35 protein-coding genes, 4 tRNA genes, 2 rRNA genes and 1 riboswitch (2 of these 42 running past the window's edge) are annotated in these 47,942 nt (G+C 44.3%); of the genes, 35 read left to right on the top strand and 6 right to left on the bottom strand.

Annotated elements, in window-relative coordinates; genetic code table 11:
• The 3 genes from ACSLBF_RS15800 to ACSLBF_RS15790 all read left to right on the top strand — a co-directional run.
• Nucleotides 1-1,196: ribosomal RNA gene (locus ACSLBF_RS15800) — 23S ribosomal RNA — on the top strand (it extends 1,686 nt beyond the left edge of the window).
• A 116-nt stretch (nt 1,197-1,312) separates the two neighbouring features.
• Nucleotides 1,313-1,427, top strand: a 5S ribosomal RNA gene (gene rrf, locus ACSLBF_RS15795).
• A 311-nt stretch (nt 1,428-1,738) separates the two neighbouring features.
• A protein-coding gene (locus ACSLBF_RS15790) for an IS630 family transposase (protein ID WP_440056190.1) occupies nt 1,739-2,768 on the top strand; the annotation gives its coding sequence in 2 pieces (ribosomal slippage) (nt 1,739-2,190 and nt 2,189-2,768; 1,032 coding nt in all).
• A 629-nt stretch (nt 2,769-3,397) separates the two neighbouring features.
• Here ACSLBF_RS15790 and ACSLBF_RS15785 read toward each other — a convergent pair.
• Nucleotides 3,398-5,476, bottom strand: a complete 2,079-nt coding sequence (locus tag ACSLBF_RS15785; RefSeq protein ID WP_440054308.1) for a TonB-dependent receptor — start codon at nt 5,474-5,476, stop codon at nt 3,398-3,400.
• Between the two features lie 118 nt (nt 5,477-5,594).
• On the opposite strand from ACSLBF_RS15785, the gene ACSLBF_RS15780 reads away from it, so the two are divergent.
• The 8 genes from ACSLBF_RS15780 (at nt 5,595) to ACSLBF_RS15745 (ending at nt 13,114) form a co-directional block, all read left to right on the top strand.
• On the top strand, nt 5,595-5,987 hold the full coding sequence (locus tag ACSLBF_RS15780) for an acyl-CoA thioesterase (RefSeq protein WP_440054307.1): 393 nt from the start codon (nt 5,595-5,597) through the stop codon (nt 5,985-5,987).
• An 88-nt stretch (nt 5,988-6,075) separates the two neighbouring features.
• Nucleotides 6,076-6,495 (top strand): META domain-containing protein, encoded by a 420-nt coding sequence (locus ACSLBF_RS15775; RefSeq protein ID WP_440054306.1) that lies wholly within the window; start codon nt 6,076-6,078, stop codon nt 6,493-6,495.
• A 42-nt stretch (nt 6,496-6,537) separates the two neighbouring features.
• A riboswitch (TPP riboswitch) is annotated at nt 6,538-6,672 on the top strand.
• Between the two features lie 137 nt (nt 6,673-6,809).
• Entirely contained in the window at nt 6,810-8,762 is a 1,953-nt protein-coding gene (gene thiC / locus ACSLBF_RS15770; RefSeq protein ID WP_440054305.1) for a phosphomethylpyrimidine synthase ThiC, read from the top strand.
• A gap of 45 nt (nt 8,763-8,807) precedes the next feature.
• Entirely contained in the window at nt 8,808-9,818 is a 1,011-nt protein-coding gene (locus ACSLBF_RS15765) for an FAD-dependent oxidoreductase (RefSeq protein WP_440054304.1), read from the top strand.
• The gene (thiS, locus tag ACSLBF_RS15760; protein WP_440054303.1) at nt 9,815-10,012 is read left to right on the top strand and encodes a sulfur carrier protein ThiS; all 198 of its coding nucleotides are present in this window, start codon (nt 9,815-9,817) and stop codon (nt 10,010-10,012) included. Before ACSLBF_RS15765 ends, thiS begins: the two co-directional genes overlap by 4 nt.
• A 1-nt stretch (nt 10,013) precedes the next feature.
• Complete coding sequence (locus ACSLBF_RS15755; RefSeq protein ID WP_440054302.1) at nt 10,014-10,811, top strand: thiazole synthase; 798 nt, start codon at nt 10,014-10,016, stop codon at nt 10,809-10,811.
• 37 nt (nt 10,812-10,848) lie between these two features.
• The gene (gene thiE, locus ACSLBF_RS15750; protein WP_440054301.1) at nt 10,849-12,372 is read left to right on the top strand and encodes a thiamine phosphate synthase; all 1,524 of its coding nucleotides are present in this window, start codon (nt 10,849-10,851) and stop codon (nt 12,370-12,372) included.
• A complete protein-coding gene (locus tag ACSLBF_RS15745; RefSeq protein ID WP_440054300.1) occupies nt 12,365-13,114 on the top strand; it encodes a HesA/MoeB/ThiF family protein in 750 nt (249 codons plus the stop codon). The genes thiE and ACSLBF_RS15745 overlap by 8 nt, the downstream gene beginning before the upstream one ends.
• A 42-nt stretch (nt 13,115-13,156) precedes the next feature.
• Here the strand turns inward: ACSLBF_RS15745 and asd are convergent, their stop codons facing one another.
• Nucleotides 13,157-14,035 carry an archaetidylserine decarboxylase gene (gene asd / locus ACSLBF_RS15740; RefSeq protein WP_440054299.1) on the bottom strand — a complete coding sequence of 293 codons (879 nt, stop codon included), beginning with the start codon at nt 14,033-14,035 and terminating at the stop codon, nt 13,157-13,159.
• An 81-nt stretch (nt 14,036-14,116) separates the two neighbouring features.
• Nucleotides 14,117-15,175, bottom strand: coding sequence for a small ribosomal subunit biogenesis GTPase RsgA (gene rsgA / locus ACSLBF_RS15735; RefSeq protein ID WP_440054298.1), 1,059 nt, complete (start codon nt 15,173-15,175; stop codon nt 14,117-14,119).
• Between the two features lie 162 nt (nt 15,176-15,337).
• On the opposite strand from rsgA, the gene orn reads away from it, so the two are divergent.
• The 20 genes from orn to ACSLBF_RS15635 all read left to right on the top strand — a co-directional run bounded on the left by orn (nt 15,338) and on the right by ACSLBF_RS15635 (nt 27,699).
• Nucleotides 15,338-15,883 carry an oligoribonuclease gene (gene orn, locus ACSLBF_RS15730; RefSeq protein WP_440054297.1) on the top strand — a complete coding sequence of 182 codons (546 nt, stop codon included), beginning with the start codon at nt 15,338-15,340 and terminating at the stop codon, nt 15,881-15,883.
• Nucleotides 15,884-16,031: 148 nt separating this feature from the next.
• Nucleotides 16,032-16,107, top strand: a tRNA-Gly gene (locus ACSLBF_RS15725).
• Nucleotides 16,108-16,154: 47 nt separating this feature from the next.
• A tRNA-Gly gene (locus ACSLBF_RS15720) sits at nt 16,155-16,230 on the top strand.
• A 287-nt stretch (nt 16,231-16,517) separates the two neighbouring features.
• Nucleotides 16,518-16,593 (top strand) — tRNA-Gly (locus tag ACSLBF_RS15715).
• A gap of 133 nt (nt 16,594-16,726) precedes the next feature.
• Nucleotides 16,727-16,802 (top strand) — tRNA-Gly (locus ACSLBF_RS15710).
• A gap of 194 nt (nt 16,803-16,996) precedes the next feature.
• Nucleotides 16,997-17,338, top strand: coding sequence for a 30S ribosomal protein S6 (gene rpsF / locus ACSLBF_RS15705; RefSeq protein WP_440054296.1), 342 nt, complete (start codon nt 16,997-16,999; stop codon nt 17,336-17,338).
• A gap of 38 nt (nt 17,339-17,376) precedes the next feature.
• Entirely contained in the window at nt 17,377-17,706 is a 330-nt protein-coding gene (priB, locus tag ACSLBF_RS15700; RefSeq protein WP_440054295.1) for a primosomal replication protein N, read from the top strand.
• 11 nt (nt 17,707-17,717) lie between these two features.
• Nucleotides 17,718-17,945, top strand: a complete 228-nt coding sequence (gene rpsR / locus ACSLBF_RS15695; protein WP_002962753.1) for a 30S ribosomal protein S18 — start codon at nt 17,718-17,720, stop codon at nt 17,943-17,945.
• Between the two features lie 35 nt (nt 17,946-17,980).
• Entirely contained in the window at nt 17,981-18,433 is a 453-nt protein-coding gene (gene rplI, locus ACSLBF_RS15690; protein WP_440054294.1) for a 50S ribosomal protein L9, read from the top strand.
• A 265-nt stretch (nt 18,434-18,698) separates the two neighbouring features.
• On the top strand, nt 18,699-19,109 hold the full coding sequence (locus ACSLBF_RS15685; RefSeq protein WP_440054293.1) for a type IV pilin protein: 411 nt from the start codon (nt 18,699-18,701) through the stop codon (nt 19,107-19,109).
• Nucleotides 19,096-19,563, top strand: a complete 468-nt coding sequence (locus tag ACSLBF_RS15680; protein ID WP_440054292.1) for a GspH/FimT family pseudopilin — start codon at nt 19,096-19,098, stop codon at nt 19,561-19,563. Before ACSLBF_RS15685 ends, ACSLBF_RS15680 begins: the two co-directional genes overlap by 14 nt.
• A complete protein-coding gene (locus tag ACSLBF_RS15675; protein WP_440054291.1) occupies nt 19,554-19,988 on the top strand; it encodes a type IV pilus modification PilV family protein in 435 nt (144 codons plus the stop codon). The genes ACSLBF_RS15680 and ACSLBF_RS15675 overlap by 10 nt, the downstream gene beginning before the upstream one ends.
• Nucleotides 19,988-20,506 carry a PilW family protein gene (locus ACSLBF_RS15670; RefSeq protein ID WP_440054290.1) on the top strand — a complete coding sequence of 173 codons (519 nt, stop codon included), beginning with the start codon at nt 19,988-19,990 and terminating at the stop codon, nt 20,504-20,506. Before ACSLBF_RS15675 ends, ACSLBF_RS15670 begins: the two co-directional genes overlap by 1 nt.
• A 3-nt stretch (nt 20,507-20,509) precedes the next feature.
• Nucleotides 20,510-22,270 (top strand): DUF7305 domain-containing protein, encoded by a 1,761-nt coding sequence (locus tag ACSLBF_RS15665; protein WP_440054289.1) that lies wholly within the window; start codon nt 20,510-20,512, stop codon nt 22,268-22,270.
• Nucleotides 22,271-22,570: 300 nt separating this feature from the next.
• Nucleotides 22,571-23,131 (top strand): RNA polymerase sigma factor, encoded by a 561-nt coding sequence (locus ACSLBF_RS15660; protein WP_440054288.1) that lies wholly within the window; start codon nt 22,571-22,573, stop codon nt 23,129-23,131.
• Entirely contained in the window at nt 23,124-23,603 is a 480-nt protein-coding gene (locus tag ACSLBF_RS15655; protein ID WP_440054287.1) for a hypothetical protein, read from the top strand. The genes ACSLBF_RS15660 and ACSLBF_RS15655 overlap by 8 nt, the downstream gene beginning before the upstream one ends.
• Nucleotides 23,604-23,613: 10 nt before the next feature.
• The gene (locus ACSLBF_RS15650; protein WP_440054286.1) at nt 23,614-24,552 is read left to right on the top strand and encodes a DUF4097 family beta strand repeat-containing protein; all 939 of its coding nucleotides are present in this window, start codon (nt 23,614-23,616) and stop codon (nt 24,550-24,552) included.
• Between the two features lie 175 nt (nt 24,553-24,727).
• Nucleotides 24,728-26,107 (top strand): replicative DNA helicase, encoded by a 1,380-nt coding sequence (dnaB, locus tag ACSLBF_RS15645; protein WP_440054285.1) that lies wholly within the window; start codon nt 24,728-24,730, stop codon nt 26,105-26,107.
• 16 nt (nt 26,108-26,123) lie between these two features.
• Nucleotides 26,124-27,212 carry an alanine racemase gene (alr, locus tag ACSLBF_RS15640; RefSeq protein WP_440054284.1) on the top strand — a complete coding sequence of 363 codons (1,089 nt, stop codon included), beginning with the start codon at nt 26,124-26,126 and terminating at the stop codon, nt 27,210-27,212.
• Nucleotides 27,213-27,264: 52 nt separating this feature from the next.
• Entirely contained in the window at nt 27,265-27,699 is a 435-nt protein-coding gene (locus ACSLBF_RS15635) for a secondary thiamine-phosphate synthase enzyme YjbQ (protein ID WP_440054283.1), read from the top strand.
• Nucleotides 27,700-27,785: 86 nt separating this feature from the next.
• Here ACSLBF_RS15635 and ACSLBF_RS15630 read toward each other — a convergent pair whose 3' ends face one another.
• Nucleotides 27,786-28,211: a MarR family winged helix-turn-helix transcriptional regulator gene (locus tag ACSLBF_RS15630; protein WP_440054282.1), complete on the bottom strand. Its 426-nt coding sequence runs from the start codon at nt 28,209-28,211 to the stop codon at nt 27,786-27,788.
• Between the two features lie 194 nt (nt 28,212-28,405).
• Here ACSLBF_RS15630 and ACSLBF_RS15625 point away from each other — a divergent pair, with 194 nt between their 5' ends.
• The gene (locus ACSLBF_RS15625; protein ID WP_440054281.1) at nt 28,406-28,864 is read left to right on the top strand and encodes a hypothetical protein; all 459 of its coding nucleotides are present in this window, start codon (nt 28,406-28,408) and stop codon (nt 28,862-28,864) included.
• 93 nt (nt 28,865-28,957) lie between these two features.
• Here ACSLBF_RS15625 and ACSLBF_RS15620 read toward each other — a convergent pair whose 3' ends face one another.
• Together ACSLBF_RS15620 and ACSLBF_RS15615 are read right to left on the bottom strand one after the other, a co-directional pair.
• Nucleotides 28,958-29,434 carry a chemotaxis protein CheX gene (locus tag ACSLBF_RS15620; RefSeq protein WP_440054280.1) on the bottom strand — a complete coding sequence of 159 codons (477 nt, stop codon included), beginning with the start codon at nt 29,432-29,434 and terminating at the stop codon, nt 28,958-28,960.
• Nucleotides 29,435-29,505: 71 nt separating this feature from the next.
• Entirely contained in the window at nt 29,506-29,940 is a 435-nt protein-coding gene (locus ACSLBF_RS15615) for a transcriptional repressor (RefSeq protein WP_440054279.1), read from the bottom strand.
• A gap of 262 nt (nt 29,941-30,202) precedes the next feature.
• Between ACSLBF_RS15615 and ggt the strand changes: the two genes are divergently transcribed.
• The 3 genes from ggt to ACSLBF_RS15600 all read left to right on the top strand — a co-directional run.
• Nucleotides 30,203-31,897, top strand: coding sequence for a gamma-glutamyltransferase (gene ggt, locus ACSLBF_RS15610; RefSeq protein WP_440054278.1), 1,695 nt, complete (start codon nt 30,203-30,205; stop codon nt 31,895-31,897).
• 1,088 nt (nt 31,898-32,985) lie between these two features.
• A complete protein-coding gene (locus ACSLBF_RS15605; protein WP_440054277.1) occupies nt 32,986-42,885 on the top strand; it encodes an amino acid adenylation domain-containing protein in 9,900 nt (3,299 codons plus the stop codon).
• Between the two features lie 2 nt (nt 42,886-42,887).
• Nucleotides 42,888-47,942, top strand: partial view of an amino acid adenylation domain-containing protein gene (locus ACSLBF_RS15600; RefSeq protein WP_440054276.1) — the 5' portion only. The gene runs 4,842 nt beyond the window's last position; 5,055 of the gene's 9,897 nt are visible here — the first part of the coding sequence; its start codon is at nt 42,888-42,890; its stop codon lies beyond the right edge, outside the window.

Below are 47,942 nucleotides of genomic sequence, written 5' to 3'. Positions count from 1 at the left end.
CGCTCTTGTTTGTGAAGGACTTGCTCCGTAAGCAGACGAGAGCCGCAGTGACCAGGTGGCTGGGACTGTTTATTAAAAACACAGCACTGTGCAAAATCGTAAGATGACGTATACGGTGTGACACCTGCCCGGTGCCGGAAGGTTAATTGATGGGGTTAGCGTATGCGAAGCTCTTGATCGAAGCCCCGGTAAACGGCGGCCGTAACTATAACGGTCCTAAGGTAGCGAAATTCCTTGTCGGGTAAGTTCCGACCTGCACGAATGGTGTAACCATGGCCACGCTGTCTCCACCCGAGACTCAGTGAAATTGAAATCGCAGTGAAGATGCTGTGTACCCGCGGCTAGACGGAAAGACCCCGTGAACCTTTACTACAGCTTGGCACTGAACATTGACCCTACATGTGTAGGATAGGTGGGAGGCTTTGAAGCAGAGACGCTAGTTTCTGTGGAGCCGACCTTGAAATACCACCCTTGTAGTGTTGATGTTCTAACTTAGGCCCCTAATCGGGGTTGAGGACAGTGCCTGGTGGGTAGTTTGACTGGGGCGGTCTCCTCCCAAAGAGTAACGGAGGAGCACGAAGGTTTGCTAAGTACGGTCGGACATCGTACGGTTAGTGTAATGGTAGAAGCAAGCTTAACTGCGAGACAGACACGTCGAGCAGGTACGAAAGTAGGTCATAGTGATCCGGTGGTTCTGAATGGAAGGGCCATCGCTCAACGGATAAAAGGTACTCCGGGGATAACAGGCTGATACCGCCCAAGAGTTCATATCGACGGCGGTGTTTGGCACCTCGATGTCGGCTCATCACATCCTGGGGCTGAAGTCGGTCCCAAGGGTATGGCTGTTCGCCATTTAAAGTGGTACGCGAGCTGGGTTTAGAACGTCGTGAGACAGTTCGGTCCCTATCTGCCGTGGGCGTTTGAGAATTGAGAGGGGCTGCTCCTAGTACGAGAGGACCGGAGTGGACGAACCGCTGGTGTTCGGGTTGTGATGCCAATTGCATTGCCCGGTAGCTACGTTCGGAATCGATAACCGCTGAAAGCATCTAAGCGGGAAGCGAGCCTCGAGATGAGTTCTCACTTGGAGTTCGACTCCACTAAAGGGCCGTTGAAGACTACAACGTTGATAGGCGAGATGTGGAAGTGGTGTGAGCCATTAAGCTAACTCGTACTAATTACCCGTGAGGCTTAACCATACAACGCCAAAGTGGTTTAAGCGACAGAAGTTAATGAAACTAAAGTAGACAAAGAATTTAATTAAGCTTTCCAGATTTTATATCGATGAGCAGATGCTTGTTGATGAACAGAATTTCCTGGTGAACATAGCGTTTTGGAACCACCTGACCCCATGCCGAACTCAGAAGTGAAACAAAACAGCGTCGATGATAGTGTGGCAGCTGCCATGTGAAAGTAGAACATCGCCAGGGCCTTATTAGAAAAACCCGATTCGAAAGAGTCGGGTTTTTTGCTTTTTGTCTTTACCAAACCTGACCATGTTGGAAGGCGCTTTGCTTTTCCAACCTACCAAAATACTGTCAACACCACACCAAGTAGGTCGGCATAAGCGTAGCGCCATCCGACGTCAAACAACGATAACCAATGTAGCAATTGATGATAGTGTGGCAGCTGCCATGTGCTCTCTATTTAAAAGAACGGAACATCGCCAGGGCCTTATACCAAATTGATTAAATTTATGATCTAATGTCAAAATCCAATTATCATCGAAGTGATAGTGATTTTGCAGCCCTCTGAATTTATTAAGCTCTCCAAACAGACTAAAGATCCAAGAAAGAAAGTGCGCATGCTCGCACTAGCTCATTTCTTTGAAGGTAAATCTCGCTATCAGATTGCTGAATACTTAAAGGTCAGCCGTACTAGCGTGAATAAATGGGTGAAAGACTATCTCGACTATGGGTTAGAAGGCTTGGAGGAATTACCTCGCTCGGGCCGCCCTTGCAAACTTGATGATTCACAGCTGAAGCAGCTTAAAGCATTTGTACTCAACTCTATAAACCGCACGGAAGGTGGTCGGCTAACATTAGAAGATATTCAGCAGTATATATCTGAGTCTTTTAACATAGAATACGAGTTGTCGGCCGTTCACAGGCTATTGAAAAGGCAAAACTTCTCATGGATTAGCAGTCGGTCAATCCACCCCAAAGGAGATCAAGCTCGCCAGAAAGCTTTTAAAAAACTTTGAGCTGGAAACGATCCTTCACATCCCGGGACACCTTCTCCCTGAACGCATTGATGTGTGGTTTCAGGATGAAGCACGATTTGGTCAGCAAACTTCGACTACAAAAGTTTGGGCTGAAAAAGGCTCACGTCCAAGAGTCGTAAAGCAGCAACAATTCGAATATGCCTATCTATTTGGCGCAGTGTGTCCGACGACTGGTGAAACAGAAGCACTCATCTCACCTTTAGTGAATAAAGAAGCCATGTATTGTCACCTGGAACAAATATCACAAAAGACTCAACCAGGAAGAATGGCTGTGGTCGTGATGGATCGCGCAGCCTGGCACTTCAAAGATGGTTTAGTAAAAGGCTTGGAGAATGTAGTGATCATCAGGCTGCCGCCTTATTCCCCAGAGTTAAACCCCATAGAACAAGTGTGGAGTTGGCTCAGACAACATAAGCTGTCAAACAGAACGTTTGCAAACTACGATGACATTTTGGAGCAGGTAAGTGATGCATGGAATGCGTTTATCTCATGTGCTGACAGGGTGAAATCATTGTGCTTTAGGGACTGGATAAATCTGACCAGTTAATTATTCAAAATGGTATTATTAGAAAAACCCGATTCGAAAGAGTCGGGTTTTTTGCTTTTTGTCTTTACCAAACCTGACCATGTTGGAAGGCGCTTTGCTTTTCCAACCTACCAAAATACTTTCATCACCACACCTGGTAGGTCGGCATAAGCGCAGCGCCATCCGACGTCAAACAACGATAACCAATGTAGCAATTGATGATAGTGTGGTAGTTGCCATGTGCGCTCTATTTAAAAGAACGGAACATCGCCAGGGCCTTATAAGAGAAACCCGATTCGAAAGAGTCGGGTTTTTTGCTTTTTGTCTTTACCAAACCTGACCATGTTGGAAGGCGCTTCGCTTTTCCAACCTACCCAAATACTTTCAACACCACACCAAGTAGGTCGGCATAAGCGTAGCGCCATCCGACGTCAAGCAACGATAACCAATACAGCAATTGATGATTGTGTGGCAGCTGTCACGCGCTCTCTATTTAAAAGAATGGAACATCCTACTTTGTAGCGAAGTAGAACCTAAAAAAGAACCCGTTGCAGCAATGCGACGGGTTCTGGTGTTTTTGCACTTATCAAATGCAAAAAGACACTTGCTTTCTTAGCTAATGTTACTTCTAGGTTCGACTTTTTGTCACCCTAAAGCTCGTAGCTGAAGGTTACGCCATATACCCTAGGCTCACCATACTGAACATAAGTTTTCGATTGATAACCCAGTAGAGGGTCATTGCCAAAACGAAACCCTCTTACCGCGACGTCGTCATCAGCTAAGTTTCGGCCCCAGATTCTTAGTGACCAGTTATCGCTGAAGTAATTGAGGCTAGCATTGATGAGATTATGACTCGATGCTTTTTCACGGTGACTGCTTGAAAAGAAGTATTCGTCTTTACCTTCAATGGCAATTTCAGCGACAAGGTTATCTGTCAATGCATAATCAGCCGAAATAGAGTATTGGTAGTTTGGTGACTGAGCCTGTTCGGCGCCATTTAGGTCAAGTCCATCCGCGGTTACAAAGTCTTTAATTTCAGAGTTAAGGTAAGCGGCACTGTAAGTTAAGCCTAAGCGATCGGTATATTGGAATCGACCTTCAACCTCAATCCCGTAGTTACTGCCACTACCGGCATTATCAAAGTAGCCCGCAAACTCAACCCCTTTGGTCTGCCATTGCTTTAGCTGAATATCTTCACGATGCATATAAAAGGTGGTCACGCGTACGGTTTGACGTTGATCGTCAGATTGTCCTTTTACTCCAAATTCGATATTCCATAAATATTCAGGATCAAAGTTGTAGTTTTGCTCATCTAAGCGAAGCTCCTCATCATTAGCTTTCGCTAGCGCTTCTCCGTTAACACCACCAATTTTGTAGCCTCGAGTTAGGCTGGTATAAATCATCGTGCTTGGTGTAACACGATATTCAAGTGCGAGCTTACCACCCCACATGTTAGTGTCATCATCGACGTTAAAGGCATTGCTGTCATGATATTGGGCCGAGTAACGTTCTACTCTAAGACCCGTGATGAGATCGGTTTGCTCAGAAAGGGGGTACACATATTGACCAAACAGAGCAGTATTAGTCACCGAGTAATCTGAGCTAAATACTGAGCCCAGCCATGTATAATCACGGGATAACCCGATGTCTCGGCGCTTGGCATAGCCACCGACTACCCATAACTGCTTTTTGTCCTGCACTATAACTTCAATATCGCCTTTGTCCTGCTTACGTCGATAGGCGTCAGTAGAGCTATAGCCATCGGGGTAGAGGCCTGCTGCACAGAGTTGTGGTTTGGATGCATCATTGCAAGTCCAATCTTCGTCATAACTATACAAAGTATCAGCGTTCATACCTGAAAATTTAATGTCAACGTCAAACGCTGCGTTTTCCGTATAACGAGCTTGTACCGCGAATGCATCTGATTCAAGCTGATCGGAACCAGGTTCATCTGCGACGCTGCGACGAGAGTTATCTAGTGTGAAACCATCGTATCCATTGTCAGTGTTTATATGATGGTAACTAAAAGTTAGCGCTAAGTGCTGGCTTAGTTGGCTATTTAGTTTCAGCCGCGTGACTTGCTCGTCGAGCGTTTGCGTTGGTTTTTCTAAGTAGAGGTTGTCCATATAGCCATCAGACTCGCGTTGATAAAAGCTAGCTCTAATAGCAGTATCATCGGTCAACCCTGTGCCCGCAGCAATACCCGCTTCGTAACTACCATAGTTACCTGCACCGAGTTGCAGTTTTAAATTGTTATCCATGCTTGGGGCAGGTGTATTGATTTCAACAAGACCGGCCAGCGCATCTGAACCATGTTTTGTACCTTGTGGTCCTCTATAAATTACTACTGATTCGGCATCAAATAGCAGCGCACTTTGTCCAAGTCCTGAGTAATTAATGCCATCGATAATTAAGCCGACACTTGGGTAAATCGGGTCGACGAATTGCGAACGCAAACCGACCCCACGAATTTGCAAAAATCGTCCTCTCGAAGCGCCAGCAGAAAAGTTTACGTTGGCCGATGCTGCAAGAATTTCGTCTAAGTATTGTGCGCCTCTGCGGTCAATGTGTTCTTGGTCAAAAATTGACGCACTGGCACTAAGGGTTTGTACTGATTCTTTTTGAAAGTCACCAGTAACGACAATGGTTTCGATGTTATCGTCGGCAATGACGTGAGTAGAAAGTAGTGGCATCAATGCCATAGAGACTAGAGAGAGTTTTAATTTCATTACTTTTTTATGTATCCAACCTATTTTGCGCACAGTTTAGCAAAAGCCAGACCACTTAAAAGTATAAATCTGTTATATCATAGCGCTCAAATTTCGTGGAAATGAGGAATCAGCGATAATGACTTATAAAGTGGATTTTAAAGTTCGAGACTATGAATGTGATATACAAGGCATTGTAAATAATAGTGTTTACTTTAACTACTTAGAGCATGCTCGACATGAATTTTTGTTAGATAAAAAAGTGGATTTTGCGGCGTTGGCGGAACAAAAAATTAATTTAGTCGTTATCCGTAGTGAGATGGACTACAAAGACTCGCTACGCCCTGGAGATGCTTTTTATGTTGAAGTCGAGTTGCGTAGAGCTAGCCGAATCAAATTTGCTTTTCATCAAAAAATAATCAGAGCTCGAGATGAAAAGTTAATGCTAGATGCCATTGTAACGGGAACATCGGTAAATGAAAAAGGTCGGCCTTATCTTCCACCTGAGATTACTCACCTATTTGATGAATAAATGAAACAAATTACAGATATTTACAGCATTTTTTTGTCATTTTCACGTTATAATGTGGAAAGTAGTAAAATTCACGTTGTGTAGGGCGATGAAACTAATTTTTTTTATTAGCGGTCTGCTGATATTAACAGGCTGTGCTTCTAATAACGCGGTAACAGCTGAGTTTTTAAAACATTCAAATTGGCGTTTAGTTTCAGTTTCAGATTCTGCGTTGTCAGTGGAGTTATCTGATCCCTCACAGTTCTCTCATGCCGTTTCTCTACAGTTTATTGAAGCGCTTCAGGTGACTGGACATTCGGGCTGTAATCGCTTTTTCGGTGAAGGTGAACTCAAGCAGGCGCAGCTAAAAGTCAGTAATTTGGGTATGACCAGAAAATTTTGTGGTGAACAAAGTGCAAAGTTAGAACAAACCTTTATGGCGAAGTTGAGTGAAGGTGTTGAAATTATCGTTGAAGGTGAAACGTTGACACTGGTTGGTTCGCCGCAGTTTGTCTTTACGCGCCAGTAAATCTTGCCAGCGCGCTTATCAAGCAGTAGACTGACCACAATTCGTTACTTGTCGGAGTGCCTTTGTAGCAGTCAATGACTTTGGTTATTACTGATTTTCAAGGCTGAGATCGCTTTTTGCGGGATCCGTGGACCTGATCAGGTTAATGCCTGCGTAGGGAACAAGCTGACAGATAGTTAAGCAATTTTAATTGTCTGTTTGTAGTGATAAGAAGCCGTTATCGCTAAATCCACCTAGCCCGAGGTTTATCCTCGTCTCTCTCCTTTATGGAGAATCTGACAAGACCCCTTTGTAAGTAAAATTTAGAGGAAGTCATGTCAAATAACAGTAGCAAGTTGTCACGTCGCGAATCGAGAGCAGCGGCGGCGGAATTTATCCATAACCTTACAGGTCAACCATTTCCAAATTCACATAAAGTTTATGTTGAAGGCGAACAAGCCGGAGTTCGTGTCGGCATGCGTGAGATCACCTTAAGTGACTCTTTTGTCGGTGGAACAGAAGAAAACCCTATTTTTGAATCGAATGAGCCTGTGCGAGTGTACGATACATCAGGCCCTTATACAGATCCTGAACTGCAGATTGATGTGCGTGCGGGTTTACCAAAGTTTAGAGAGCAATGGATCGTAGAGCGAGATGACACTGAGCTTCTTGATTCTGTAACTTCTCAGTTCTCTCAGCAGCGTATGGCGGATGAAGGCCTCGACCATATCCGTTTTGAAAATTTACCAAAAATCCGCCGCGCTAAGCCAGGCAAAAATGTCACGCAAATGCACTATGCTCGTCAGGGGATCATCACTCCAGAAATGGAATATGTGGCGATCCGTGAAAATATGGGCCGTGCCAAAATTCGTGAAGACTTGTTGGCCCAGCAGCATAAAGGTCAATCATTCGGGGCCAGTATTCCTGATTTTATTACCCCTGAATTTGTTCGTGACGAAATAGCCCGAGGCCGAGCAATTCTTCCCAATAACATTAACCACCCAGAAACCGAGCCGATGATTGTTGGCCGTAATTTCTTAGTGAAAGTGAATGCGAATATCGGTAACTCTTCAGTCACTTCTTCAATTGAAGAAGAAGTTGAAAAATTAGTATGGTCAACGCGTTGGGGCGCGGATACGGTGATGGACTTATCTACGGGCCGATATATCCACGAAACCCGAGAGTGGGTAGTTCGTAATTCTCCGGTGCCAATTGGTACGGTACCAATTTATCAAGCGCTGGAAAAAGTGAACGGTGTGGCAGAAGACCTAACGTGGGAGATCTTTAGAGACACATTGATTGAGCAAGCTGAGCAAGGGGTTGATTATTTTACTATTCATGCTGGCGTACTGCTTCGCTATGTACCGATGACGGCAAAGCGGATTACGGGGATTGTCTCTCGCGGTGGTTCCATCATGGCTAAATGGTGTTTAGCGCATCATAAAGAAAACTTCTTATACACGCATTTTGAAGATATTTGCGAGATCATGAAGCAATATGACGTGTGTTTTTCATTGGGAGATGGTTTACGTCCCGGTTCGATTGCCGATGCGAATGATGAAGCACAGCTTTCAGAACTTCGTACTCTGGGTGAATTAACCAAAATTGCTTGGCAACATGATGTTCAGGTGTTTATTGAAGGCCCAGGTCACGTACCGATGCACCTGATCAAAGAAAACATGGATGAGCAGCTTAAGCACTGTCATGAAGCACCATTTTATACACTGGGCCCATTAACTACCGATATCGCGCCAGGTTATGATCACTTTACTTCAGGCATTGGCGCGGCGCAAATCGCGTGGTATGGCACAGCAATGTTATGCTACGTCACGCCAAAAGAGCACTTAGGCCTGCCGAATAAAGAAGATGTAAAAGAAGGTTTGATCACCTATAAAATTGCCGCACATGCAGCTGACCTAGCGAAAGGTCATCCCGGAGCGCAGGTACGTGATAATGCACTATCTAAGGCTCGTTTTGAATTCCGTTGGCATGATCAATTTAACCTCAGCTTAGATCCAGAGCGAGCCTTGTCGTATCACGATGAAACCTTACCGCAAGAATCAGGAAAAGTGGCACACTTTTGCTCGATGTGTGGACCAAAGTTCTGCTCGATGAAGATTACTCAGGATGTGCGTGACTACGCCAAAGAGCTTGAAGCAAAAGGTATCGATCCAAACAACATCGATGAAAATCTATCAATAAAAATGGTCGATGTTGAAGCGGAAATGCGTGCCAAGTCTGAAGAGTTTAAACGCGCTGGCGCTGAGCTTTACCATAAGTCTGTTTAATCACAATCGGCCACTGTTGTGAGTGGCCAACCTTTGGAGTCGAACATGACAAAATCAGCGAGAGTTGCTGTTGTTGGATTCGGTTTAGTGGGTCGAGTTGCAGCCTTGATGTTGAGTAATCATTATCAAGTATCTGTTTTTGAAAAAGATGATGAGCAGGCTTCAAATAGTGCAGGGAGCATGGCTGCCGCCATGTTGGCGCCATTAGCTGAATCCGTTATTTGTGATGCAGAACTTGCTCTACAAGGGCTTGAATCGATCAGGTTATGGCCCGAGCTATTGACACAGCTTGACGAAGCAGTTTTCTTTCAACAACAAGGTTCCTTGATTGTGGCTCATCAACAAGACCGTGGTGATTTACTAAGCTTTGAGCGGCGTTTAAAGCCGTTGGCTTCACATTCTGCAAGAAGCGTAGGTCGAGAAGAAATAAGCGCACTTGAGCCAGAGCTGGAGCATTTCAATCAAGGGCTGTATCTTCCTTGCGAAGGGCAGCTCGATAATTTGGCTTTTTATCGTTCCAGTTATCGAACATTGCAAAAGCGAGATGTGCAGTTTAGCTTTGTGGCAGCTTGTGATAATCAGCTTATTGAAAACTTAACCAGCCAATTTGATTGGGTCATTGATTGTCGAGGAGTGGGCGCAAAGTCGGAAATGCAAGGGCTTCGTGGGGTGCGTGGCGAAGTCGCCAGAGTGCATGCGCCGGAAGTGTCGCTGTCTCGCCCTATCAGATTAATGCATCCCCGCTACCCAATCTATATCGCACCTAAACCAGAGCATGAGTTCGTAATTGGTGCAACGGAGATCGAGTCTCAGGATTGTGGCCCAATCACGGTGCGCTCAACGTTAGAGTTGCTATCTGCTGCTTATACGGTGCACAAAGGGTTTGCAGAAGCCAGAGTATTGTTACTCAATGCAGGGCTTAGACCCGCGTTTTCAGATAATCACCCTCGTATTGAACGAAGTGGTAATCTCATTCGCATAAATGGTTTGTATCGACACGGGTATTTGCTAGCGCCTTATGTAGTCAAACAAGCCTTATCACAGGAGTTATTGTGAATATTCATTTTAATGGCGAGCGTATCAGTGTGGATACGGATGTCACGATTTTACAACTTGTTGAGCAGCGAGGTGCGCAAGCTCCATATGCAGTAGCTGTAAATGGGAGCTTTGTGCCACGTAGCAATTTGGCTGACACAAAGTTGCATGAAGGGGATCAGGTAGAGTTACTTTCTCCGATCCAAGGTGGCTAATATGACAGGGCAACAGAATCAGTTATTAACCATATACGGCGAGCAATTCGACAGCCGCCTATTAGTTGGCTCAGCCTTATACCCTTCACCAGAAATTATGAAAAGTGCCATCATCGCTTCAGGCGCTGAAGTGGTTACTGTGTCGCTTCGACGTCAACAAACCAAGCAAGCAGGTGAAGACTTTTGGTCGATTATTAAGTCGTTAGGCTTAAGAGTATTACCAAACACGGCAGGTTGTCATAGTGTAAAAGAAGTGGTCACGCTGGCAAAAATGTGTCGTGAAGTCTTTGCTACTGATTGGATAAAGTTGGAACTGATCGGTGATGAATATAATTTACAACCAGATCCAATCGGCTTACTGCAAGCCACTGAGATATTACTCAAAGACGGCTTTAAAGTGTTACCCTATTGCACTGATGATTTGGTGTTGTGCCAGCGCTTAGATGAACTTGGCTGTGAAGTGCTAATGCCATGGGGCGCTCCGATAGGCACAGGTAAAGGATTATTAAACCCTTATAATCTACAAACCATTCGCGAGCGTTTACCACATCAAACATTGATTGTAGATGCCGGCCTTGGCATTCCATCTCATGCATGCCAGGCACTAGAGTTAGGCTACGATGCAGTGTTATTAAATTCCGCGGTTGCAGGCGCAGGTTGTCCGGTTACGATGGCGAAAGCATTCAAGTCAGGAGTAGAGGCGGGACGTTGGTCTTATTTGGCTAAGGCGATGCCGCAAAAAGAGGTGGCTGCACCTTCTACACCAACAATGGGCATGCCCTTTTGGCATCAAAGCTAACTAACATAAACATCGCAGTATTATTTAAGGAGTTATCTTGTCTCAGGTTATTTGGAGCATTGCAGGTTCTGATTCTGGCGGCGGCGCAGGTATTCAGGCTGATGTTAAAGCAGCGCATAGTTTTTCTACTCATTGTTGTACAGTGATAACCGCACTGACCGCGCAAAACAGTGTTGGTGTTGAGTCTTTAAATCCGATCTCAACGGAAGTGATTGAGTCACAGTTGGTGGCGCTTAAGCAGGATATGCCAGCTGCGGTGATCAAAATTGGTATGTTGGCTAACGTTCAGCAGGTTCAACTGGTTGCTGAGCACATTGGTCACTACAAACAAACTTGGTCTTCACCACCGTTAGTAGTTTACGATCCGGTAGCGATAGCTAGTAGTGGAGATAAGCTGACAGAAGAAGATACCATTGATGCATTGAAAACGCATTTATTGCCATTAGTCGACCTGATAACACCAAATACTCATGAGGCACAGTTATTGACCGGTATATATCTCATTGGTCCAAGTGCGGTAAAAGAAGCGGCGCAAAAGCTGCTGGAATATGGAGTTAAATCGGTTGTGATTAAAGGTGGTCACTGGGACTATCCCAAAGGCTATTGCATCGACTACGCAACGGATGGTGTTGAAGATTTCTGGCTAGGAAATGAGAAGATAGCGACACCTCATAACCATGGTACAGGTTGTAGTTTGGCCTCGGCGATGGCCGCTTGTTTGGCGAAGCAGTACCCCTTGAAAGATGCGTTTATTTTAGCAAAAGCTTATATCAACCGGGGACTAAAAGAAGCGATGCGCTTTGGCGAAGGTATTGGCCCTGTCGCACACACCGGTTTTCCTGAATCTTTAGCTGATTACCCACAAGTAATAGAAGCGGGTTCTTGGCTGGCGGATGAGTTGGAATTTGAGCAGCCGGAATCGTTTAATTTTGCTGCTGGATTTGCCGAAATAAACGAGTCTCTCGGTGTTTATGCCGTCGTAGACAGCGCCGATTGGGTGGAAAAATGTTTATCCTTGGGCGTAAAAACTGTACAGCTCAGGATTAAAGATGCGCAACAAGCTAATTTAGAGCAAGAGATAGAAACGGCAATTTCTCTAGGTAACAAATACGGCGCGAAGGTGTTTATCAACGATTATTGGGAATTGGCATTAAAGTATAATGCTTATGGCGTTCATTTAGGGCAGGAAGATATCGCAACAGCAAACCTTGCAGCAATTCAGCAGGCGGGAATGCGATTAGGTATTTCTACGCATGGTTTTTATGAAATGCTGCGAGCGCATAATTATCGCCCCAGTTATCTGGCGTTTGGTGCAATTTACCCAACGACCACAAAAGATATGACTGGTCAGATCCAAGGCTTAGAAAAGCTTCGTCATTTTGTCCCACTGATGGAAGGGCATTATCCCACTGTGGCCATCGGCGGGATCAACTTGCAAAGGGCTCCAGAAGTAGCAAGTACAGGTGTCGGAAGTATTGCGGTTGTACGAGCTATTACCGAAGCTGATGAGCCACAGCTTGCTGTTGATCAACTAATTCAAGCCATGGCGCAATATGATTGAGCTGAGTGATAAAGAAAAAGTAAGATATAGCAGGCATTTACTGTTACAGGAGGTGGCTGAGCAAGGGCAACGACAGCTTAAAGCTGCGCACGTTGCGGTTGTTGGTTGCGGTGGTTTAGGTAGCCCCGCATTGTTTTACCTGGCCGCAAGTGGAGTCGGCAAGCTCACGTTTGTGGATGATGACATGGTTGAACTGTCCAATCTACAGCGGCAGATTTTGTATAAAATCAATCATCTCGGACAGCAAAAATCCAAAGCTGCAGGTAAAGTATTAGCCAGTCTTAATAATGAAATAGCACTCTTTCCGATAGCTGAAAGGCTCACAGAATCCAACATTGAACCTGCCCTAAAGGGAGCCGATATAGTATTGGATTGTAGTGATAACTTTGCAACTCGCTATTTATTAAATCGTTTTTGTTTGGCACATGAGAAAGTACTTATCTCTGGGGCCGCAATTGCTGCACGAGGTCAACTAATGTGTTTTGATTTTCGTGAACAGTCCCCATGTTATGAGTGCATTTTTCCAAACACCCAACAATCAGAAGCATTGAATTGCGATAATGCTGGTGTGATGAGTCCACTGTTGGGGGTGATAGGTGCTCAACAAGCATTGCTAGCAATCAATGTACTGCTTGGTCACCATCAAGGTAGTCATTTTAGCTATTACTCGGGACTTTCAATGTCGCAAAGTATTATTGAGTTAGAAAAAGATAAGGCTTGTACTTGCTGCTCAGAGAAGTAGTTTTATTGGAGCTAAATTGATTAGCTCCAATAAAAGCGGTGTTTAGGCTTCCGTTGACGTGATTTTTGTTGCAAATGGTGTACCCATACGAGTAACCGTTTCAGGCTGTTGATCTGCTAAGAAATCAGCTTGCTCAGCACCCCAAGCTAAAATGACGGTTGAACCTAGTTTAAAACGGCCCATTTCCTCGCCTTTGTTCAACTTGATAACATTATCCCCTTCTGCCGGGTAGTCCCAGCTAAATACATCTTTGCCTGCTGGTGGCGTCACGGTGCCAGCCCATATTGTTTCTATGCTGGCAACGATGGTCGCGCCAACTAGTACCATCGCAAGTGGTCCTATTTCTGTATCAAAAATAGCTACAACTCTTTCGTTACGTGCGAATAGATTGGGAACGTTTTGTGCTGTCAGTGGATTTACTGAAAATAAGTCACCAGGAACGTAAATCATCTTTCTCAGTGTGCCATCGACAGGCATATGAATGCGATGATAGTCTTTTGGCGCAAGATAAATGGTGGCAAACTTTCCGCCTAAAAATGGCACTGTATCTTCTTCTTTTCCGCCGAGTAAGGTTTGTAGGCTGTAGTCATGGCCTTTGGCTTGAATGATTTGTCCATCAACCACTTCACCAAGTTGGCTAATCGCACCATCAACTGGGTGAGCAATGATCTCAGGCTCTGTTGCAAGTGGTCTAATGCCATTTTTCAGCGGACGTGTGAAGAATTCATTGAACGTTTTGTAATGCGCGGGATCTTCATACAGGGCTTCGCTCATATCTATCTTGTATTGCTTAATAAACAGTTTAATAAGCCCAGTGGTTAGTGCACCTGCTTGTGCTGCCGCGAGTTTGCCGACAAGTCGAGACAGAGCGTGTTTTGGCAGCGCATATTGCATTGCTATTTTTAATTTATCTAGGTTCACTTTGGTTAGATCCCTACAGAATTAATCCAAAAGCTGGGAGAAGAGTTCATACCCAGCCGGTGTGTCATATCACAAATATTATCAAACTCTTGGCGCTCGCGCACCAGCGCGTCCATCAGCCATAGATTCTAAGATACGATGGTAGCTTTCATAGCGAAGCTCACTTATTTTTCCTTCATCGACGGCTTCACGAATAATACAGCCAGGATCATTTAAATGCTTACAGTCCCTAAACCGGCAGCCACCGATATATTCGCGAAACTCTTTGAAGCACCAGGTCACGCGATCTACTTCTAAATGCCAAAGACCAAATTCGCGAATGCCTGGACTGTCGATGAGATTTCCGCCTGAGGGTAAGTGGTGTAAGCGTGATACCGTCGTGGTGTGCTGACCTAGACCGCTATTTTCAGAAACTTCCTGAGTCAGAATATCAGCGTTGGGTAAAACCGTATTTACCAAAGTAGATTTGCCGACGCCAGATTGACCGACAAAGATATTGTTCTTATCTGCCAGTTTGGCTTTTAATGCTTCAATACCATCACCCGTTTTGTTACTCACTAGAAGTACTTGATATCCAAGTTCACGGTAGATATCGAGTACTTCATCGACGTATTGCAAACTTTCTGAATCAAGCAAGTCGATTTTGTTGAGAAGCAAAATAGGTTCAATGCCCATATCTTCACAAGCCACTAAGTAGCGATCGATGATATTGGGCGTGAACTCGGGAACGACTGCAGATACCATCAAAATTTGGTCAATATTGGCGGCCACCACTTTAACCCCATCGTAAAAGTCGGGTCGAGTAAGTTGCGAGCGTCTTTCTTCAACGGCTTCAATGACACCAGCAAGGTCGCCTTCGCTGACATTGGCTTTGCGGAAAATGACTTCATCACCACAGACAATACTCGATACGGTTCGGCGAATATTACAGCGTAATATTTCACCATCTTGAGTTTCAATATCGGCATGTTGGCCAAATCGACTGATCACCACAGCAGGTTCTGTAGGACCTAAATTATCACTCTGCCAAGTGACTTCCGACTCCAATTGCGGGCTGTCTTTGGCTTTTTGAATGCGTTTTTGTTGGTTGGCGCTGATCCGTCGGGATTGGCCCTTACTAAGTTTTTTCTTTTTTGCCATCTATATCATCTGCTTAAGCTTAGGCGTGCACACTGTGCGAAATTAGGCTATAAATCATTTAAACGCCTATGCTCGGTAAAAAAAGCTTTAGGTCGAGTGTGTAAACTAATATGATATATCTAATTGCATTGGATCTAAAGGAAAGTACCGTTAAGGTAGTGTATGTCTTTTCATGAATCAAACCTGATATGGCTCGACCTCGAAATGACGGGGCTTGAACCTAAGACAGATAGAATCTTAGAAATCGCAACAGTGATCACTGATGGCGATTTAAATGTTTTGGCTGAAGGGCCTGTTATTGCCATCCATCAAAGTGATGAGTTACTAGATGGTATGGATGAATGGTGCACTAATCAACATGGGCGCTCAGGACTAACCGCTCGTTGTAAAGCCAGTAAATTCTCTGAACAAGACGCACTTGATAAAACGTTAGAATTCCTAAAAGAATGGGTTCCCCCCGGAGCTTCTCCTATGTGTGGTAATTCCATCGGTCAAGATCGTCGCTTCCTAAATAAGTATATGCCAGAACTTGAAGCTTATTTTCACTACAGAAACCTAGACGTTAGTACGGTTAAAGAACTTGCTCGTCGTTGGAAACCTGAGTTGTTAAAGGAAATTAAGAAGAAAAGTTCCCATTTGGCACTTGATGACATTAAAGACTCAATTATGGAGTTAAAGGTGTATCAAGAAAAATTCTTCAAAGTATAAAAAAATACTTGCAAAGCCAATCGAATATTGTAGAATCCTGCCCCGCTTGAGATGACAAGCCGTTCGCGGTAAATCTAGCTCAGCTGCTAAAACGTTAGACGCAACCTCAGGTTGTGCTCCAGCGGAAAACAAGAGCAAATTACGGAATGCGGCACTAGCTCAGCTGGTAGAGCGCAACCTTGCCAAGGTTGAGGTCACGAGTTCGAACCTCGTGTGCCGCTCCAAAAATCAGTTCAATATTCGACTGTAAAAACAAAGAATATATTGTGATGCGGCACTAGCTCAGCTGGTAGAGCGCAACCTTGCCAAGGTTGAGGTCACGAGTTCGAACCTCGTGTGCCGCTCCAAAAATCAGTTCAATATTCGACTGTAAAAACAAAGAATATATTGTGATGCGGCACTAGCTCAGCTGCTAAAACGTTAGACGCAACCTCAGGTTGTGCTCCAGCGGAAAACAAGAGCAAATTACGGAATGCGGCACTAGCTCAGCTGCTAAAACGTTAGACGCAACCTCAGGTTGTGCTCCAGCGGAAAACAAGAGCAAATTACGGAATGCGGCACTAGCTCAGCTGCTAAAACGTTAGACGCAACCTCAGGTTGTGCTCCAGCGGAAAACAAGAGCAAATTACGGAATGCGGCACTAGCTCAGCTGGTAGAGCGCAACCTTGCCAAGGTTGAGGTCACGAGTTCGAACCTCGTGTGCCGCTCCAAATTTCAGAAGTTCAGCTGAATTAAATCAAATTGAATGTTTTAAAATTGTGATGCGGCACTAGCTCAGCTGCTAAAACGTTAGACGCAACCTCAGGTTGTGCTCCAGCGGAAAACAAGAGCAAATTACGGAATGCGGCACTAGCTCAGCTGGTAGAGCGCAACCTTGCCAAGGTTGAGGTCACGAGTTCGAACCTCGTGTGCCGCTCCAACTTCCCATATATCAATCCCTTAGAAACTTCCTAAATTTTCGTTCTCAAATCTAAAAAATCTAGCAATAAACTGATTGCTTATTTTTAATGCTACGCGTAAAATACGCGCTCTTTCGGCCTAACCAATATCGTTCCTTGCCTTACCCTGACTGGCCGAAACAGGACGAGGCTATATTAACCGTAAGGAATATCCATGCGTCATTACGAAATCGTATTCATGGTTCACCCAGACCAAAGTGAGCAAGTACCTGGTATGATCGAGCGTTATACTGGTGCTATCACCGAAGCTGGCGGTACTATTCACCGTTTAGAAGACTGGGGTCGTCGTCAACTGGCTTACCCAATCGAGAAGCTTCACAAAGCGCACTATGTTCTATTGAACGTTGAAGCACCAACTGAAGTAATCAACGAGCTTGAAACTTCTTTCCGCTATAACGATGCAGTGCTTCGTAACCTAGTTATGCGTACTAAGAACGCGGTAACTGAAGCGTCTCCTCTTGCAAAAGAAGAGAAAAAAGAAGCAGCGACTGCTTAATCGTTGTTGAATTCGGATTTGACTGACCTTTCGAGGTAATGGTGAGTAATCAGGTTGACCTGTACACAAATCAATATGTGCTTTCGGGCATGATTTGTAAAACACCAAAAATGAGTCAAAGTCCCGCTGGTATTCCACACTGTATTTTTGTACTTGAGCACAAATCAATGCAGTTAGAAGCAGATTTAACTCGAAACGCTTATGTGCGTATTCAGGTAGTCGCTAGTGGTGAACAGTTCCGAACTCAAACAGAGCATTTATACGTTGGGCAAGCAGTACAAGTTAGAGGTTTTATAAACCGTCACGAAAGCCGAAATGGCTTAAGTCAACTAGTACTACACGCACAACATATTGAAAGAATTAATTGAGGAAATTACTCATGGCACGTTATTTCAGACGTCGTAAGTTCTGCCGTTTCAAAGCGGAAGGCGTACAACAAATCGATTACAAAGATCTGGCTACTCTTAGAAACTACGTAACAGAAAGTGGCAAAATCGTACCTAGCCGTATCACAGGTACTAGCGCTAAATACCAGCGTCAGCTAGCAACAGCTATTAAGCGTGCTCGCTACCTAGCCCTTCTTCCATACACTGACTTACATAAGTAAGCAGCTGACTACTAGTTTTTAAAAGGTGTAGAGACATGCAAGTTATTCTACTAGACAAAATTGCAAACCTAGGTAGCCTAGGTGACCAGGTTAACGTTAAAGCAGGCTTCGCACGTAACTTCTTATTCCCTAAAGGTAAAGCAGTTCCAGCGACTAAAGCTAACATTGAAACATTCGAAGCTCGTCGTGCTGATCTTGAAGCGAAAATCGCTGAAGAGCTAGCAGCATCACAAGCACGCGCTGAAAAACTAGAAGCACTAGCTGAAGTTACTCTAGTTTCTAAAGCAGGTGATGAAGGTAAGCTATTCGGTTCTATCGGTACTCGCGATATTGCTGATGCTATCTCTGCTGTAGGTGTTGAGGTTGCTAAATCAGAAGTTCGTCTACCTCTAGGTACTATCCGTGAGACTGGCGAATTTGATGTTGCTATCCAAGTACACTCAGACGTTACTGCTACGATCAAAGTAATCGTAATCGCAGAAGCTTAATTTTATAATTAAGTGAAAAGCCGTGCGCAACCGTGCACGGTTTTTTTATTGCTAAATTTTGAACTGATATAGTTCACCAGCCTTTTAAAACTCAGAGATATAGCTACTTTAGAACAAATCTTGAGCGCTACTATCGATCTAACAAATACAAAAAACTGTAAGCTGGTCAAAAAAGTAACAACGAAAATCACCCTTTTGTATTGTTTTCGTAGTTGCTATATTTTATTGTAATAAATGACAGCGTTGTCTTTGTTTTGGGTAATTTATGAAGCGCGATAAAAAAGGTTTCTCATTATTGGAGTTGTTATTCGTGGTAGCCATTGTGGCTATTTTGGGCTCCTTGGCGTATCCATCCTATATAGAGTCAGTACAAGATGGTCGGCGTTCAGAAGCGCAACAAAATATGTTGCAGGTTGCTGTATTGCTTGAACGCATGTATTCGCGTAACGGAGGCTACCCAGATTCAGATCAATTCACCGGCTTGCCGACCTTAAGTACCTACACTTTCGAATATACGCATCAGCAAAAGCCAACTGGTGGTGGCAATTTTACAAGTCGAGCTTTTGAGTTGAAAGCTACTCCTAAAGAAGGTTCAGCTCAACACTCTGATCGTTGTGGCGTACTTACATTAAACCATGTCGGAACTCAAGGTGCAGAAGCTAATGACTGTTGGTAATAACAATACGAAACAAGCGGGTTTTTCATTGTTTGAGTTAATCGTTGCATTGGCGATTGTTGGGATCTTAACATTTCTTGCTACCCCATCGTTTATGCACCAGATTAAGCAAGACAGGGTCGTGAATAATGCAAATCAGATTAGCTCATTTTACAAGTATGCTCGTAGTGAAGCCGTCAAGCAGGCGAAAAGCATCGTATTAACAGCTAGTGAAGATAAATGGTTATTACAGGCCCAAAGAAGTGGGCAATTGGCCGTGTTGCATGAGTTTTCAACGACCCATGAAAGTATCGCGATAAATTACCCTGATATCGTGGTGAGCTCCACTGGAGAGCTAAATCAGAATGTAAACATTTTGATCACCGATAATGAAGACAGTACAGTTGACTACCGTCTGTGTATTTTACTCAGTGGACAGAGTTGGATAGCGGAGGCTGGACAAGGTTGCGTGTAGTACAAGGTTTTTCTCTTATAGAAGTGATGATTTCCATGCTGATAGCCAGTGTGGCGCTATTAGGTTTGGCTGCAACTCAGTTGAGGTCGCTGCAATATGCTACCAATAGTTTTGATTATACGGTGTCTTTAATATTGAGTCAGAATGCGATGGAGCAAATATGGTCTCAGTTATGCACCATACAGCAAGTGCAGCCTACCTATTATAACAACGCAAGTTTTCAAGATCTGCTTCTTGCACCGCCTAACTTGAGAAGTTCGTTTACCGTAGTGGTTCCTAGTACCTACTCAAATAGTATGCCTATTTCGGTGACATGGGTGGATACGCGTGTCAATACCGACGCTGTTAATAATACCGATCAAGTAACGATCAACGCTACGTTTGTGAATGTGCGTAAAAACTGTATACCTACGGCGATACTCTAATGAATAAAGGTTTTTCACTCGTAGAGTTAATGGTCTCGGTGGCGATCGGGACGTTTTTACTACTTGGTATCGTCATGTCTTATAGCGCAATCAAAGGGACTATTGCATCAGCACAAGAATTGGCAAGTGCACAAGAGGTACTCCGATACACGCAGCAGATTTTATCACGTAGCATTAAGCAAACAGCTAGCATGCCTACGATCTCTGCTAACGGCTTAACTATCACTGTACAACAAGATCCGTTTAGCCCTTCTTGTCAAGGTACTGTACCTACCATTGACTATGATGAAGTCTATACTTTAAGGGATAATTATCTAACTTGCGACATTGTTGACAGAGCGACCGGGACAAGCTTAGGAGTCGCTGATTTATTAAGAGGTGTTCAGGCTTTGACTTTTAGTAGTCGTGCCAGCGGTTTGTTAGTTGATGTGACCGTTACTCCTGAGAATGTCCCAACACAATTTGCAGGCGGTATCGTGATTAGCCTTGCAGCCACTCGAATTATTATGGTGAGGTAAATAATGAATAAGCAAAGAGGTTTTACACTCGTCAAAGTGTTGCTGCTAAGCACTATGGCAGGTGTAATTGTATTTGGCGCGATGAAAGAAACGCTTGTGCAAGAGCGTTTGTCTGGTAATTTTCAAAAGAGTATGAATGCCCGCTTCTTATCTGAAAAAGGCATTTATGATATGGCAGAGCAGCTTAGAGCAAAGCTTGTTCAAGAGCCATGGTTAACCAGAGATGAGCTAGTTGCTGTTCAAGAACCTTTAAAGGGCGGCGGCGAGATCGGTGATGACCTGAAATATGACGTAAGCGCACATGCACATCCAGACTATGATGACATTATCATCATTGTTAGCTCTGGTGAGCGCTACAGTGGGGATTCAAACGATAGAATTGTTGCTTATTACAAATTTAAACCAGCGACCAAGTCACCCGTCAACGACAGCTTAATCGCTGGTTGTATGGGCGTAACCTTAAAAGGAAGTGGTTTAATTGATAGTTACGATTCGTCGCAAGGTAGTTATGAAGAAACTAAAGGAAGTAATGCGTTAATTACCACCGGTGGTAATAATGCGCATGTATACCTACAAGGTCACTCAATTATTAAGGGCGATGTGAACTCTACTGGTGGGGTATATCTAACCGGTTCTTCACCCATTTACGGTAACGTCAAAGCGAATGGTAACGTAGAGATCTCTTCGGGAGGAGGGGTTCGAGTTGATGGGAATGTTGAAACATTAAGCGACTTTATTCATCGCGGCGGTGAGATCTCTGGGTATGTTAGAGCTTCAGGCGATGCGACAATGGAATGGGGAGCTTCAATAGCCAACCTTGAAGGTGTTGATCTCGACATTAAATACGGTGGTAGCGGTACGTTTCCTGATGGCAGTGACTTTTATCAAGACGGCATACATTACTCCGCAGCCAAATATAATGTCGACCCAGGCTTAATACCTCTGGAGACATACACGCCAGATTCCGAGCAATGTGACCCCGCAGGGATCATCAGTAATATGGGCAATGTAATCGGCAATAGCAATGCATTTCTAAATTACACCATAGATGCAAACGACTATTACACTTTCACACCTACTCGAGTTGGCTATGAAACACGCCAAGGCAATAGTGGAAAAGTGAGCGACTCAGGCGTTATATTAGCGACTCAACAAAATGTGTATACCTTTGACGAGAATGCGCAACGCTATCAAGACGTTATCGAAAATGACAGTGAAGAAGAATACGTATTTGGCATGAAGAGCTTTTCGTTGTCGAGTAATGGCAATGTGACGATTCAAGGTGGAGACGTGATCTTCTTGGTAGATGGTGACTTCAGTATAACTGGTGGCTCCTCATTGACGATAAAAGACGATAGTTCATTGACCTTGTTCGTTACAGGAAAAGTCGAATTGGGCGGCAGTGGCGATGTGATTGTGGAGCGGCATGGCTTAACTAGTGGTGGGCATGCCACATTTAGCATCTATTCTAATAAGTCTGGAGAAGCTATTTCGCTTAGTGGTGACAGCGATATGTACTCGGTGATTTATGCTCCGTTAGCGACTATCGATATCACCGGGAATGGCTCCATTTACGGTAGTATTCTAGGTTCGTATATAAATGGGCAAGGTAACCCTGATTTTCACTTTGATGAAGCGTTGAAGACAGTTGTCGGCGGTGGCTCATCAGGAAGTGGTGACTCTACCTCTGGTATCCCAACATTAACTTTTGACCGCTGGTTCTATCGACTACCAGAAAGTGTAAAAGCAGAAATTTCAGAATAGTTTTTAAGGCCCTTCTCTAGGGCCTTAATTCTACCCGTGTGAATCGACTCATTGCCATCCGTTACTTTACATAGACTAAGAATGTTCATCGTTCTTATGTAAAATCCTGGCGACAGAAAGTACTGCTCACAGCACAACAATGGCGAAGCTCGCGATCTTTTCTCGTTGTTGTCTGCGTTATCGAATAAATAACTTAACTCTTTTAAACCTTTTCGCATTTGCCTTACGTCTAACTCAGTAACTTGAAAGCAAACATCATTTATATCAAGCTAGCAAGAACGATAACAAGGGAAAATAAAGATGTTAGTAGATGCCGAATCGGCAGTGCCACCAAATGGGGCTCAGCAGATTGATGAGTTGATTGCCCGAATTCAAGACGGCGATCAGGCTGCCTTCAAGCAATTGTATATGGCACATAAGAATAGAGTTTACGGACTGTGTTTGCGGTTACTGGCATCACCAGAGTATGCAGAAGAGGCGACTCAAGAGGTTTTTATCCAGTTGTGGAATAAAATTGGCCAGTTTAAAGGACAGTCAAAATTCTCAACGTGGTTACACAGTGTGACCAGTAACATCGCAATTAGTTATTTGCGAACTCATAAAAACTGGTTACAAAAGGTTGTGAGTATTGAAAGTAGTGGCATGGATGAGCAGTCAGCGGCTATGTGTTCGGGGTTAAACGGTTTAGATAAGCTGATTGTAAGATTACCAGAGCGTGCTCGTTTAGTTTTTGTTTTGCATGCGGTTGAAGGATATCGACATGAAGAAATTGCCAATATGTTGAATATGGCCGTCGGCTCAAGCAAGTCGCAGTACCATAGAGCGAGAAATTTACTGCAGGAGTGGTATGAAAATGAGTAAACCATCTTTTGATGAATTTATCCAAGCGGAGTTAAGCAATGACTTATCGACACCCGAGCCGCAGCGCGATTTGTGGTTAGGTATCGAAAAAGCCATTAATCAGGAATCTCCGGTGCGCCAAACCACTCATAACCATTGGCAAAAGCTAACTGGTATTGCAGCGTGTACTGTTGCAGGGTTATTTGCCTGGCAAGTGGTAATGAACCAGCCGAAACAAGATTCATTAGCGAATATGAGCTCTTTTTTTGAACAGCAAAAGCAAGCGTTGCTTGTACAGTATGATACGCAACCTGCGCTGACGTCAGATTGGCAAATGCAATTACAAGAATTAGAGCAAGCAGAGCAAGCCGTTAAGTTATCGCTTAAAAATGATCCTGAAAATGCAGCGCTATTAAGAATGCTTGCTCAGGTGTATCAACAACAGTTAGACCTTATCAACAAGGTTCATCAGCCTCGTTGGCAACAGATTTAGGAGAGTAAGGATGAAAAAATTAATTGCAAGTTTAGTCGCGTTGCCATTCATGGTTGTGGCTGGAGAGTCAATTGACCAAGAACGTGAAGTACCAGCTAACGGTCGTATTGTTATCGAAAATCAGCGTGGTGAAGTCATCATTAAATCTTGGGACAAGAACGTTTTTAAGGTGTCTGGCGAGTTAGATGATAAGGCTGAAGGCTATGAATTAGAAACCTCAGGTAAGGTCACTCAATTCGTTGTAAAAATGCCGAGTCGCTATAAAAGTTGGGGCGGAGGAGATGGCTCTAATCTAACTATTTTTATGCCGCGCAGCAGTGAATTGGACTTCGAAGGAGTTATTGTTGACGTAGAGGTGTCACAGTTAGACTCTGGAGCTCGTGTTAAAACGGTCAATGGCAATATTAAAGTCAGCGAACTCAGTGGCAAAGTATCGCTAGAGACGGTGAATGGTGATATTGATAGTCGAGAGTTATCAGGACAGCTTCAATTTGAAACGGTAAATGGTGATATTAATGATATTGGCTCACAGGGAAAATTACGTTTTAATGCCGTTAATGGTGAAATTAAAACGCAATCAGACGCGACAGAAGTTCGCCTAGAAAATGTTAACGGTGAAGTCGAGTTGACCTTAAACGAGTTAAAAGATCTGCGCGTTTCTACGGTCAATGGCGAAATCACCGTGAAAATGAACAAGCTTCAAGACAATGCTAGCATCAACATGGAAAGTGTCAGCGGAGATCTTGCACTTTATTTCCCAACAGATGTATCTGCTAGATTTGAAGTCAATGCGCATTCAGGTGGTAGCATTAGCAATCGTTTATCTTCAGATAAAGTGAAAAAAGCAAAATATGGTCCGGCGAAAGAGTTAGAGTTTGTATTAGGCTCAGGTAATGCAGATGTAGAAATCGATACGGTGAGTGGTGACATTGCACTGAAGAAAAGATAACTAACTCAGTATGCTACAAAAAGCTGCCACAATGGCGGCTTTTTGTGTTTCTGTACTTCTTTACTCAAAGCTGGAAGAGATTGGGCCTAACACCTGACTTACTTCAGCTTTGATATTTGCACTCTGGTTGATACCAGATACAATAGCAGGTCTTCTCTACTCTCTATGTTGAAATATGGCTAAATCAGACCTGCAAGTTGACACTTTAAAAGTACCTCCTCATTCCATTGAAGCTGAGCAGTCCGTTCTGGGTGGTTTGATGCTCGATAACGAGGCATTTGATCGCGTTGCAGAACTGGTTGTTTCAAAAGATTTTTATACTCGAACTCACAAGTTAATTTTCGAAGCAATGGAAAGGTTGGTTGAAACCGGACAACCGATCGACTTGATAACCATCTCTGAAAATCTCGAGAAAAATAATCAGCTAGAGTCTGTTGGTGGCTTTGCTTACCTGGCGGAAATTGCAAAGAATACCCCAAGTGCTGCGAATATTGATGCGTACGCAAGTATTGTACGCGAGCGTGCGGTAATACGTGAAATGATAGGTGTGGCGCATGAAATAGCTGAAGCAGGATTTAACCCAGAAGGGCGTGATAGTCATGCCTTGTTGGATTTAGCAGAAAGTAAAGTCTTCAAAATTGCAGAGCAACGTACTAAAAGTACAGAAGGTCCACAAAGCATTCACTCCATTTTGGAAAAAACGGTCGATAAGATTGAAGAGCTATACCAATCACCGCAAGATGGAGTTACTGGTGTCAGTACCGGCTATTCAGACTTAGATAAAATGACTGCGGGATTGCAGCCATCTGATCTTATTATTGTTGCCGCTCGTCCATCTATGGGTAAAACCACTTTTGCCATGAACTTGGCAGAACATGCAGCAATGACGCAGGATAAGCCTGTATTAATTTACTCTTTAGAGATGCCATCAGAGCAAATCATGATGAGGATGTTAGCGTCCCTCGGTCGTATCAACCAAACTAAGGTTAGGACGGGCCAGTTGGATGATGATGATTGGGCGAGGCTATCATCTACCATGGGACTACTCATGGACAAAGGTAAAATGTATATCGATGATGCATCGGGTTTAACACCAACCGATGTACGTTCGCGTGCTCGTCGAATTGCTCGAGACCATGGCGGGATCAGCATGATTATGGTCGACTACTTGCAGCTTATGCGGGTACCAAGTTTATCGGATAACCGGACGTTAGAAATCGCCGAAATATCGCGCTCTCTTAAAGCATTGGCTAAAGAGCTACAGTGTCCAGTCATCGCGCTGTCGCAGTTAAACCGAACGCTAGAGCAACGTGCAGATAAACGACCTGTAAACTCCGACTTACGTGAGTCAGGATCTATCGAGCAGGATGCCGATTTGATCATGTTTATTTATCGTGACGAAGTATATAACGACGATAGCACAGACAAAGGCACGGCTGAAATCATCATCGGTAAACAGCGTAACGGCCCAATTGGTAAGGTTAGGTTAACATTCCAAGGACAATACTCTCGATTCGACAACTATGCCGGTCCGGCAATAGACGATGAGTATTAATGCTTGGAGTAGTAGCATGCGATTAGCTTGCGCAGAAATAGACTTATCGGCGTTGCAACATAATTTGCAACGCACCAAAGAAATTGCCCCACACAGCAAAGTTATGGCGGTTCTCAAAGCCAATGCATACGGCCATGGCTTGGTTAAAATAGCTCAACATTTAGGTGATGCAGATGCGTTTGCAGTGGCCAGATTGGATGAAGCGTTAGCCCTAAGAATGGGCGGGATAACTAAGCCCATCGTGCTATTGGAAGGGATTTTTCATCCCTCAGACTTACCTATTTTGATCGCCAATAACTTACAAACTGTGGTGCATGATGAGACTCAACTTGAAGCAATTGAACAAGCTGATTTAGATGCGCCACTTACCGTATGGCTAAAAGTCGATACGGGCATGCATCGCTTGGGCATTGAACCTGAGCAATTTGAGGCGTTTTATCAGCGATTAAAAGGCAGTAAAAATGTTGCCGAAAATCTACGTTTAATGACTCACTTCTCATGTGCCGATGACCAACAGAATGATAAAACACAGCAACAAACTAGTTTGTTTAAGCAGCTAGTTGATGGCAAGCAAGCGCCACTTTGCTTGGCAAATTCAGCAGCAGTTGTTGGTTGGCCTACTACGCATTTTGACTGGATCCGCCCTGGTCTAATGCTTTACGGGGTATCACCTATGTTAAATCAAATTGGTCGCGATCATGGTTTAGTTCCTGCAATGCGCTTAACTACAAGGGTGATAGCTGTACGCAAGGTCAAGCTCAATGATGCAGTAGGTTATGGGGGACGCTGGAGTAGCGATAAAGATACTATGCTCGCGGTGATAGGTTTAGGCTATGGTGACGGCTACCCAAGGCACGCACAAAATGGCACGCCTGTGGTAATTTTAGGTAAGCGGTACGGTATTGTTGGCAGTGTGTCTATGGATATGATCACGGTGAACATAGGTGACAATCCCGATGGAATTAAAGTGGGTGATGAAGTCGAAATGTGGGGTCCAAACTTGCCTGTAGAAGAAGTTGCGCAGTGTGCCAGCACGATTCCTTACGAGCTTCTTTGTAACGTGACGCCTAGGGTCAGTTATGAATATATAACCGCAGCGCGTTGATCAGTCGCTGTAACAATAGCTAAAAGATAATAATGGAATTAGGAATAAATTTATGTCGTTGTGGATGCAAAAAGAGATCACGTTGCAAGCGAAGTCTAGGGGATTTCACCTAATCACCGATGAAATATTGATCCACCTACCTGAAATAAAAGACATAAGCATCGGGATCAGTAACCTATTTTTACAACACACCTCTGCATCACTAACGATCAATGAGAACGCCGATCCCACCGTAAGACAAGATTTTGAAAGCTACTTTTCTCGCTCGGTTGCAGAAGGCGAGCCATATTATCGTCATACTTATGAGGGCAGTGATGACCTGCCTGCGCATATCAAAAGCAGTCTACTTGGTTGCAGTGTCAGTATTCCAATCAAAAATGGTGAATTAGCGATGGGGATATGGCAAGGGATTTACTTGGGAGAGCACAGAAATCATGGTGGCGCACGACGTATAGTGGTCACCCTTAACGGAAAAGCTTACGGCTAAAGGGCTAACTCATATATTATTTGAATTAGTGTGATTACGTCAAAATCGCTTGGTACTTATACCGTCAGTATCCCTTGGTAATCACACTAGTACACATTATTCAATGTCTTTAATATCCCAATGAACTGGTCACGGTCGCATTGTTCTATTTTGCTGAGAATGTGTTGATTCACTTGGTTAGCTATCTCAGTCAATGGCTTCTCAAGCTTGCGGCCTTTTTCGGTTAGAAATATTCTAAAGATCCTTCGATTATCCGGATCTGTCCTGCGTTCAACGAGTTGGCTTGACTCTAACTTATCTAATATCCGAGTCGTGGTGTAGTGATTAGTCTGACACGCATTGGTCAGCTCTGTCTGAGTTTGCCCTTCCTGCTCCCATAAGAGTAATAAAGTAGGCCAGTAAGCTAATTTGAGATCAAATGCCCTCAGCTGTTCATCTAGCATCGATGACATGGTATTGCTAAGCACCGCGATGTGCCATCCGAGGCTATCATTTTTAGAAAACTTATCCAATTTTGTATTCTCTTAATCACTGTAAAAACATAACTCGAAGCATTGAGCTATCACTGTGACAAGACTAGCACAAAAATAGCAATTGAAAATATCGCTAATGCAACATTTGCAATTGCAACTGTTTGTGATATTTTATGGTTGATTTTTAAACAGGAGTTCTTCGGCAATTAACATAGTTAAAGGAGTAAGTAAGCTTGAATACAAAGAAAATGATACATAAAGGCGCGGCGACAGTTGCTCTTATCACTATCCTATGTTTCATCAGCGGAACTGTTTATGCGGAGATTATCGGTAATGAACCTTTAATTGCTGAAGTGAAAAGTTGGATTGTATATCCAGGGTTACTGCTTTTTCTGCCATGTATGTTACTGACAGTAGGCTCTGGAGTAACCATGGCGAAAGGGAGTGATAACCAGTACGTCAGTGCAAAGGCTAAGCGTATGCCATTAATTGGCGTAAACGGAATTTTTATTTTGCTCCCGAGTGCTATCTATCTGAATTACCTTGCTCAAGCTGGTAACTTTGGCTGGAGTTTTATAGTTATCCAAAGTGTTGAAGTTATCTTTGGGACTATCAATGTCGTACTTATCCTACTTAATATGAGAGATGGGTTTCGAGTAAGCAGACAAAGACAACTAGTTAAGCATATTTAGCTTAGCTATATGAGAATTAACCTGTGGAACTCTGATAAGGAAGTAAGCGAGAAATCTCGCTTACAGAATAAACAACTCTAACAGGGACAAAAGCTAGCTAGCCTTTAGCTTATCGAAACTAACTTCGATATTCGCGTTACCATCGGGTGAGGTAAATGGCATGATAATCTTGGGACCATCACACAGGTGAGTGATGGTATGCCCTGGGCCAGAAACAACAATTGGTGTGGCCATATCAAACTCATAGCCCTTTTCACCGAGGAGATTTTTAGCGCCACCAGTAACCATGTTGGTGATTTCACCCACCATGTCAGTTACATCTTCATTAATACCATCAGGTCTTTCACCCAACATACGTTCCATAATCGCAAGCGCAAGGTCTTTTTCGAAAGTAATGGAAAATGATCCCTTGGTTTGTGGTCCCACCATGCCGATAAGTCCAGAGACGTCCCCTTGCGCTACTTCACCTTGCTTCACCTTGGGTTTTCCCGGTGTCAGCTCAGTTTGCGCCATTGTCGCTAATACATTGATTAACGATGATAAAAAAGGGTTGATGAACTCTACATTCATATTGGGTATCCCTTATTCCTACTTTGATTATTACTGACTTATAAGTGTAGTGGCTTTTTGTTTTGCTGCACTCACTCTTTACATTTTTCGCATCGTCCATGTGCTTCAATCGTTTGCTCTGAGACTGAAAAACCTAGCTCTGCTGCCAAGTTATTCAGTTCGTGTGACAGCGTATTGGAATGTAGTTCTTGAACATTACCGCAACTATCACAGATAAGCAGCTGAACAGGGTGGATATGGTCGAAATGATGACACAACATAAATGCGTTAGTACTTTCGATTTTATGGATAAACCCTAACTCAGCGAGAAAGTCTAATGCTCTGTAAACGGTTGCAGGTTTTGCAGCGGATTCGGTTAATTTAAGCTCTTCTAATAGGTCATAAGCGCCAACACCGGTATGCTTTGATGCTAACAGGCGAAAAACTTTTTCTCTTATCGGTGTAAAGCGTGCGCCTTTGTTGTCGCACACTTGCTTCGCTTTGCTGACAAGTAATTCTACATTCATTGTTATGGTCCCTACATTGCACTGCAATACTAACATATTATTTTTATAAGTCTTGGGTTTGCTGGAATTTAACTGCTTTCAAGATGGTGAGGCAGTTACTTAGTGCAAGCCAAGTGATGTTAACTGAAGTCTTATGAATAAAGGCAAAAGTCGATAGTTTGGTCTAAACGATGTATTTGTGTTGTTGAGCGCAAAGTCATTGCTGCTTAATAACTAACCCGAATATAGTGATGTTAAGAATATGATAAATCGGGGAACCCACGTGAACAAAAAAACTCTGAGACAAGTCATTTATGCAGCGAGCATTGTCATCAGCCTACCTAGCATTGCATACGATAGAATTACAGGACATAACTTTGCGAGTCGCTCAGAAGTTATTGCCAGTAATGGTATGGCTGCAACCTCTCAGCCACTGGCAACTCAGGTCGCTTTGGATATATTGAAACAAGGCGGTACAGCAGTAGATGCTGCAATTGCTGCCAATGCGATGTTAGGTCTGGTTGAGCCTACGGGATGTGGTATTGGAGGTGATCTGTTTGCTATCGTTTGGGATGCAAGCAGCAAGCAATTATATGGCTTAAACGCTTCGGGTCGCTCACCACAAAGTCTCAGCTTTGACACCCTCGTAAGTAAAGGCAATCGCATCGACAGCTATGGTCCGTTACCGGTATCAGTTCCGGGAGCCGTTGATGGTTGGTTCGAACTACATCAAAAATTTGGCAAGTTACCCATGCCGACACTATTAAAGCCGAGTATTGAGTATGCAGAACAAGGCTTTCCAGTTAGTGAACTGATCGCGTATTACCTACAACGTTCTGTCGAGGCGCGAGCTCAATACGAGGGCTTCAAGGAAGTATTTATGCCTAGCGGTGCGATGCCAAAAAAAGGAGAAATATTTAAAAACCCGGCATTAGCAAAAACATATAAATTAATCGCAGCTCAAGGTCGTGACGCATTTTACAAAGGTGAAATCGCAAAAGAAATTGACCGTTACATGAAGAAAAATGGTGGGTACCTAAGCTATGAAGACCTTGCTAATCATCGCAGTGAGTGGGTTGAGCCGGTCGGAGTGGATTATAGAGGATATACGTTGTGGGAGCTGCCACCCAATGGTCAAGGCATTGCTGCGCAACAGATCCTAAACATATTAGAGGGCTACGATCTCACAGCGATGGGGTTTGGCAGTCCAGAATATATCCATACATTTATCGAAGCCAAGAAATTGGCTTTTGCTGATCGGGCTAAATACTACGCAGATCCTGATTTTGCAGACATTCCGGTAGAGAAGTTAGTTTCAAAGCAATATGCCGCCCAAAGGCGCAAACTGATTGATACAAATAAAGCGGCAAAGCTTGATCAAGCAGGTCCAGTTGAAGGAGATACCATTTATCTCACCACTGCAGATCAGTACGGCAATATGGTCTCGTTGATACAGAGTAATTATCGCGGCATGGGGTCTGGGATGACGCCTGAAAAATTGGGCTTTGTGTTACAAAACAGAGGAGAGTTATTCTCCTTAGAAAAGGGGCATTACAATGCTTATGCTCCAGGTAAACGGCCATTTCATACGATTATTCCGGCATTTGTCACCAAAGATGGCAAGCCTTGGATGAGTTTTGGGGTGATGGGCGGCGCGACCCAACCACAAATGCATGCTCAAATCTTGATAAATATGATTGATTTTGGAATGAATCTACAAGAAGCTGGAGATGCACCAAGGATTTTACATACTGGATCGAGTCAGCCTACGGGGGAGAAAATGCTCGATGGCGGCTATGTCAGCCTAGAAAGCGGCTTCCCAATGGAAACGCGTCGTGAGTTAATAAAAAAAGGACATGTACTTAGAGATGCGGTCGGGCCATATGGTGGATATCAAGCAATCTTAAAAGATTTAAAAACGGGTGTGTACTTTGGTGCATCAGAAACGCGAAAAGACGGTCATGCCGCCGGTTATTAGTAGCGTCTGTTTTTTATCATTTTAGTGTGAGCCTGCAATGTGAGCAGGCTTATGTATGCCACACCGTATTAATTACAGCCAGTTGTAATGCCATGTAATAAAAAATATTAATCCCCTTATTTGCAATAAATGGTTGTTGAGATTTATTTTATTCGCATTATTTTAACCAAGCTTATGTCACTAGTAGAACCGTGAATGTATCAGTACGAATCTTTCCTGATTTTTTATCTAGCACAGATATAATGTTATTATTTTCAATGTGTTGGTTTTTTGTGCTGGGTTTTTCTTCTTCTTTGCTTATCACGCTCACTGAACCTGCAATAGGTTTACCTTTGCGGTTGTTTTAACCACGTCTATTCTTTGTGCCCAAAAGTATACTAAGTCACCTATGTTCCTTGTAGTTGTACTAACTTCAATATTATTTATGAATATTGTGTTAAATGGGCTTTGTTTTGTATCAGTTGTTAACTTTCTGGTTTATTTATCGTTTTTTTGTGCTAGCATTTCTTCAAAGCGTTTGTGAAAAAAGAGTGAACGCCTTAGGTATCGTTATTAGTAGTTCAGCAGTCGTGCCTTACCGCGCTAATGATAGTATTTGTCTTAGCGTTATTTTTTGCACTATCTTGCTTGGTTGCTGGTAGTTACTGGAAATTAGTTGTTAAAAGCTTAACTTTCATAAAGTTAAAGTGTTTTATGATTGCCCGCAAATACCCACCATCGACACAAGGATAGGTTTTAAAAAACAAAAAGGTGTAGTTGATTAGTTCAGCTTGTAGTTTCAGCATTTAGTCAGCCTTTAATTTTTTATTCATCACAACGACCCATACTGACATTTTCTTTTCTTTGAGATATGCGGTTGGTTTGTTGTGTTTGTTGTAAATAAGTAATTGATGATTACCGTCAATCGCATTGGTCAAAAACGCAGAAACTCAGCTTAAAGCGAGCGAAAACATGCCTAATTTGTTAATTGCTGATCTTATGCTCGGACAGTTTTCAAACCATGAACAGCATGGGGTTTTGGATGTTTATCTCGCGGCTTATTCTGTGTTTTGGCTATGTAACTTCCCAAATTTTTTGATGGGTATGGCATGAAAACAGACTTAGTCTCCATTTTGATTTCGCACGCTCAAACACGCGGTGATAGCACCGTATATCAATATTTTTTCGATGAAAAGCTTCCTAGTAAAACACTAACATTTGCTCAACTTGACAGGCATGCAAGGATCATTGCGCACAAACTGAGCGAGTCGTTTCAGCAAGGCGACCGTGCACTGCTGCTTTATAACTCTGGTTTTGAGTTCGTCGAAGCATTTTTTGCCTGCCTTTATGCGGGCATCATTGCGGTGCCTATTTATCCGCCTAAAAAGAATCAAAATACTGACCGTCTGCGTGCCATCATTCAAGATGCGGGTGCCAAAGGTGCGTTAACAACAGCAAAAATCAATGAAATTGCTAGGCCACTGTTTGAAGCTGAAGAAACGCTTCAAAACGTTGCTATTTTTGAAACAGATGTCATTGCAGATCAAGGTCATGAAAGCTTGGCTTGGGATGACATCCACATCGAACCTGAATCTTTAGCATTTTTGCAATACACATCAGGCTCTACGGGCAATCCCAAAGGTGTGATGGTTAGCCATGCCAATATCATGGATAACGAAGAAATGATGAAAGTGGCATTCGGTCACGCCGAAGGCAGCCAAATTGTAAGTTGGTTACCTCATTTTCATGATATGGGACTGATTTTCGGCATCTTACATCCTGTGTATCTTGGCGGCCAAGCCGCATTGATGAATCCAACCTATTTTCTACAAAAGCCATACCGTTGGTTGAAACTGCTTAGTGACACCAAAGCCACGACTTCCAGTGCTCCCAATTTTGCTTATGATCTTTGTGTTGACACGATTAAAGATGAAGAGCTTGCAACGCTCGATTTATCCCACTGGCGATCGGCATTGAATGGTGCAGAGCCTGTACGTGCCAGTACTTTGGAGCGCTTCTATCAAAAATTCAAAGCGTGTGGGTTGAACCGCAAAAGCATTTCGCCTTGTTATGGTATGGCGGAAACCACTTTATTTGCGACAGGTGGAGCATTATCTGATACCACCAGTGTGCTTAGACTTGACCCAATTGCAATGCAAAAAGGATTGGCGATACCCGTTGACGATTTCGATAGTGATTCTTTTTTTGCACTCGATTTAGCCGACGCTGAGCAGCCTTACTATGCGGTTTCATCGGGAAAAACTTGGCATGGTCATACCATTGCAGTTGTTAATCCTGACAACCTTCAGCGCTGTGATGATGATCAGGTTGGTGAGATTTGGGTAAAAGGCGCTAGTGTTGCAAAAGGTTATTGGGCCCGTGAAGAGGCGACAGCGCAAACCTTTCAGGCATTTATTGCTGATGAAAATGATGGGCCTTATTTAAGAACAGGTGATCTAGGCTTTTTACATAACCAGCACGTGTATGTGACTGGACGCTGTAAAGATGTGATGATTTTCCGTGGCAAAAATTACTATCCTCAGGATATCGAACTGACGGCTTACGAAGCCCATGATGCTATGGATAACAATGGTGGTGCAGCATTTGCGGTGACTATCAATGGAGAAGAGCGTTTGGTGTTGGTACAGCAGGTCAAGCGAACCAGCGTCAGAAAATTAAATGCCGACGAGGTGTTTAGCCAAGTCACACAAGCGATAGTCGGACAATATGGCATTGTTCCCCACGAGATTCTGTTAATTAAACCTGGACGAATACTCAAAACATCCAGTGGTAAAATCCAGCGCCAAGAGAATAAACGCTGGTACCTTGAAAACAAATTTGATGTGCTCGCACGTTCTATTCCCGTCACAATGGCAGAATCGAAGTTAGGATCTCTTTCCAAGCATCAGCATTCCAAACTTATCGAATTGTTGCAACAAACCATAGCGCAAGAAATTGATAAACCAGCGGATTCTCTAGATGTAGATGCCTCGTTTTTATCGCTTGGTGTGGATTCCATGAAGGCTGTTCGTATCGCCGGGGAATTAATGGAGTTACATGAACTCGACCTTGAACCGACCGTGCTATATGAACATCCTTCTATCTCGCAACTTGCACAGCATTTGAGTCAGTTTGAATCGGTACAAATGTTACTTGGCAAGGCTGCACCATCATCCTCGAGTGACGAGCTAGCAGCTAACCCGGCAGTATCATTAAAGGATGATGAAAAGCAAGGTATTGCCATTATTGGTATGGCGTGCCGTTATCCTCAGGCCAGTAATCTCGAGCAATACTGGCAGTTACTGTTGAGTAAAGGCGATGGCATTGCCAGCCCATCATCTACAAGGTTGAACTTAGGACCGTTAGATCCGAATCGGTTGGGCGGATACTTAGATGATATCGAAATGTTTGATGAGGCAGTCTTTGCCATTAGCCCAAGTGAAGCGAAACACCTCGATCCACAGCATCGGTTGTTATTACAAACCAGCTTTCATGCAATACAAAACGCGGGATACATGCCGGATGCATTGGCTGGAAGTGACATCGGTGTGTATGTCGGTATTTCGCAAAATGACTACTTTTTGTTATCCCAGCAAACCGAACCAAGCAACGCCTATTTAGGTACAGGTACTGCGTTGAGTGTTGCTGCGAACCGAATTTCTTACACCTTCAATTTCACCGGTCCCAGTGTTGCAGTTGACACTGCGTGCTCGTCATCTTTAGTGGCATTGCATCAAGCCAGACTTGCACTAAACAGTGGAGAAATATCGCAAGCTTTGGTGGCTGGCGTTAACCTGATTTTGACCGACGATGTCAGTGCAGCTTGCGAAAAAGCCCAGATGTTAGCTGCTGATGGACATTGTAAAACGTTTTCCAATGCTGCCGATGGTTATGTTCGCAGTGAAGGTGTTGGTGTGGTGTTACTTAAGCCACTGTCACAGGCTATTCAAGATAACGATCATATTTATGGTGTGCTAAAGGGCAGTGCGACCAATCAAGACGGTCGTAGCAACGGCATTACTGCCCCCAATGGCGGCGCGCAGCAAAAAGTAATTCGTGCAGCTTTAGATAATGCGGCGCTACCAGCTCATGCTGTGCAGTATGTCGAAACTCACGGTACCGGTACAGAATTGGGCGATCCCATTGAAGTGTCGGCATTGGCTAAAGTGTATGGCGAAGGGCGGGTAGCTGAGCAGCCTTTGCTGTTGGGCGCGGCGAAAGCCAACATTGGTCATCTGGAGTCAGGTGCTGGAATAGCTGGACTGATCAAAGCGTGCTTATGTTTGCATCACCAGAGGATACCAGCACAGCGCTACAGCGAGTCGTTAAATAGCCATATTCCGTGGCATAAATTACCCGTATCTGTCGTCAAAGAAGAAACTCCTTGGCTGCCACAAAATGGCGCTGCAAAAGTCGCAGCAATAAGCTCGTTTGGATTTGGTGGTACTAATGCCCATGTGATCTGCACTCAAGCGCCAACCCGTCGGAGCGAGCAAATTGATATTCATCAGCAAGTTGGTATCTATGTGTTGCCGCTTAGCGCGAAATCAGAATCGGCACTGAAAACGCTAGCTAGGCAATACCATCAACAATTAACCGAGGCATCACCGATTCAGTTTGACGCATTGGTTTGTCAAACCGCGTTACAACCAGCAATGAAAGGTTTGCGAACTAGTTTTGCCGGCAGCAGTCGCGCTGCTTTGTTGGATGCGCTGCAATCCAGTGAGTTGCAGCTTCCTCAAAGCGCAAGAAAAAATGGCAAAGTTGTCATGTTGTTTACCGGGCAAGGTGCTCAGTATTTCTCTATGGGACGTGCACTCTATGAGTCACAGCCTGTGTTTCGTGCAGCGATTGATGAATGTGATAGTTTATTGTATGAGCACTTAAACGCTTCGCTCGTCGCGGTACTGTATCAAGATCGTAGTCAGAGTATGCTGCAACAAACTCAGTGGACGCAAGTTTGTTTGTTTGCCATTGAGTATGCTCAAGCCAAATTATGGTTGAGTTTAGGCATTGAGCCAGAAATTTTAGTCAGTCACAGTGTGGGTGAATATGCCGCGGCCTGTATTGCAGATGTGTTCTCACTCAGTGATGCCTTAAAGTTACTTGCTGCTCGAGGTTTACTCATGGCTGAGTTGGCCACTCAAGGAGCCATGATGTCCGCACGTTTATCGGAGACAGAAGCGCAACAATGGATAAATCCATATAGAGATAAAGTTGTTATCTCAGGGTTTCATGGTGAAGCGGGAGTCATATTTTCTGGTGAGCCACAAGCGTTATCAGACTTGAGCACGCAATTAACTGCAAAGCAGATAGAGCATCGTACGTTACATACAGCATGCGCATTTCATTCGCCGCAAATGACGCCAATGCTCGATGCGTTTAGTAAAGTGGCACAGCAAATTGAGTTTCATCCGCCGCGCATTGCATTTATCTCTTCAAGAACCGGTAAGTTGGCTGATGTGGAGTTGGCTACGGCAGATTACTGGGTGCAGCAAATCATTGAGCCAGTCAGATTTGGCTGGGTGATCAATACTTTACAAACGACAAGCGACAGTTTTTGTGCTCTTGAACTGGGGCCTAAACCTGTTCTTAGTGCTTTAATTCAAGCCAATAATACGCGCACAGAAGATCGATTTACGCATGTATTGAATCATCAGGGGGATGATCTACAACGCTTTGCTGAAGCGTGTGGTTGCTTGTTTGAATACGGAGTGACTCCTGATTGGAAAATGCTTTATGGTGAGCCGTCGTTTATTAAAGTCCCGTTACCAGCTTATCCATTTGACAAACATCCGCATTGGATCACGGGAGCAACGGCCGAGGTAGAGACTATTGCGCGACAATCTAGTGTAGCTGTAGATCGCGATGATGCTATCAGACAATACGTTTTAAACACGCTGGCTCGATTATTATCAACACCAGTATCGGCAATCGAAACCGATCTCCCATTACTTGAAATGGGCGTTGATTCACTCATGATTATGCAAGCTGTGCGGATTTACGAGAAAGAGTTTGGGTTAGAGTTTAGTGTTCGACAATTTTACGAAGAGCTCAAGACGGTAGATAAGCTTGTTGAATATATTCAAGTACATAGCAACTATCAAAGCGTTGATGCATCAATTAGCGAATTGAAACCTCCCAAACAGCCTGAAGAGAATCAGCTTGGCGCAGATGGCACTCCATTGCACTCAACACTGTTGGCAATCTGCCAAGCGCAGCTTGATGCTGCATTACAGGTCAGTTCAAGTCACGCTCAACAGAGTGTACAAGCGGTAACTGCACAGCAATTACAGCTATTTAATCAGTTGGATAAGGGACTACAGTTACCCGTTGCTCGGTCAACACCGGTTGCAAAAGTGGCTCAATTAGCCTCGCCTGTGAATACTGCATCTAGTCTGTTACCGGGATTTCAAGTAAAGCAAACCCAAGCTTCTCAGGTGCAAAATAGCCGTTATTTGAGTGAGTTAAGTGAACAGTATTGCCACAAGACTGCAAAATCTAAGCAACTAGTTGCTGAGCATCGAGCGCATCTGGCGGATTGTCGAGCTTCAGCTGGTTTTCGGTTATCTACTAAAGAACTACTATATCCGGTGTTTTCTAAACGATGTGAAGGCGCCAGCGTATGGGATATTGATGGTAATGAGTACATCGACATCACCATGGATTTTGGGGTAAACCTGTTTGGTCACAAGCCCGAATTTGTGCATCAGGCATTACAGCAGCAATTAGATGCTGGGCTGCAGCTCGGTCTGGCTAGTCCTTTAGCATGTGAAGTGGCTGAGCTGGTCTGCGAGTTGACGGGATTGCAGCGAGCGAGCTTTTGTAACTCTGGCACCGAGGCAGTAATGACTGCAATTCGGTTGGCTAGAACGGTGACTAAGCGGGATAAAATCGTACAGTTTACCGGGGCCTATCATGGCCATTACGACGGAACGTTAGCATCATTGTCGCCGCTGGACGAAGGTGTTGAGCCGATGTGTTCAGGGGTGCGCCAAGGTGCTGTCAGTGATAACTTGGTACTTACCTATGGGGATTCTGACTCATTAGAAACCATTCGTCAGCATGGAGCAGATATTGCGGCTGTAATTGTTGAGCCGGTACAAAGCCGTCATCCAGAATTACAGCCATGGGCCTTTTTACGTGAATTACGCGCATTGACAGAGTCATTAGGTATTGCGCTGATCTTTGATGAAATGATCACGGGCTTTAGGGCGCATCCGGGTGGAGTGCAAGGGATGCTGGGCATTCAAGCCGACCTGGCAACTTATGGTAAAATCGTCGGTGGCGGGTTACCGATAGGAGTCGTAGCAGGTAGTGCCCAGTTTATGGATGCACTCGATGGCGGACAATGGCAATACGGTGATGATTCATATCCTCAGGTTGATACCACCTTTTTTGCTGGAACTTTTTGTAAACATCCTTTAGTGATGGCAAGTGCCAAAGCGGTGCTGAGTGAAATAAAGCGCCAAGGACCAGAGCTACAACAAGCCATCAGCGACAAAACTACATACTTAAAAGACACGTTAAATCAGTTCTTTAGCACACAAGCTATCCCCATTCGTATTGAGGCATTTGCGTCACTATTTCGCTTCACGTTTTCACAAAATCTAGACGTGTTTTTCTACGAGATGCTGAACCGTGGTGTGTTTATTTGGGAAGGTCGTAATTGCTTCTTATCGGCGGCGCATACCGACGCTGACGTCGAAGCAGTGATCCAGGCCGTGAAAGACAGCGCTTTGAGTTTGCAAGCAGCGGGATATTTTGGCGAAATCAAACTTTCACCCGTGGCGCTGAGCACCAGCCAGCAACAATTATTAGCTTTGGCGTTACGCAATGACGAAGGAGCGTTTGCCTATCAATTACAAGTTGCGGTGAAGTTAGTGGGTGAACTGGATGTCGATAGGTTGCAGCAAGCAGTGCAGCAAGTTGCACAGTATCAGCCACTGATCACGACTGGCGTTGATATTGAGCAGTTGTGCTTACGTCCAGCTTCAGGACAAGTGTGTTTTACGATAAATGCCGCCGCTCAAGATGAGCTTGGTGTGGTCGAGCAACTCATTGCATTGCGTTATCAGCAGTTTGATTTTAACCACGATAGTCTATGTCGTTTTGCGCTGTTAAGTGATGATAACCAAGGGCACTATTTTTCAATTGTGGCGCATCATGTGCTATTTGATGGCATGTCGTTGCAGCAGCTACTGGCTGCGGTAGCCAACGCTTATAACCAGCCTGTTGGTGCAGGTGTGCAAGCAAAGGTGCAATTTCAAGATTATCTGGCGGGATTGCAGCGCTACCAGCAAAGTGCTCAATTTGCTGAGGACGTCGAATACTGGCAACGGCGACTGGCAGCCAACACCGCGTTGACATTGCCAAGTAAAGTTGCAGAGCAGCATAACACCTCATTGCATGTTGAACAGTTGGTGGCGACCTTATCCTTGCCACAAATCAACAAGATCAGTGCGTTAAGCAAAGCTGTTGGAGTTGGCAATTATGCCACCATGCTGAGCATCTATTTGCTTTGGCTTCACAAGTTGTCACAGCAGTCGGTGGTATCAGTTGGTTGCCCAGTGTCAGATCGGCAGATATTGGCAACTGATTTTGATCCAGAAATTTTAGACCGAGAGTTGTTAGGTTATTGCACCAATATTTTACCTATTTTGGTGGACTTTAGCCAAATTGAAGACCTTTCAGGTTTACTTAAAATGGTGCAATCTCAGTTATTAGATGGCTTTGAACATCAGCACTATCCGTTTGCTGAGCTCACCCATAGCGAATTGGTCATGCCAACCTGCTTGTTCAATTTAGATAAGGTCAACGAATTACCTCAATTGAATGGCCTTTCTCTGGAACCAGTAAATAGTCCCACTCAATACGGTCAGTTTGAATTAAGCTGTAATGTCGTTGCTTTGCAATCGCAGTGGAAAATTGAATTAGAATTTAATTGCGATAAGTTTGATAGAGAATTGGCTGACAATTATCTACAAGCATTGTTGGGCTTATTCGAGCAGTTGGATGCGACGACACGAATAGATTCCAAAGCCTGTGCATTGGTTAGCCAAACGCACCTGCGCAACGCGCTTTATGACCCATTTGCAGAAGCAGAGTCGAAAGGCGTCGACAACAGTTTTATTGAACTGTTTCAAGACCAGCTAAATACATATGCCGAAGCACCCGCGGTGATTTTTGACGAGCAGCAGTTGAGTTATCAAGAGCTAAATTACCGAGCTAACCGCCTTGCACGTTATTTGCAACGCAACCATCAAATCGGCGAAGGCAGTTTGGTCGCTATCGCCTTGCCTAGACGAATAGAACTGCTGGTTGCTTTACTGGCGATACACAAATGTGGTGCTGCGTTTTTACCCCTCGACCTGACGTTCCCGAGCGAGCGTTTAGAGTACATTTTGACGGACGCCGATGTCGCCTTAGTGCTGGTGGATGAACAAAGTGTCGACGCACCGCTCATGCAAAGTCATCAATTTGTTTATGTTGATATTGATGACCAAGCGCAAGCGATTCGTGAACAAAGTGACACCGATTTAGCACTCACAGTGAAGTCTCAGCAACTTGCCTATGTGATTTACACTTCTGGGTCTACAGGAACTCCTAAAGGCGTGGAAATAAGCCAAGGAGCGCTGGTGAACTTACTCACGGCAATGCAGCAATCTCCAGGGATTCGCTCAGTTGACACCTTGCTGTGTGTCACCACAATTGCCTTTGATATCGCATTATTAGAGCTCTTTGCTCCACTGCTTGCTGGAGCCAAAGTGGTACTCGCCAGTGAAGCTGCTTGCAGTGATACCTCAGCGATGGTCGAGCTTATAAAATCACAAAAAGTCACCATAATGCAGGCAACTCCGACCTTATGGCGATTACTGATGGCAACCGACCCTCAGTGTGTTGAAGGAGTAACGGTTCTATGTGGTGGCGAGCCATTGGAACCAGCTCTAGCGGGAGCGTTGCTCAAGCACGCAGACGCCCTTTGGAACATGTATGGACCAACCGAAACGACTATTTGGTCTTCAATCGCAAAAATTACAGCGCCACAGAACATCAGTATTGGTCAAGCGATTGCTAAAACAGCACTGTATGTGATGCCTGAAAACAGTAAAGATTTTGATTTACCGTTGCCAGATGGTGTTTGGGGGGAGTTGTGGATTGCAGGGCAGGGACTAGCGAAAGGATATTTGAATAAACCGGAGTTGACCCAGCAGCGATTTATTACGCATCGCTTTGACCAACAGCATCGTCAGCGTGTGTACAAAACCGGAGACAAAGCAAGGCGGCTCCCTAATGGTCACTTTGAAGTGATAGGGCGGTTTGATCAACAGGTGAAGTTGCATGGGCACCGTATTGAACTGCAAGACATCAATGTCCATTTGCAGCAGGTGTTAAAGGTAGATACGGTTCGTACCCTAGTTAAGCCGGTTGCTGATCAAGGCCTTGCACTGTGCGCTTACTGTGTCGATGATGGCAAATTGTCACAGCAATTTACTCTCGCTGCGATCCGCCAAGTACTGCAAACTAAATTACCCAGTTACATGCTGCCAGAATACTTATGTTGGTTGCCAGCGTGGCCAACCACAGCCAATGGGAAACTGGATGTTAACGCGTTACCAGAACCTCAAGTAACGCAGAGCAGCAATGAGAGGGGGCGTCAGGCACAAACCCAAACAGAGCTGCAAATCTCAGTACTTATGCTGGAGTTGTTACCGATTAATGTAATGAGGGCAGAGCAAAGCTTTTTTGATGTAGGTGGCAATTCGGTATTGGCGATGCAGCTGGTATCGAGGTTAAACAAAAGCTTTGCGGTGAAGCTCACGGTTGCGGATATTTTTGACTATCCCACAATCGCCAGCCTGGCTGATCGTATCGATTCGTTGTTACAAGCGCGCGCAGCATCCGGACAGCAGCGCGAGGTTGAACTGACCAAAATCAGTCAAATTTCTAGTGGCCGAGACATTAGTGATGCCTTGGGAGACGAGTCAATGACGGAGATGGATCTGTAGCTATGGATAACGCAGCGATAAAACAATGGATAGCAGAACTTGATGAGCAAGGTATTTATGTATACTTGCAGGCTCAACAGCTAAAACTTCGTACGAAATTATCTGCGGTGCCAGCGGATATTTTGGCGCAGATAAAAGCCCACAAAGATGCATTGTTACAGTATCTTCAACAGCAAACACGTTCAGGCAAATTGTCTTATGCACAGCAACGTATTTGGTTTATTGAACAGTACGAGTCAGGTTCAACTGCATACAATATGACCGGGTTACTGGTTTTATCCAAGCCAATTGCCGGCAAACATCTAGGCCAAGCATTAAATCGAGTGTTATCTCACTACCAAGTGTTACGTAGTCACTTTGTTGAGCAAAATGAGGAAGTGCTGCAGGTTGTTGATGAACAAACACAGTTGACACTGAACTGTATCTCGGCACCAGAAGACGTTAGTAAGCAACAGGTATTAGCGTTACTAGAAGAAGAATTACAGCACGTATTTTGTTTATCAACCGAGTTACTGGTTCGTGCGACTTTGATCACTGCCGATAACTCGGACCAAGGTCGTTGGTTATCAATCACAATGCATCATATTGTCAGTGATGGTTGGTCGGTACAGTTGTTTGTTGAAGCGTTATTAGCAGAACTGAACGGGCAAGCTGTCGACTACAGCGAAGTGCAATATCTAGATTATGTACACTGGGAACAAAAGTATCGCCAGTCTGAATCGTATCAGCAGCAGCTAGATTACTGGAAAGCACAACTTAACGACATGGTGCTATTTGAATTACCAACGAGTTATCCACGCAGTGCATTTAAGCAATACACTGGCCGAACAATTAATGCGCAGCTACCGCGCGACTTGCTGACGCAATTAGATAATATCTGTCAGCAAGTCGGTGTAACGCGATTTAATGCGCTACTGGGGATGTTTTACGCTTTACTTTATCGTTACACCCAGCAAGCGGATATGACCGTCGGTGTGCCTGTGCTTAATCGTGAACGGGCTGAATTTGAGTCAGTGATTGGTTGTTTTATCAATACGTTACCGATGCGGTTACAGGTGAATTCAGAGCAAGACCTTACTGAATTACTGCGTGCAACCCAGCAGGTGATGAAACAAGGGCTACAAAACCAAAGTGTGGCCGTTGAGCAAATTATTGATGTATTGGGGTTAAATAAATCAACCGCGCATTCAGCATTGTTCCAGATATTATTTAATTACAATGGCATTACTTCCCATACTGTCCAATCTGGAGGTTTATCGGCACAGCTTTATCCGCAAGATAACGGCAGCGCGAAGTTTGATGTGACTTTGACTATCGATGAAGTGGATGGCGAATTAAGACTGGAACTTGGATACAGTGAGACGTTGTACGAAGCAGCCTTAATGGCGCAATTCGTAGAGGATTATATCGCTTTACTTGCCAGCCTTTGTGCAGATCCAACGCAAAGATTGTGCAAGGTGCCATTGGCTTCACAAGCGATGACGTCATCATTATTAAAAGCACCTGAGCCTGCCAGTCTTGAGGAGCCTTGTAGCATCATTAGCACGCTGGTTAGCACCGCAGCTCGATACCCAGAGCAAACGGCGTTGATAGGCCAAGATGGCTTTGCGGTCAGTTATAAAGAAATGCTGATACGCAGTACCAATTTGGCCAAGCGAATACTGGCAGAGTTAGATGTCGAACAGCGTACAGCGCCGGTTGCTATCTTGGTTTCTCGTGATGCGGAAAATATTATGAGTATGATCGGGGTGATGCAGGCGGGATTAGCCTACTTACCGATAGAAGTCACGACTCCGCCGCTACGGGTAAAAGAAATCTTACATGAAGCCAACTGTCATATTGCGTTAGTCCCTAACAAGCTTGCTGATGACATGCATGCAGCACTGACCGACAGCGTGCGTTGTTATCTAAGTAGCGAATGGCAATTAGGTACTGAGTTAACAGGAGCCCTATCCGAGCCTAGTTTATCACAGCCTGCTTATGTGATTTTTACGTCAGGTTCAACGGGTAAACCAAAAGGGGCGGTGCTGTCTCATCGTGCGTTGGCGTATTATGTTGATTCTTTGGCGACCCGACTAACTTTTTCTGAACACACTCGTTCTGCGGTGGTCACTGGGTTAGCTACTGACCTATGTTTGACCGCGATTTATCCTGTGTTGGCTCACGGTGGATGTGTGGTATTAGCCTCACCTGAGCTTGAACCAAAAGCCATTGCACACGAACTCCGTTTCCATCAAGTGAACTTGATTAAGTTAACGCCCTCATTTGCCGCGGAGCTTTTGCCGCATTTTGTCACCGATAGCCAAACCGTACCAATTGAGCAATGGGTGTTAGGAGGCGAAGCATTGAGTGAGTTGTTAGTCGAGCAGATAACATCACACTACCCGAAGGCGGCAGTATTTAACCACTATGGTCCAACAGAAGCCTGTGTTGGAGTGACTACCGCTTTGCTTGGTGATCGAATTGATAAAAACCAAATACAGCCAATCGGCAAACCACTTAGACATGTTGAGTTATTGCTTTTGGACAAACAAGGTGAGCTAGCCGTACCAGGTATGCCCGCTGAATTATTGATTGCTGGACCGAGTTTATCTGACGGTTATATCAATGTTACAGAGCAAACGGACTCACCGTTTGTGGAACTGACACCACAAGGTGGCCAAACTCAACGCTTTTATCGCAGTGGCGATATTGCGCGGCTGCGGTTTGACGGCAATGTGGAATATTTAGGGCGACAAGATAATCAACCGAAAATACGCGGTTTTCGTGTCGATTTAATGGAAGTTGAAGCCAAACTCAATGCTTTGCCTGCGGTACAGCTTGCTGCTGTCGTGTGTCGTCGGTTTGCTGAGGTCGATACGCTAGTGGCCCATGTGGTGGTAACTGATGTATTTCAGGAGCAGGCTAATTTAGCGCTACAAAATCTGCTAAAACAACAGCTCAAAGCATACTTACCTGAGCCGATGGTGCCGAGTCGCTTTGTGATTGAAAGCCAATTACCGCTGCTTAATAACGGCAAAATAGATCGTAAATCTTTGCAAGCTAAACCCTTACCAGAGCAATATCTCATCAGTAAACCTGAGACGCCATTGCAGCAGCAGCTGGCTGCAATCTTTACGCAGTTGCTGGGGATAGAAAACGTGAGTATTCACGATAGCTTTTTTATGCTCGGCGGCCATTCATTACTGGCGATGCGGTTGGTTAATCAGCTTAAAGCGCAGTTTGACGTTGCAATACCGCTCAAAACTATTTTTGCCAATCCATCCATTGCTGAGTTGGCGCAAGTGCTGGACGATGGTCAATATCAGCCAGTAAGCACAATACCTCGATCTCAGCTAAACAGTGAGGTTCCGCATCCTCTTTCTTATTCGCAGCGTCGACTCTGGTTTATTGATCAAATGCAAGGACATAGTAGTCAGTACAATTTACAAGGCGTTTATCGTCTCTCTGGCGAGATAAATAGCCGGATGCTGGCAGCCGCAATGGAACGGTTAATTCAGACACAGCCTATTTTGGCTTTTTCATATCACCAAGATCAACATGGTGAGGTTACTCAGCGGCCAAATACTGCTGCACATTTTCAACTGCAAGAACAAGATTTCAGTGAGTTATCTGATGCGGCAAAACAAGCTGAAGTAGAGCGATTTATTGCCAATGATTACAGTCAGTCTTTTGATTTGACGCGTGAGCTGATGATAAGAAGTGCATTACTTAGGCTTGCCCCTGAATGCCACGTGTTAATTATCACGGTTCATCATATTGTTTCAGATGGGTGGTCTATAGAACTATTGGCTAACGCCCTGAGCGCACACTATCACGATTTATTGACGGGTGAGCATAGCGCTGAGTTATTAACACCAGACTATCATTATATCGATTTTGTGCATTGGCAAAATCAGCTAGTGCACAGCGAGCAATGGCAACTGAGTTTTTCTCATTGGCGTAAACAATTGGAAAATTTGCCTAAAGTCCATGAACTTCCCATGGATTTTGATAGAAAAAACCAGCTGATCCGTGGTGGGCAACTGTATTGCTCGGTGTTTCCTGCAGAGTTGGTTGGCAAACTACGAACGTTTACAGCGCAACATGGACAAACCCTGTTTTTGACCTTGCAGACGGCGTTTAGCTTATGGTTTAGTCGCGCTTCACAGCAGCGAGATATTGCCATTGGTACCCCGGTGGCAGGCCGTCCAGAGCAAGCTTTCGAAACGGTGATGGGCAACTTTATCAACACCTTAGTTTTGCGTCAGCAATTTGAAGCCAAACAGTCATTTTTGCAGGCGTTACAAGCTGCTCAGCAAATCCTAAAGCAAGCGCTAAATCATCAACATATTCCATTCGATGCATTGGTGGACGAGCTCGAAGGTGAAAGAAATATCGCTATTCACCCGCTGATCCAAGTGGTATTTAGAGTAAATAATCAAGTTAATGAAGCATTGCAACTTGACGGTGTTGAAGTTGAGTTACTGCAAACCATGCAGCGCAGCGCTAAATTAGATTTGGAAGTGGCGATCATCGACACCGGAGATACGCTTCAAATTGAATGGTTGTATGACGAAGCTCTGTGGCAGCAATCGAGTATCGATGCGTTTTGCCAGCAATATTTCTATGTACTCACACAGTGTCTGCAGCAAAATCAACTGACTCTTGCCGATATTGCACTGTTAACACCAAGTCAACGAGCCGAGTTTTGTAACGCTCAACATCCGGTGTCACTAGAAACCTGCGAACAACCCCTGTGGCATCAGCGTTTTGAGCACATTGCCAAGCAATGGCCATTACATACGGCATTGACTTTTCAGGGTTACAGCTTGAGTTATCGCGAGCTCGACCAATGCGCTAACCAGATTGCACAGTGTTTGTTAGAAATGGCGCTTGAGCCACAAACTCGAGTGGCAATATTATTGCCCGCTTCTTTGCAAACAGTGGCCGCGGTGCTCGGGGTACTTAAAGCAGGCATGGCCTATGTACCTATCCATTATGATACGCCAGCAGCAACGCTGTCCCATATTTTTGGCGATGCTCAGGTAAGTATGACCTTAGCGCTAAGTGAGGAT

Source organism: Pseudoalteromonas sp. T1lg65 (genome assembly GCF_051930985.1).
Lineage (GTDB): Bacteria > Pseudomonadota > Gammaproteobacteria > Enterobacterales > Alteromonadaceae > Pseudoalteromonas.
The sequence above is the reverse complement of the archived record's forward strand: the minus strand, read 5'-3'. Positions and strand labels throughout refer to the sequence as shown.

Bases quoted from the DNA above. Each gene is read 5' to 3' on its own strand.
- ACSLBF_RS15680 (WP_440054292.1), top strand. From the start codon at position 19,096: ATGACTGTTGGTAATAACAATACGAAACAAGCGGGTTTTTCATTGTTT.
- ACSLBF_RS15665 (WP_440054289.1), top strand. From the start codon at position 20,510: ATGAATAAGCAAAGAGGTTTTACACTCGTCAAAGTGTTGCTGCTAAGC.
- rplI (WP_440054294.1), top strand. From the start codon at position 17,981: ATGCAAGTTATTCTACTAGACAAAATTGCAAACCTAGGTAGCCTAGGT.
- dnaB (WP_440054285.1), top strand. From the start codon at position 24,728: ATGGCTAAATCAGACCTGCAAGTTGACACTTTAAAAGTACCTCCTCAT.
- ACSLBF_RS15755 (WP_440054302.1), top strand. From the start codon at position 10,014: ATGACAGGGCAACAGAATCAGTTATTAACCATATACGGCGAGCAATTC.
- ACSLBF_RS15655 (WP_440054287.1), top strand. From the start codon at position 23,124: ATGAGTAAACCATCTTTTGATGAATTTATCCAAGCGGAGTTAAGCAAT.
- ACSLBF_RS15635 (WP_440054283.1), top strand. From the start codon at position 27,265: ATGTCGTTGTGGATGCAAAAAGAGATCACGTTGCAAGCGAAGTCTAGG.
- ACSLBF_RS15670 (WP_440054290.1), top strand. From the start codon at position 19,988: ATGAATAAAGGTTTTTCACTCGTAGAGTTAATGGTCTCGGTGGCGATC.
- ACSLBF_RS15650 (WP_440054286.1), top strand. From the start codon at position 23,614: ATGAAAAAATTAATTGCAAGTTTAGTCGCGTTGCCATTCATGGTTGTG.
- rsgA (WP_440054298.1), bottom strand. From the start codon at position 15,175: ATGGCAAAAAAGAAAAAACTTAGTAAGGGCCAATCCCGACGGATCAGC.
- rpsF (WP_440054296.1), top strand. From the start codon at position 16,997: ATGCGTCATTACGAAATCGTATTCATGGTTCACCCAGACCAAAGTGAG.
- ACSLBF_RS15765 (WP_440054304.1), top strand. From the start codon at position 8,808: ATGACAAAATCAGCGAGAGTTGCTGTTGTTGGATTCGGTTTAGTGGGT.
- thiC (WP_440054305.1), top strand. From the start codon at position 6,810: ATGTCAAATAACAGTAGCAAGTTGTCACGTCGCGAATCGAGAGCAGCG.
- ACSLBF_RS15620 (WP_440054280.1), bottom strand. From the start codon at position 29,434: ATGAATGTAGAGTTCATCAACCCTTTTTTATCATCGTTAATCAATGTA.
- ACSLBF_RS15775 (WP_440054306.1), top strand. From the start codon at position 6,076: ATGAAACTAATTTTTTTTATTAGCGGTCTGCTGATATTAACAGGCTGT.
- ACSLBF_RS15745 (WP_440054300.1), top strand. From the start codon at position 12,365: ATGATTGAGCTGAGTGATAAAGAAAAAGTAAGATATAGCAGGCATTTA.
- ACSLBF_RS15785 (WP_440054308.1), bottom strand. From the start codon at position 5,476: ATGAAATTAAAACTCTCTCTAGTCTCTATGGCATTGATGCCACTACTT.
- ACSLBF_RS15780 (WP_440054307.1), top strand. From the start codon at position 5,595: ATGACTTATAAAGTGGATTTTAAAGTTCGAGACTATGAATGTGATATA.
- alr (WP_440054284.1), top strand. From the start codon at position 26,124: ATGCGATTAGCTTGCGCAGAAATAGACTTATCGGCGTTGCAACATAAT.
- ACSLBF_RS15615 (WP_440054279.1), bottom strand. From the start codon at position 29,940: ATGAATGTAGAATTACTTGTCAGCAAAGCGAAGCAAGTGTGCGACAAC.
- priB (WP_440054295.1), top strand. From the start codon at position 17,377: ATGGTGAGTAATCAGGTTGACCTGTACACAAATCAATATGTGCTTTCG.
- rpsR (WP_002962753.1), top strand. From the start codon at position 17,718: ATGGCACGTTATTTCAGACGTCGTAAGTTCTGCCGTTTCAAAGCGGAA.
- ACSLBF_RS15605 (WP_440054277.1), top strand. From the start codon at position 32,986: ATGAAAACAGACTTAGTCTCCATTTTGATTTCGCACGCTCAAACACGC.
- ACSLBF_RS15685 (WP_440054293.1), top strand. From the start codon at position 18,699: ATGAAGCGCGATAAAAAAGGTTTCTCATTATTGGAGTTGTTATTCGTG.
- orn (WP_440054297.1), top strand. From the start codon at position 15,338: ATGTCTTTTCATGAATCAAACCTGATATGGCTCGACCTCGAAATGACG.
- ACSLBF_RS15660 (WP_440054288.1), top strand. From the start codon at position 22,571: ATGTTAGTAGATGCCGAATCGGCAGTGCCACCAAATGGGGCTCAGCAG.